Below are 49,191 nucleotides of genomic sequence, written 5' to 3' on the forward strand. Positions count from 1 at the left end.
AGCCAAGGGCCCAAGCCCCCCCCCGCCCCACCCCACATGGCCGAAAGGAGCGTGTCGCCCGCCCCTTCGGCGGTCCCGTACACTTCTTGTGGCGATCCGGGTCACCGGGTCGACTTCGCACGCCCCGCCACCGGCGCAACAGTCCCTTTTCGGGCAGCACGGTGGCTGCGCCCCTCGGTCCTCGGAAGACCCCGCAAGGTCTCTTCCCCGGCAGAGCGCGCCGGGGCGTCAGGCACCGCGGCCGACCGGCCGCAGTGGAACCGAGTAACACGAGGAGTACGGCCATGGCCGTCGTCACGATGCGGGAGCTGCTGGAGAGCGGCGTCCACTTCGGGCACCAGACCCGCCGTTGGAACCCGAAGATGAAGCGCTTCATCTTCACGGAGCGCAACGGCATCTACATCATCGACCTGCTCCAGTCGCTGTCGTACATCGACCGCGCCTACGAGTTCGTCAAGGAGACCGTCGCCCACGGCGGCTCGGTGATGTTCGTCGGCACCAAGAAGCAGGCCCAGGAGGCCATTGCCGAGCAGGCAACCCGCGTGGGCATGCCCTACGTGAACCAGCGCTGGCTCGGCGGCATGCTGACCAACTTCTCGACCGTCTACAAGCGCCTGCAGCGCCTGAAGGAGCTCGAGCAGATCGACTTCGAGGATGTGGCCGCCTCCGGCCTCACCAAGAAGGAGCTCCTGGTCCTCTCCCGCGAGAAGGCCAAGCTGGAGAAGACCCTCGGCGGTATCCGCGAGATGCAGAAGGTGCCCAGCGCCGTCTGGATCGTGGACACCAAGAAGGAGCACATCGCCGTCGGCGAGGCGCGCAAGCTCAACATCCCGGTCGTGGCGATCCTGGACACGAACTGCGACCCGGACGAGGTCGACTACAAGATCCCGGGCAACGACGACGCGATCCGCTCCGTCACCCTGCTCACCCGCGTGATCGCCGACGCCGTCGCCGAGGGCCTCATCGCCCGCTCCGGCGCCGCCACCGGCGACCAGAAGCCGGGCGAGAAGGCCGGCGAGCCGCTCGCCGAGTGGGAGCGCGACCTGCTCGAGGGTGACAAGAAGGCCGACTCCGAGGACGCCGCCAAGGCCGAGGACAAGCCCGCCGAGGCCCCCGCCGCCGAGGCCGCCCCCGAGGCCGAGAAGCCGGCCGCCGAGCAGGCCTGACGCCGCACGACCGGTTGACGACGGCGGGGGAGGGCGCCAGGCGCGCCGCCCCCGCCGTCCACCCGTAGATCTTTCGACTGTCGAGATTTCGAGAAGAGATTCACAGACCATGGCGAACTACACCGCCGCGGACGTCAAGAAGCTCCGTGAGCTGACCGGCGCCGGCATGATGGACTGCAAGAAGGCCCTGGACGAGGCCGAGGGCAGCGTCGACAAGGCCGTGGAGATCCTCCGCGTCAAGGGCCAGAAGGGCGTCGCCAAGCGCGAGGGCCGTTCGGCCGAGAACGGCGCCGTCGTCTCCCTCATCTCCGAGGACAAGACCTCCGGTGTCCTGCTCGAGCTGAAGTGCGAGACGGACTTCGTCGCCAAGGGCGAGAAGTTCCTGGCCGTCGCCAACACGCTGGCCGCGCACGTCGCCAAGACCTCCCCGGCCGACCTCGAGGCGCTGCTCGCCTCCGAGATCGAGGCCGGCAAGACCGTCCAGGCGTACGTCGACGAGGCCAACGCCACCCTCGGCGAGAAGATCGTCCTGGACCGCTTCGCGCAGTTCTCCGGTGGCTACGTGGCCGCCTACATGCACCGCACCATGCCCGACCTCCCGCCGCAGGTCGGCGTCCTGGTCGAGCTGGACAAGGAGAACGCCGAGACCGCCAAGGACGTCGCGCAGCACATCGCCGCGTTCGCGCCGAAGTACCTCACCCGTGAGGACGTCCCGGCCGACATCGTCGAGAACGAGCGTCGCGTCGCCGAGGCCACCTCGCGCGAGGAGGGCAAGCCCGAGGCCGCCCTCCCGAAGATCGTCGAGGGCCGCGTCAACGGCTTCTTCAAGGAGAACACGCTGCTGGCGCAGCCCTTCGCGAAGGACAACAAGAAGTCCGTCGAGAAGGTCCTGGAAGAGGCCGGTGTCTCGCTGAAGCGCTTCGCGCGCATCCGCGTCGGCGCCTGAGCCCAGCCGTGGGCCTTGTCGCCAAGGCCAGCGAATGACCTACGGCCCCGCTAGGGTCGTACGCAGTCGGCCGCGTACCGGCCGGCCGCAGATGTGACGAGGAGGCCATTGCCGTACAGGGATCTGAACCAGACCCCCGGCAATGGCCTTCTTCGTATGTGCACGAGGAGAGCGTGATGAATCAGGGTGCCGACGGCGCGGACACAGCCCACAAAGCCGACAGTGAAGGGAAGGGGCGCTTCCTGCTGAAGCTGTCGGGCGAAGCGTTCGCCGGCGGCGGCGGACTGGGTGTCGACCCCGATGTCGTGCACGCCATCGCCCGCGAGATCGCGGCCGTGGTCCGGGACGGCTACGAGATCGCCATCGTGATCGGCGGCGGCAACTTCTTCCGCGGTGCCGAGCTCCAGCAGCGCGGCATGGACCGGGCCCGCTCCGACTACATGGGCATGCTCGGCACGGTCATGAACTGCCTGGCCCTCCAGGACTTCCTGGAGAAGGAGGGCATCGACTGCCGCGTCCAGACCGCCATCACCATGGGCCAGGTCGCGGAGCCGTACATCCCGCTGCGCGCCGTGCGCCACATGGAGAAGGGCCGCGTGGTCATCTTCGGGGCCGGCATGGGTATGCCGTACTTCTCCACCGACACCACCGCCGCCCAGCGTGCTCTGGAGGTCGGTGCCGAGGCCATGCTGATGGGCAAGAACGGGGTGGACGGGGTCTACGACGCCGACCCCAAGAAGTTCCCCGACGCGGTGAAGTTCGACGCTCTCGAATACGGCGAGGTCATCACCCGCGACCTCAAGGTCGCCGACGCCACCGCCATCACGCTCTGCCGTGACAACAAGCTTCCGATCCTCGTCTTCGAGCTGCTCGCCGAGGGCAACATCGCGCGCGCGGTGAAGGGTGAGAAGATCGGCACGCTCGTCAGCGATCAGGGCACCCGGGCCTGACGGCCCCAACTGCCGTATTGCCGTACGGGCGGCGCACCGTACGGGCGGCAACCCCGGGTCGGGGGAAGACCCCGGCACGGGGATGGACAACCGCCTGCCGGTCGGACACCGTGCAGGAGAAGACGCGCGGCAGGGGCGAGGCTCTGCTTCTTACCGAAAAGACCAGGAGCAAGTGGTGATCGAAGAGATCCTCCTCGAGGCCGAGGAGAAGATGGAGAAGGCCGTCGTGGTCGCCAAGGAGGACTTCGCCGCGATTCGCACCGGACGTGCGCACCCGGCGATGTTCAACAAGATCGTGGCGGACTACTACGGTGCCATGACGCCGATCAACCAGCTGGCGTCGTTCTCGGTGCCCGAACCGCGGATGGCCGTGGTGACCCCGTTCGACAAGAGCGCGCTGCGCAACATCGAGCAGGCGATCCGGGACTCCGACCTGGGCGTCAACCCGAGCAATGACGGAAATATCATTCGTGTGAACTTCCCGGAGCTCACCGAGGAACGCCGCCGGGAATTCATCAAGGTCGCCAAGAACAAGGCCGAGGACTCGAAGATCTCGATCCGCAGCATCCGGCGCAAGGCCAAGGAAAACCTCGACAAGCTCGTCAAGGACAAGGAGTCCGGCGAGGACGAGGTACGCCGGGCGGAGAAGGAGCTCGACGACACCACCGCGAAGTACGTCGCGCAGGTGGACGAGCTCCTCAAGCACAAGGAATCCGAGCTCCTCGAGGTCTGATGAACGAGTCATCCTGGGGGGCCCCGCCTGGCGTCGGCCGAGCCGGTCAATGGGGACCACCCGACCAGGGACCCGCCGGTTCGGCGGGTCCCGCGCACGACTGGGGCGCGGCGGCGCAGACTCGCCCCATGCCCATCGTGCCCGACGCAGGCGGACACCAGGACGACGACCGGAACCCTCTGGACGACGACCGGGACCACCGGGACGACCCGGGGGCCGCTCGGCCGAGCGGCCCCCTGTTCCGCGATGAACAGCCGCAGGAGCCCATGCCCACCTCTTTGCCGGGGTCCGACAGCTCGCAGCAGCCCCACAAACCGCAGAAGAAGAGCGCGGGACGCAACCTCCGGGCCGCCATAGGAGTCGGCGTCGGCCTCGGCGCCGTCATCCTGTTCTCGCTCTTCGTCTACAAGCCGCTGTTCGTGGGCGTGATAGTCATCGCGGTGGTCGTGGGCCTGTGGGAGCTGACCTCGCGGCTGTCGGAGCGCAAGGACATCAAGGTGCCGCTGGTGCCGCTCGCGCTCGGCGGTACGGCGATGGTCGTCGCCGGCTACGTGCGCGGCGCGGAGGGCGCCTGGGTGGCGATGGCGCTCACCGCGCTCGCCGCCCTGGTGTGGCGCATGACCGAGGCTCCGGAGAACTACCTGCGGGACGTCACGGCAGGCGTCTTCGCGACGTTCTACGTGCCTTTCCTGGCGACGTTCGTGGCGATGATGCTCGCCGCCGACGACGGACCGCAGCGCGTCCTGACGTTCCTGCTGCTGACCGTTGTCAGCGACACGGGCGCGTACGCGGTGGGCTGGCGCTTCGGCAAGCACAAGCTCGCGCCGCGCATCAGCCCCGGCAAGACCCGCGAGGGCCTGTTCGGCGCGGTGCTGTTCGCCATGATCGCGGGCGCACTGTCCATGGAGCTGATCATCAAGGACGGCGCCTGGTGGCAGGGCCTGCTGCTGGGCATCGCGGTCGCCGCCAGCGCGACGCTCGGCGACCTCGGCGAATCGATGATCAAGCGGGACCTCGGCATCAAGGACATGGGCACGCTGCTGCCCGGCCACGGCGGCATCATGGACCGCCTGGACTCCCTCCTGCCGACCGCGCCGGTCGTCTGGCTGCTGTACGTGATCTTCGTGGGGTCCGGCTGACCTGCGGTTCTCCGTACGTACGTAGGGGCCCGCCACACAGTGTGGCGGGCCCCTACGTACGTACGGACCGCCCCCGATCCGCGTCGGCGATCGTCACTTCGTACGTCTGCGACACTGGAAGAACCATGCCTAAGCCCGGAGAACTCACTTTCGTCGCGCCGCGCGGAGCCAAGAAGCCCCCGCGGCACCTTGCTGATCTCACCCCCGCCGAGCGGCGCGAAGCCGTGGCCGCGGCCGGTGAGAAGCCGTTCCGCGCCAAGCAGCTGTCGCAGCACTACTTCGCGCGGTACGCGCACGACCCGGCGGAGTGGACCGACATCCCGGCCGCGGCACGCGAGAAGCTGGCGGCGGAGCTGCTGCCCGAGCTGATGAGTGTGGTGCGCCACATCTCCTGCGACGACGACACCACGCGCAAGACGCTGTGGAAGCTGCACGACGGCACCCTCGTGGAGTCGGTGCTGATGCGCTACCCCGACCGGGTCACGATGTGCATCTCGTCGCAGGCCGGGTGCGGCATGAACTGTCCGTTCTGCGCGACGGGGCAGGCCGGGCTGGACCGGAACCTGTCCACCGCGGAGATCGTGCACCAGATCGTCGACGGCATGCGGGCGCTGCGTGACGGTGAGGTTCCGGGCGGTCCGGCCCGGCTGTCCAACATCGTCTTCATGGGCATGGGCGAGCCGCTGGCGAACTACAAGCGGGTCGTGGGCGCGATCCGGCGGCTGACCGACCCCGAGCCCGACGGGGTGGGGCTGTCGCAGCGGGGCATCACGGTGTCCACGGTCGGCCTCGTCCCGGCGATGCTGCGGTTCGCGGACGAGGGCCTCAAGTGCCGGCTCGCGGTGTCGCTGCACGCCCCCGACGACGAGCTGCGCGACACGCTCGTGCCGGTCAACACGCGCTGGAAGGTGCGTGAGGTGCTGGACGCGGCCTGGGAGTACGCCGAGAAGTCCGGCCGCCGCATCTCGATCGAGTACGCCCTGATCCGGGACATCAATGACCAGGCGTGGCGCGGGGACCTCCTGGGCCGCCTGCTCAAGGGCAAGCGCGTCCACGTGAACCTGATCCCGCTGAACCCGACCCCCGGCTCGAAGTGGACCGCCTCGCGCCCCGAGGACGAGAAGGCGTTCGTCGAGGCCATCGCCGCGCACGGGGTGCCGGTGACCGTCCGCGACACGCGCGGGCAGGAGATCGACGGTGCCTGCGGGCAGCTCGCCGCCTCGGAGCGCTGAACCCCGCTGGTACTGTGTGATCGAACAAATGCACATTCCGACAGGGGAGCGCCACAGCGCTGAGAGTGCGGCAGTGTCACGGACCGAGCGTCACGGACACCGGGTGCCGCAGACCCTTGAACCTCGCCCGGGTCATTCCGGGTAGGAAGTTCGGTCGTCACTCATGCTGTTGCGCCCCACCCGGCCTTCGTCCGTCGAAGTGCCGGGTGGGGCCGCGTCTCTTCCTGGTCAGCCAGGAGGAAAACCAGTGAGCACCACCAGAAGGACCACCGTCGTCGCGCTGGCCGTCGTGGCCGGCCTGACGGCGCTCGCCGCTTGCGGGTCGGGCGGCAGCGGCGGAAGCACCGACTCCAAAACGGTCACGCTGGTCAGCCACGACTCCTTCAACGCCTCCAAGTCCGTACTGGAGGAGTTCACCAAGCAGACCGGCTACAAGGTCAACGTGCTCAAGGGCGGCGACGCGGGCAAGGCCGTCAACCAGGCGATCCTGTCGAAGGACAACCCGCAGGGCGACGTCTTCTTCGGCATCGACAACACGCTGCTGTCGCGGGGGCTGAAGGAAGGAATCTTCAGCCCGTACCGGGCCAAGGACCTGGCGAGCGTCTCCGAGGAGCTGCAGCTCGACAAGGCGGAGCACCGGGTGACACCGGTGGACTACGGCGACACCTGCGTCAACTACGACCGCGCCTACTTCACCGAGCACAAGATCGCGCCGCCCCGGACTTTCGACGACCTGCTCAAGCCCGAGTACAAGGGACTGCTGGTCACCGAGAACTCCGCCACGTCGTCCCCCGGGCTGGCCTTCCAGCTCGGCACCATCGCCAAATACGGCGAGTCCGGCTGGCAGGACTACTGGAAGCAGCTCAAGGCCAACGGCGTGGAGGTCGTGGACGGCTGGGAGCAGGCGTACAACGAGCGCTTCTCGGGTTCGGCGGCCGGCAAGGGCAAGGGCGACAAGCCGCTGGTGGTCTCGTACGCCTCCAGCCCGCCCGTCGAGGTGCTCGGCAAGAAGCCGGAGCCCGAGGAGGCGCCGACCGGTGTCGCGACCGGCACCTGCTTCCGGCAGGTCGAGTTCGCGGGGTTGCTCAAGGGCGCCAAGAACGAGAAGGGCGGCAAGGCCCTGCTGGACTTCCTGTTGAGCAAGAAGTTCCAGGAGGACGTGCCGCTCCAGATGTTCGTCAACCCGGCGCGGACGGACGCCAAGGTGCCGGAGCTGTTCACCAAGTACGGCGAGAAGATCGACAAGCCGGGCACGGTGGCCCCGGAGACGATCACCAGGAACCGCGAACAGTGGATCAAGCAGTGGTCCTCGCTCGTCCTGAAGTAACCGGCCGTACGCGGCAGGCGCGCGGGGCGGCCACCCGGCTCGCCCTGATGGCCCTGCCGCTCGCCTTCTTCGCGCTCTTCTTCGCCTATCCCGTCGTCGCGATCGTGGGGCGCGGGCTGAAGGACGGCGGACAGTGGCAGCTCGGCCGGGCCGGGGAGGTGCTCTCCGATCCGGACGTGCTGCACGTCCTGTGGTTCACCGTCTGGCAGGCGGCGGCCTCGACCGGGCTCACGCTCCTGATCGCACTCCCCGGCGCGTATGTCTTCGCGCGCTTCGAATTCCCCGGGAAGAAGCTGCTGCGGTCCGTCGTCGCGGTGCCGTTCGTCCTGCCCACGGTGGTCGTCGGTTCGGCGTTCCTGGCACTGGTCGGACGGGGCGGGGTGCTGGACGGCCTGTGGGGCGTACGGCTGGACACCTCCGTCTGGGCGATCCTGCTGGCGCACGTGTTCTTCAACTACGCCGTGGTCGTACGGACCGTCGCCGGCCTCTGGAGCCAGCTCGACCCGCGGCAGGAGGAAGCCGCCCGCGTGCTGGGGGCGTCCCGTTGGCAGGCGTGGCGCCGGGTGACGTTGCCCGCCCTGGCGCCGGCCGTCGCGGCCGCCGCGCTGATGGTCTTCCTCTTCACCTTCACCTCCTTCGGGGTGGTGCAGATCCTGGGCGGGCCGAAGTTCTCCACGCTCGAAGTGGAGATCTACCGGCAGACCGCCGACTTCCTGGACCTCCCCACGGCCGCCGTCCTCACGCTGCTGCAGTTCGCCGCCGTACTGGCTCTGCTGGCCGTGCACGCCTGGACCGTACGGCGGCGGGAGGCCACTCTTACGCTGGTCGACCCCGCGCGGACGGCCCGGCGACCCCGGGGCGCGGGGCAGTGGGCCCTGCTGTGGTGCACGCTCGTCGTGATCACGCTGCTGTTGGTGGTGCCCCTGGCCGTACTGGTCGAGCGGTCCTTCGCCGGGCCGGACGGTTACGGGCTCACGTTCTACCGGGCGTTGCAGTCCGCCGCATCCATGGACAGCACCTTCGCCGTCGCCCCGCTGAACGCCCTGTGGAACTCGCTCGCCTACGGGGCCGCCGCCACGCTGATCGCCCTGGTGGTGGGCGGGCTGGCGGCGGCCGCGCTGACGAGGCGGGGCGGCAGGCTGGTGCGGGGATTCGACGCGCTGCTGATGCTGCCCCTCGGGGTGTCGGCCGTGACCGTGGGCTTCGGTTTTCTGATCACTCTCGACAAGCCGCCGCTCGATCTGCGGTCCTCGTGGTGGCTGGTACCGCTGGCGCAGGCGCTGGTCGGCGTGCCCTTCGTCGTACGGACCATGCTGCCCGTGCTGCGCGCCGTGGACGAGCGGCTGCGGGAGGCCGCGGCGGTGCTGGGGGCCTCGCCGTGGCGGGTGTGGCGCGAGGTCGACCTGCCGCTGGTGCGGCGGGCGCTGCTGATCGCCGCGGGCTTCGCCTTCGCCGTGTCGCTGGGCGAGTTCGGCGCGACGGTCTTCATCGCCCGGCCGGACAACCCGACCCTCCCGGTCGCCGTGGCACGGCTGCTGGGACGCGCGGGGGAACTCAACTACGGGCAGGCGATGGCCCTGTCGACGATCTTGATGGTGGTGTGCGCGGGCGCTCTGCTGACGCTGGAGCGCGTCCGCACCGATCAGGCCGGAGAGTTTTAGATGGCGGAACGCGCTGACACGGCGGCGGAGAAGGCACTGCTGCGCCTGGAGGACGTCACCGTCCGCTTCCGGGACGGGCAGGCCCCGGCGCTGGACGCGGTGGACCTGAGCGTCGCCCCGCAGGAGGTCGTCTGCGTGCTGGGGCCCAGCGGCAGCGGCAAATCCACCCTGCTGCGGGTCGTGGCGGGGCTCCAGGCCGCCGACACGGGGCGGGTGTTCCTGGAAGGGCGCGACCAGTCGGGTGTCCCCACGCATCGACGTGGCGTCGGGCTGATGTTCCAGGACCACCAGCTCTTTCCGCAGCGGGATGTCGGCGGCAACGTGGCCTTCGGCCTGCGTATGCACGGGGTGCCCCGCGCCGAGCAGGACCGTACGGTGACCGAACTCCTGGACCTCGTCGGCCTGCCGGGCGCCCGGCGGCGCGCCGTGGCGGCCCTCTCCGGCGGCGAACAGCAGCGCGTCGCGCTGGCCCGCGCCCTCGCGCCCCGCCCCCGGCTGCTGATGCTGGACGAGCCCCTCGGCCAGCTCGACCGCGGCCTGCGCGAGCGCCTGGTCGTGGAGCTGCGCCGGGTCTTCGGCGAGCTGGGTACGACCGTGCTGGCCGTGACGCACGACCAGGGCGAGGCGTTCGCGCTGGCCGACCGGGTAGTGATCATGCGTGAAGGCCGCATCGCGCAGAGCGGCACCCCGCTGGAGGTCTGGCAGCGCCCCGCCACCGAGTTCGTCGCCCGCTTCCTCGGCTTCGACAACGTGGTGGCGGCGACCGTACGGGGCGGGTCGGCCGACACGCCATGGGGCAAGGTCCCCGTCCCGGAGGGAACGCCGGAGGGCGCGTGCCGCCTGCTCGTACGTCCGGCCGGCGTACGGATCACGACCGCCACGGAAGGGCTGCCCTGCACCGTCACGGCCCGCACCTTCCGGGGCACCCACGTCACACTCCACCTCCGGCCCGCCGACGGCCCACAGCTGGAGGCGGCATGCGCGCTGCGTGAGGCGCCGGAGGAGGGCGAGACGGTGGGCGTCACATTCCTTGCCGGGGAAGTCGTGGTCCTGGAGCGCTGAGCGGCAGCAGCCGGAGCGCGGAGCCGCGGCGGCCGCGGGGCCGGGGCTTCCTACGAGGAACCGGCGCGGCTGCTCGCCGTGGGGTGAGCCGGTCCGGCGTCGCCCCGGGTGTCATCCTCCGGCGGCTGCCTGTCCGATGCCTGAGCGCCGTCGCCCGACGCCGTACCCGGAGCTCCGCCGCCGTCCTCCGGCTCACCGAACCAGGCGACCGCGACGGCACCGGCCACCGCCACGACGAACCCGAGGGTGGCCATCCAGGCGAAGCCCGGACGGGAGGAGTCGCCGAGCCACAGCACCCCGAGGATGCCGGGCACCACCGTCTCGCCCACCACCAGCGCCGCCGTGGCGCCGTTGACCGAACCGATCTGGAGGGCCACCGTGTGCAGGTACATGCCGCCGATGCCGGCGACGAGAATGGCGTAGAGCGCCGGGTCGGCCAGGAGCGTGGGCAGGTGGAACGGGTCGATGCCGTTCAGTACGCGTACGCCGACGCCGAGCGCGCCGAAGCCCAGGCCGGACAGCAGGCCGGCGAGGATGGCGGCGCGGCTGCCGAGCAGCCGGACGATCAGCGTGCCGCCGCCGATGACCAGGACCGAGGCGGCCAGCAGCCACCAGTGGGTGGCCGTCGAGGCGTCACCGCCGCCCTCCGGCCCCGCGGCGGTGGCCAGCAGGACCAGCGCCGAGCAGACCACGGCGATGGAGGCCCACTCCGGCCGGTTCAGCCGGATGCCGAGCAGTTTGATGCTGAGCACGGCGGTGATCACCAGGTTGGCGCTGATGACGGTCTGTGACAGGAACAGCGGCAGCAGCCGGGCGGCCAGCGCGCCGAGCCCGAAGCCTATGAAGTCCAGCACCGTGCCGACCATGAATTCCCATGTCACGGCGGCCTTGGCGGTGGACGAGAGGCTGGGGCCGCCGTGCTGGGTGAGGCCGGTCGTGGATGCGGCAGCCGCTTCCCGACGCGCGGATTTACGCGATCCCACCGCTTGCAGGACCGACCCCGTGCCGTAGCAGGCCGAGGCCGCTACCGCCGTCAGAAGACCGATGAGCACCAAGAACTCCGTTCGCGCACTGCCTGGATTTACCAGTTCATTACCTGGCTAGGCAGACGTGGATTCGGGGGCGGGAGTTGCCTCGGGCGCGCAATCGGATGTCGCGGCGACGGGAGGAGACCGCCTCGGCCGCCCAAGGGGCCGTACCCGCCGGTCAGGAAGCCGGGTCGGAAGCACGGCCGTCCCTGAGGGCGGCCAGGGCTTCCGGTGCCTCTTCCACCGAATCGACCAGAGCGATCTTCGCCGACATGGGCCGCTCGGCGGCGAGGGCCTGGAGCAGTGGCCAGGCAGGCAGCTTCTCGGTCCAGTGCGCCCGGTCGACGAGGACCATGGGGGTCGGTTCGCCCCGTGACCCGTAGTAGTTCGGGGTGGCGTTGTCGAAGATCTCCTGTACGGTTCCCGCCGCGCCGGGCAGGAAGACGACCCCGGCGTTGGACCGGGCCAGGAGGCCGTCCTCGCGGACCGCGTTGACGAAGTACTTGGCGATGTGGGCCGCGAACGCGTTCGGCGGCTCGTGGCCGTAGAACCAGGTGGGAATGCCGACCGAGTCCCCGCCGTCCGGCCAGCGCTCGCGCACCTCGAAGGCGGCCCGCGCCCAGTCGGTCACCGAGGGGGTGAAGTGCGGGACCTTGGCGAGGAGGGCCAGGCTCTCGTCGAGCATGGCGTCGTCGAAGGGCGCGGCGTAGGCGCCGAGGTTCGCGGCCTCCATCGCGCCGGGGCCGCCGCCTGTGGCGACCGTCAGGCCCGTACGGGCGAGCCGCCGCCCGAGCCGGGCGGCGCCTTCGTACGCGCCGGACCCGCGTTCCAGCGCGTGGCCGCCCATGACCCCGACGACGCGGGCGCCGGCGAGGTGCTCGTCCAGCGCGTCCGAGATGGCGTCGTCATGGATGCTGCGCAGCATCGAGGCGAAGATGTCGCCGTCCGACATGGTCCGCTGGTACCAGTCGTAGGCCAGGGCGTCGGGCGTGGCGGCGTAACCGGCGTCGGTGGCGAGGGAATCGAAGAGCTCGCCGGGCGAGTAGAGGCGGCCGCGGTACGGGTCGAAGGGCAGGTCCGGTATCGGCGGGAAGACCAGCGCGCCGGCGGCCCGCACGCTCGCGGCGGCCGCGGGCTCCATGCGGCAGCCGAGGAAGACGGCCTCGGAGGCCGGCGTGCCGAGCAGCGCGGTGGTGCGGCCGGTCAGATCGACCGACTGGACGCGGTAACCGGAAAGGCTGCTGGCCTGCAGTACGTGGTCGAACTCGGCGAGCGTCTCGATCTCGCGGTCGCTGCCGTGGCGTTGCGAGCGTTCGATGGGGCGGTGGGGCACGGGGGACTCGGGATTCGGCTGCACGGTCGTCATCGTAGGCGGGCGGTGCGGGGCGGGAGCCGGGCAGGGCGGGCCGGTCGTCGGTGAGGGGCCGCGCGGAAACGGTGTGGGCCGATGGGGTGCGGGCGGGTCAGGCTCAGTGGAGCGGTGCAAGTGCGGCTGGCTCGGCTGTGTCCCAGGTCAGGGGCTGAGGACGGCGAGGAGGGCCAGGGGACGCGGGGTGGAGCTGCGGGATGCGCGGGGTGGACATGCGCGAGCGGAGGGGGAGTACGAAGGCAGAGTGCGGACGGGTGAGGCTCAGTGGAGCAGCGGTAGCGCGGCCAGTTCGGCGATGCCCCAGGTCAGAGGGGTGAGAACCACGAGGAGGGCCAGGACGCGCAAGGCGGAGGCGCGGAAGAGGAGGGAACGCGGCGTGCCGAGGCGGCGGAGCGCGGCGGTGGTGTGGGTACGGGCCCAGCGGGCTTCGAGGGCCGCCGTGAGGGCGCTGGCCGCGACGCAGGCCAGGACGAGGGCCGCGCCCAGGCCGGTGAGCGGACCGAACGGGCGGGTGGGCGCCGCTTCGTACACCTTCACCGCCGCGTACGCGCCGGAGGCGACGGCGCAGAGCACGCCCAGGGGACGGCCGATGCGCCGGGACTCCTCCTGGAGGACGCGTCCGGCGAGCAGGCGGACGGCGCCCGGGCGGCCCGCGGCCAGGAGACGGCCGGACAGCCGCGCCAGGCCGGGCCCCGCCAGGACGAGACCGAGCGTGGACAGCGCCCAGCCCGCCAGAACCCCTGGCGGGCTGCCGATGAGGCGTCCGGGCAACGGCAGGAGCGTGTCGGCGTGGGCGGGGCCGCGGCTGACGTAGGTCTCCAGGGCGAGTCCGGCCGCCGTCAGCGCGATGCCCCAGGGCAGCGCGGCGGGCACGGCGGAGGGGGTGCTGTTGGTGTCCATCGCGGTCAGCGGCTCACCGGCACCGGCACCGGTGGCCGCCCCCGTACGGCGCCCGCTGCCACGGGCGTTCATGCGCGGGCGCAGGACGACCGCGGTGGCGGTGGCCGCCAGCACCGGGACGACGGCGAGGAGCATCAGCGCGCCGGCGAGCGGCAGGGGGTGGCCCGCGCCGAGGAGCCGGGTGGCGGGGCCGGTGGCGGTGCCGCCGAGGTCGCCGCGCACCACGAGGAAGGCGAGCAGCGCGACGAGGCTGCCCAGGACGCAGGACACGGCCGTGGAGGTGGCGGCGATCATCGTCAGCCGCACGGGGCCCAACCCGGCGGCGGACATGCCCCGTTGCGGGCGGGAGGCGGGGTCCGTACGGGCCGTCGACATGGCGAGCTGGAGGGTGGCCGCGACCGGGACGGCGCACCACAGGAGACGTACGAAAGAGTCCGTGGCCGTCGCCGGGTGGGCCGCGGCGTGGCCGAGCGCGGCCAGCAGCAGGAAGCCGGTGCCGCCGGACGCGGCGGCGACCAGCAGGCGGCGCAGCAGGACGAGGGGGTGGGCCCCACGGGCTAGACGGAGAGCGAGCACTCTGCCCTGCTTTCCTTGTCGGGGGCGGGGGCCTTGGCGTGGACGCGGCGGCCGTCGAGGAGCGCCACGGTGCGGTCCGCGAGGGTGTCGGCCTCGGGTTCGTGGGTGGCGAGGACGACCGTGATCTCGTGCGAGCGGGCGGCCGTGGTGATGGTGCGCAGGACCTGTGCGGCGTCCGCGCGGTGCAGGGGCGCCGTGGGCTCGTCGGCGAACAGGACCCGCGGCTCGCAGGCCAGGGCGCGGGCGATGGCGATGCGCTGGCGCTGCGACTGGTCGAGCCGGCCCGGACGTTGGCGGGCGCACATGCCCACGTCCAGACGCTCCAGCCACTCGCAGGCGGTCTGCTTCGCGGTGCGGTGGCCGACCCCGCGCAGGAGCAGGGGTAGGGCGGCGTTTTCCCAGGCGGTCAGTTCGGGGACGAGGTGCGGTTCGGTGTCCACCCAGCCGAAGCGGTCCAGGCGCAGCCGTTCCCTGCCGGCCGGAGAGAGCGTGTGCACTGGTGAACTGTTGAACCAGATTTCGCCGCTGTCCGGCGCAAGTTGGCCGGAAAGGCACCGCAGGAGGGTCGTCTTGCCGCAGCCGCGGGGCCCGGTGACGGCGAGGATCTCACCCTCGCGGACCCCGACGGAGACCCCCGTCAGCACGGGGGAGCCGGCGTATGTGTGGTGCAGGCCGCGCGCCCAGAGAACGTCGTTGTCAGGTGGGGCCACCATCTGCGCACCTCATGCTCGTCGCGTCCGATCGTTCCCCCGACCGGGTGAACGACCATGGAGGGTATCGGTCACTGGCACGGTAAGGAGTGGCGACCCTCGGTATTCGGCGCTCGGCGCGCACCACGGCCCAGGTTCACTCAAATGGAGGCTTATATGAAGAACTTGGGCAGAGGAGTGAGAGAGGGCGGGCTGACGGGGGAGGGCGGAAGGCGGGAGGTGTACCGGGGCCGCGGGCTGCGCATGGGGCCGCGCCCGGGCGTCGGGCGCGCGGGCCCATGCGTTCACGGACCCGCCCGCTCCACGGGCGGGCGCGCGAGCCGCCCGCGCCGATCGCATGGCCGACGGGTGTACGGACCTGCCCGGCTCACGCCGTAACCGCGAGCCGGGCAGCCCGGAGACGCGACCCCGCACGCCCCCTCATCTCGGGGATCACGGTCCGAACGCCCCGACTTCATGGCGCCCGAACCGTACGCCCCGCCTCACAACTTCTTCCAGGCCTCCTCCAGCGTCCCCCGCAGAATCTGCTCGATTTCGTCGAACACCGGCTGGTCGGCGATGAGCGGCGGGGCGAGCTGGATGACCGGGTCGCCGCGGTCGTCGGCGCGGCAGTACAGGCCGTTGTCGTACAGGGTCTTGGAGAGGAAGCCGTACAGGACGCGCTCGGTCTCCTCCTCGTTGAAGGACTCCTTGGTGGTCTTGTCCTTGACGAGTTCGATGCCGTAGAAGAAGCCGTTGCCGCGGACGTCGCCGACGATCGGCAGGTCGTGGAGCTTCTTCAGCGTCGAGAAGAACGCGTCCTCCTTGTCCAGCACGTGCTGGTTGAGGTTCTCGCGCTCGAAGATGTCGAGGTTGGCGCAGGCGACGGCGGCGGAGACCGGGTGGCCGCCGAAGGTGTAGCCGTGCAGGAAGGTGTTGTCGCCCTTGTAGAACGGCTCGGCCAGCCGGTCGGAGATGACGCACGCGCCGATCGGGGAGTAGCCCGAGGTCATGCCCTTGGCGCAGGTGATCATGTCGGGTACGTAGTCGAACTTGTCGCAGGCGAACATCGTGCCCAGGCGGCCGAAGGCGCAGATGACCTCGTCCGAGACGAGCAGCACGTCGTGGCGGTCGCAGATCTCGCGGACGCGCTGGAAGTAGCCGGGCGGGGGCGGGAAGCAGCCGCCCGCGTTCTGCACCGGCTCCAGGAAGACGGCCGCGACGGTGTCCGGGCCCTCGAAGAGGATCTGCTGCTCGATCTGGTCGGCGGCCCAGCGGCCGAACGCCTCCGGGTCGTCACCGAAGAGCGGCGCCCGGTAGATGTTGGTGTTCGGGACCTTGTGGGCGCCGGGGACCAGCGGCTCGAACGGGGCCTTGAGGCCCGGCAGGCCGGTGATGGACAGGGCGCCCTGCGGCGTGCCGTGGTAGGCCACGGCCCGCGATATCACCTTGTGCTTGGTGGGCTTGCCGGTGAGCTTGAAGTACTGCTTCGCCAGCTTCCACGCGGTTTCGACGGCCTCGCCGCCGCCGGTCGTGAAGAAGACCTTGTTCAAGTCGCCCGGCGCATGGTGCGCCAGCCGCTCGGCCAGCTCCACGGCCTTGGGGTGGGCGTACGACCAGATGGGGAAGAACGCCAGGTCCCGGGCCTGCTTGAGCGCGGTCTCGGCGAGTTCGGCGCGGCCGTGCCCGGCCTGTACGACGAACAGGCCGGCCAGGCCGTCGATGTAGCGCTTGCCCTGGGCGTCGTAGATGTTCGTGCCCTCGCCGCGCACGATCGTCGGCACGGGGGCGTTCTCGTACGACGACATGCGGGTGAAGTGCATCCACAGGTGGTCGTAGGCCGTCTTCGAGAGGTCAGCGGTCATGGCTATCTGGTTCCCCAGGTGTAGGTCTGCTTGCGGAGCTTGAGATAGACGAAGCTCTCCGTGGTCCGGACGCCGGGCAGCGTGCGGATGCGCTTGTTGATCATTTCCAGCAGGTGGTCGTCGTCCTCGCAGACGATTTCGATGAGGAGATCGAAGGAGCCCGCGGTCATGACGACGTACTCGACCTCTTCCATGGCCGTCAGGGCGTCGGCCACCGGGTCGAGGTCGCCCTCGACGTTGATTCCGACCATCGCCTGCCGACGGAAGCCGACCGTGAGGGGGTCGGTGACCGCGACGATCTGCATCACGCCTTGGTCGAGCAGTTTCTGTACGCGTTGCCGCACCGCCGCCTCGGACAGGCCCACGGCCTTGCCGATCGCGGCGTACGGACGGCGGCCGTCCTCCTGGAGCTGCTCGATGATCGCCAGGGAGACGGAGTCGATCGACTGGGTGCCGTTTCTGTCACGAGTGGCCACAGCCCTCACTGTGCACGAGCCTCGTCAGTCCTGCAACCCCGATTCAATGAAATCAGTTGCTTGAAGAAGTTGACGCCACTGATTTCGTCGTTCACTCGTTGCGGGTATGTCGAAAACGTTGCCTTCCTGGCTAGGGTGGGCATCTCAACCACTGGACACCTGACTAGGAGGGGTCGCTCGTGACCACCGAACTGCGTCGGCTGCGCAACTACATCGACGGGGAGTTCCGGGACGCCGCCGACGGGCGGACCACGGAGGTGGTCAACCCGGCCACGGGTGAGGCGTACGCCACCGCTCCGCTGTCCGCCGCCGCGGACGTGGACGCGGCGATGGCCGCCGCCGAGGCCGCGTTCCCCGCCTGGCGCGACCTGGTGCCCGCCGAGCGCCAGAAGGTCCTGCTCAAGATCGCCGACCGCTTCGAGGAGCGGGCCGAGGAGCTGATCGCCGCCGAGTCGGAGAACTGCGGCAAGCCCCTCGCGCTGGTGCGCTCGGAGGAGATCCCGCCGATGGTGGACCAGATCCGCTTCTTCGCGGGGGCCGCCCGGATGCTGGAGGGTCGCGCCGCGGGCGAGTACATGGACGGCTTCACGTCCATCATCCGCCGCGAGCCGGTCGGCGTCTGCGCGCAGGTCGCGCCCTGGAACTACCCGATGATGATGGCGGTGTGGAAGTTCGCCCCGGCGCTGGCCGCGGGCAACACCGTCGTCCTCAAGCCGTCCGACACCACCCCCGCCTCGACCGTGCTGATCGCCGAGATCATCGGTGGTGTGCTGGACGAGCTGGGCCACAGCCGCGGCGTGTTCAACGTCATCTGCGGCGACCGCGACACCGGCCGCCTGATGGTCGAGCACGACACCCCGGCGATGGCCTCGATCACCGGCTCCGTGCGGGCCGGCATGCAGGTCGCCGAGTCCGCCTCCAAGGACCTCAAGCGGGTCCACCTGGAGCTGGGCGGCAAGGCCCCGGTCGTGGTCTTCGAGGACACCGACATCGCCAAGGCCGTCGAGGACATCTCCGTCGCGGGCTACTTCAACGCCGGCCAGGACTGTACGGCCGCGACCCGGGTGCTCGTCCACGAGTCCATCCACGACGAGTTCGTGACCGCGCTCGCCAAGGCCGCGGCCGACACCAAGACCGGCGCGGTGGACGACGAGGACGTGCTCTACGGCCCGCTGAACAACGCCAACCAGCTGGCGCAGGTCAAGCGCTTCATCGACGGCCTGCCCGCGCACGCCAAGATCGAGGCGGGCGGCCACCAGGTCGGCGAGAAGGGCTACTTCTACGCGCCGACCGTCGTCTCCGGCCTCAAGCAGGACGACGAGATCATCCAGCAGGAGGTCTTCGGCCCGGTCATCACCGTCCAGTCCTTCCGGGACGAGGACCAGGCCGTCGAGTGGTCCAACGGCGTGGAGTACGCGCTGGCGTCCTCCGTGTGGACCAAGGACCACGCCCGCGCCATGCGGATGTCCAAGAAGCTGGACTTCGGGTGCGTGTGGATCAACACCCACATCCCGCTCGTCGCCGAGATGCCGCACGGCGGGTTCAAGAAGTCCGGCTACGGCAAGGACCTGTCGGGCTACGGCTTCGAGGACTACACGCGCATCAAGCACGTGATGACGTCGCTGGACGGCTGAGCCCGTTCGGGCGGCGGGGTTCCCGCGCGGTGCCCCGCCGCCCGGCACACCGTCGTGGGCGGCGGCCCGGCAGCCGACGTTCTGCCGGGTTGCCGTCGCCGCCCCCAGCACGTGAGAGTGCTCGCCATGCCTGAACTTTCGCGGCGTTCGCTGCTACGGAGCACGGCCGGTACGGGAGCGGCCGGGGCCCTGGCCCTGCTGGCCGCCGGATGCGGGGTGCCTGCCGCGTACGTCGCCCCCGCCGACCGCGCCGCCCCGGACCGCTCGGCCCGGGACCGGCGCCTGACCTTCGCCAACTGGCCGCTCTACATCGACGTGGACGAGCGGGACCCGCGGCGGCGGCCGACGCTGGAGGCGTTCGAGAAGCACACCGGCATCTCCGTGACGTACACCGAAGAGATCAACGACAACGACGAGTTCTTCGGCAAGATCAGTCCGGCGCTGATGAACCACCAGCCCACCGGCCGCGACCTGATCGTCATCAGCGACTGGATGTGCGGCCGCTACGTACGCCTCGGCTGGGTGCAGGAGATGGACCGGGCGCGCCAGCCGAACGTCGCCCGGCACCTCGATCCGCTGCTGCGCACCCCGCACTTCGACCCGGGGCGCAAGCACTCCGTCCCGTGGCAGTCGGGCATCACCGGCATCGCGTACAACCGCAGGAAGCTCGGCCGGGAGATCCAGCACACCGCCGACTTGTGGAAGGACGATCTGCGCGGGCGGGTGACGCTGCTGTCCGGGATGGACGAGTCCTTCGCGATGCTCATGCAGGGCGACGGTGTGGACATCACACGCTGGAAAGAGGCCGACTTCTACCGGATGACGGACCGGATCCGCCGCCTGGTGGCCAAGAAGCACATCCGGCGCTTCACCGGCAACGACTACATCAAGGACCTCGCCTCGGGCGACGTGCTCGCGGCCCAGGCGTATTCGGGCGATGTCATCCAGCTCAAGGAGGACAACCCGGACATCGAGTTCGTGGTGCCGCAGGAAGGCGCCGAACTGTGGGCGGAGAGCCTGATGATCCCCGACCGCGCCGAGCACAAGCGCAACGCGGAACGGCTCATCGACTTCTACTACCGGCCGGAGATCGCCGCCGAACTGGCCGTCTGGGTCAACTACGTCTGCCCCGTGCCGGCCGCGCGCGACGTGCTCGCCTCCTCCAAGGACGAGGAACGCGCCGCGCTGGCCGAGGACCCGCTGGTCTTCCCGGACGACTCCCTGCGCAAGCGCCTGGCCATCGCCCGCGACATCACCTCCAAGGAGCGCCCGGCGTTCGCCAAGGCGTGGAACGGGATCGTGGGGCTGTGAGGCGGCGGGTCGGCGCGTGGATCAGCGCGGCGTGCCCTGCCCGACGGCTTCCTCCAAGGCCGTACGCAGCCTCCCGTACGTAGGGGCCAGCCGCCGCAGGCCGGCTTCCAGCGCGCGGTCGTCCCCCGAGACGACGGGATGTTGCAGGCTGCCGACCATGCGGGACTGCTCGGCCAGTAGGGCGGACGGAGCACCGAGACCCAGTGAGGCGAGGCAGGCCGCCGCGTCGTTGAGGCGCCGGGCGCCGACGCGGACGGCGAAGACACGGAGCAGGTCGCGGGTTCCCGAGGGCAGCCCCTCTGCCACCTGATCCGCCAGTGCTTCGGCGGCGGCCGTGCCGCTGAGCGACCCGGGCGGCGTCGGCAGGTCGTCGCGCCCGGCCAGCCACCGTACGGCGTCGGGCAGCGACCGCCGCAGGGCTTCGGCCGGGTCGGCCGGCTGCTCCTGTACGAAGGCGTGGCGCATCACGTACGGGGTGTCCGTGTACGGGATCGACTCCGCGCGCCAGGCGGCGGCAAAGGCCGGGGCGGGCAGTGTCGCGTACGGGTGTCCGTGCGGGTCGTGGAGGAGGACGGTGCCGTTCTCGACGGACAGCACCACCACGTAGTGATCGGCGCCGATCGCGGTGCCGGAGCCGGACTGGTACAGCAGCAGGCCCATCTCCACCGGGCCGACCAGGACGGGGCCCTCCGCGCAGGCGGCATGGAGCCGGGCCAGTGCTTCGTCCTCGGTGCCGCCCGCGCTCCGTACGCAGCGCAGACCGAGCGCCGACACTGCGGCGTCCAGGCCGGTCTCCGGGTCCCAGCCGTACGGGTCGAACCAGGGCACGGTGCCACCGGCGAGCTGCATGCCGAAGGGCGAGCCGGTGAGAGTTTCGATGACGGAGGGGGAGGGGGCGGCCGCGGGGCCGAGCACCATGGCAAGGGAGCTGCTGTAGCAGTACGGGCCGGAACCGGTGTAGGCGAGCATGGGCGTCCTTGAGGGATCGGAGGGACGGCAGCGGGGCGTCTCCCAGTGCACGGCTTCACACGGTGGCAAGGTCAAGGTCAAGGCCAGGGGCAAGGTCGAGGGCAGAGGCAGAGGCAGGGGCAGAGGCAGGGGCAGGGGCAGGGGCCTGGGCAGGGGCGTGGACAAGTGGCCCGGTGCGAGCGGGTTTTGGCGGCGTGCCAGACTCGACGCTCATGTCGAAGACCTCGCAGGACCTGAGCCCCGCCGTCACGTTCGGACTGCTCGCCGCCTGGGCGTTGCACGATGCGGAGGAGGTGGCCTTCGGGCCGCGCTGGATCCGTAAGAGCCTGCCGGAGCTGCGGGAACGATTCCCCGCGGTGCCGGAACGGCTCTGGAAGGCCATGGAAGGCGTCGACCAGCGGGAGTTCACGGTCGCGGTGGGCGCCATGGCGGTGATCGTGGCCGCCGCCTCGGCGCACGGGCACCGCACCGGCGGCCGGTCGGCCTTCTTCCAGGGCGCGGTGGACGGGTTCGGACTGCACGGCCTCATGCACCTCGCACAGGCCGCCGCCGTACGCGGCTACACCCCCGGCTCGGCCACCTCACCGTTCATCGTCGTCCCGTACGCGCTGTGGGCGCGCGGCAGGCTGCGGCGCGCCGGGCGGCTCCGGCCGACGGACGCACGGGGCGTGGCGAGCGGGCTGGCCGTCGCCGGGGCGGCCACCGTGCTGTCGCACCTCGTGGCGCGGCGGCTGGTGCGGCACTGAGGCGGTCCGCGCCTGCCCCGTGTCAGAGCACGGCGCGGACGGGCGCCACGCGGTTGGTCGTGACGGCGTCGACGCCCGCCTGCCGGAGGCGGCGTGCGGTGCGCGGCAGATCAGCGGTCCACGCCGCGAACAAGTACCCGTCCGCGTGGGCGCGTTCGACGAGGCCCGTGGTGACCAGGCCGAAGTGGTAGTTGAGCCAGCGGGGGCGGACGCGGGCCAGCAGCTCGGGGCGGGGTGGGGCCGTACGGCACCAGGAAAGGGCGATTTCAGCGGCCGGGTCGGCGTCGCGGACGGCGAGCATGGACAGGCCGCCGCCGCAGTAGTACGCACGGGGCCCGGCGCCGGACTCGCGGACCTCGGCGACGGCGGCCGACGCGGCCGCGGGGTCGGGAAGGTCGATCAGGGCGCGCGCGGACGGGTACTTGGCCGTGAGCGCGAGGGCGTCGCGCAGCGTCGGCACACCGCCCGCCGTGACCTCGTCCACCTGGGCGTACGTGAGCGAGGCGAGCCGGCGGTCGTGGCCCCACAGGCGCTCCAGCGTGGAGTCGTGCAGCAGGACCGGGACGCGGTCGGCGGTCAGCCGGACGTCGACCTCGACCGCGTCGGCGCCCGCTTCGAGCGCGGCGCGGAGCGAGGGGAGGGTGTTCTCGCGGTGGTCGTACGGGGCGCCGCGATGGCCGATGACCGCGACCCGCCCGCGCGCGGGCACCGGGCCCGCCTGCCCGGCCGGTGTCCGCTCCGCCGGGATGGGCACCGGCGCCGAAGCCGCCGCGCGCCGCGCGGCCCTCACCGCGGCCACGCCGCCGTGTAGTCGTCGATCTCGGCGGTCAGCGCGGCCTTCGCGGCGGTGTCCATGAAGGACGCCTCGACGGCATTCTTGGCCAGGGCGGCGACCCCGGCCGCGTCGAGGTCCAGCAGGCGCGCGGCGACGCCGTACTCCAGGCACAGGTCCGTGCCGAACATCGGCGGATCGTCGCTGTTGATCGTCACCAGCACACCCGCGTCGACCATCTGCTTGAGCGGGTGCTCGTCCAGGGTGCGCACGGCGCGGGTGGCGATGTTCGAGGTCGGGCAGACCTCCAGCGGGATGCGGTGCTCGGCGAGGTGGGCCAGCAGCTTCGGATCCTGGACGGAGCTGGTGCCGTGGCCGATCCGCTCGGCACGCAGCTCGGTCAGCGCGTCCCAGATGGTCTGCGGGCCGGTGGTCTCCCCGGCGTGCGGCACGGAGTGCAGGCCGGCGGCGATGGCCCGGTCGAAGTACGGCTTGAACTGCGGGCGCGGCACGCCGATCTCCGGGCCGCCGAGGCCGAAGGAGACCAGGCCTTCCGGCCGCAGGTCGCAGGCGATGCGGGTGGTCTCCTCGGCGGACGTCAGGCCCGCCTCGCCCGGGATGTCGAAGCACCAGCGCAGCACCACGCCCAGCTCGGTCTCCGCGGCCCGGCGCGCGTCCTCGATGGCCTCGACGAAGGCGGCGTCCGGGATGCCGCGGCGGGTGGAGCTGTACGGGGTGACGGTCAGTTCGGCGTAGCGGATGTTCTGCCGCGCCATGTCGCGGGCGATCTCGAAGGTCAGCAGACGGATGTCCTCGGCGTCGCGGAGCAGGTCCACGACGGAGAGGTAGACCTGGATGAAGTGGCCGAAGTCGCGGAAGGTGAAGTAGTCGGCGAGCGCCTCCGGGTCGGTGGGGACCGCGGAGTCCGGGTGGCGGGCGGCCAGCTCGGCGACGATGCGCGGGGACGCCGATCCGACGTGGTGGACGTGCAGCTCGGCCTTGGGCAGTCCGGCGATGAAGGCGTCGAGATCGGACAACGGTTCCTCCTGGTCGAGGGGGCGAGCTGGGCGTGCCGCGGACGGGAATCATCGTAGGCGGGGAGCGCCGCGCGGACCGGCGCGGGTCTTAGCATGGGGGGAAGCGAAACGTGGGGGGAATGTGGGGGTGTCGATGTCCGGCAGTCAGCAGCCCGAACCGCGCGACCCGTGGGCGCCGCCGGACGACCGGAAGCCGTCGGCCGCGGCCGGGAGGGCTGTGACGGGGGCAGCTATGACCGGGAGAGCCGCGGCCGGGGCGGCCACGACCGGGACAGCTGTGACCGGGACGGCCACGACCGGGGCGGCTATGACCGGGACGGCCACGACCGGGGCGGCCGCGCCGGAGTCGGGCGTGTCGAAGCCGGGTGTGCCGACGGTGGACGTGCCGACGGCGGGCGTGCCGGTGCCCACCCGTACCGCGGCCGGGACCGCGGCGGGCAGCCCGGGCGGCCGGTACGACGTTCCCCCGCCGCCGCCCGCGCCGGGCACGGGCGGCGCGTACGCGCCGCCCGGTTCCGGTGTCCCGCCGATATCCGGCGCCGGGACGGACGGCCAGCAGACCGAAGCCCCGAACGGCACCGGCGGACGGCCGGACGGTGACGGCCTCCCCGCGGGCGCCGCACCCCTTCCCCACGGCGCCCCAGCTTCCGCCACCGCTTCTCCGTACGGCAGCCCCGGGCCCGGCGGCTGGGGCGGCGCTCCGTACCCGGGCGCGCGTCCGGGGCAGTACCTGTCGCCCGGCTACCAGCCCTACTGGATGCCGATCGCGCTGAACAACGGTTTCGGCACCGCCGCCCTCGTCCTCGGGATCGTGGGAACCGTCCTCTTCTTCACCGTGGCCTTCGGGCTCCTCCTCGGTCTGCTCGCGATCATCTTCGGCGCCATCGGGCGGAGCAAGGCCGACCGGGGCGAGGCGGACAACGGCGGGAGCGCGCTGGCCGGGCTGATCATGGGCGGCGTGGCGATGCTGCTGAGCGTGCTCATGGTCTGCTACGTCGTGGTGGCCAACGCGACCTATGAGGACGACGATCCATGGGACCCCGGCTACTCCGACGATTCGGGCTCCGGCGGCTCGACCTCCGGGGGCGGCTTCGGCGCCGACGACGACGGCCCGGATACGGACGGCCCCGGCGCGGACGGCCCGGACAGGTACGAAGCCGCGCCCGCCCCTGGCCCCCGTACGTACGAAAGCGCGACTACCTCCGGTCCCCGTACGCACGCGGCCGCGCCCGTTTCCGTCGCATCGGCACCCACCGCCGTCCCGGACCTCAACGGCCTGTCGGCGGCCCGGACCAGCACCCAACTCGTCGTCCTCGCCCGGTCCTGAAGAGGCTCAACCGACCTCAATGGAATCGCGGTGTGTTCGAGTACCACGGCTGGATCACCGTCAGAGAAACCGCATCTGATGACGACGATGACGCCCGACTGCCGCACGTCGTGGAGGAGCTTCGGCTTCGCATCGCTCGGATGGCCAGTCCCTACCTCCTTGATCCCAGGTGGATGAACGGCGCGCCGTTCATCCACCTGGGCGGCTGTTCCAATCACCGTTCGTCGCCAGATGTCGTCAGTCTGTTCGAGCACGTCGCGGAGGTTGCTCCCGGCTCCTACGGCCTTCTGCATGTTCGCGATGACGAGGACCTGGCCCATGACGACGAGGTACGCGTACTCAGACTCGCTCGGGGCACGGTCACGCAGCACACGGAGGCGCTGCTGTCCCCGTGCATCCCGACGCTGGAAGACCCCTTCACTTGATGAGGTTCTGCCTGGCGGCTCACGGCCGGAGCCATAGGCACATCGCCGCGACCGTGACGGAGCCGTGAAAGACGAAGGTGGCTGCCGGCCGATGGCCCTCCTGGTCACACCCGGACAGTGGGGTGGGCCAGACCGCCCCGTGATCCGCCGAACAGCCCCTAAGCACCCACCCCCGCCGCCAGCCGCTGCCGGGCCTCCATCAGGGCGAAGCCGAGCAGGTTCAGTCCGCGCCAGCGCGCCGGGTTCTGTGCGCGCTCGTCGTCGGCGGCCAGTCCGATGCCCCATATCCGGTCCAGCGGGCTGGCTTCGACCAGGACGCGGGAGCCCGTGCCCAGGAGATACGCGCGCAGGGCGTCGTCCTGGCCGAACTTGTGCGCACTGCCCTCGACCACGTACGCGAAGCGGTGCCGCTCCCACAGCTCGCCGTCGAAGCCGCGCACCGAGCGGCCGGCGTCCTTGGCCTGCTTGGGGTGCACGGCGGATATCGCCCGCCGCTCCGCCTCCGCGTCCTCGAACAGCCGGGCCTTGCAGGCCATCATCCAGTGCTCGGCGGTGGCGTACCGCACGCCGTCGACCGTGAACGGCGACGGCCACCACTGGCTGAAGCAGCTCGCGCCCAGCTCCCCGTCGCGGCGGGGCGTGTGGCCCCAGAAGTAGACGTACTTGTACCGCTCGCCGGCGGCCGTCCGCGCGGTCAGCTCCTCGACCGACCGCGGCCCGTCCGCCGTCGAGGCGGCCGCCGCCTGCGCGGCCCCGGCCGTGTCCCCCGCGCCGCTTCGTGGCTCGTTCATCCCCCTGCCCCCCGTGCTGTCGTGCATCATGCCGGGATTCTGTCAGCGGGCACTGACAACGTGTCGGGGTGCCGTACGACGGAAATCGCAGAATCCGTCGCGTAACCAAAAGGCAACAACGGAATCCCTTGTTGGGGCCCTCCTCCTCTGTCAAGATCAGCCATCGATTCCGGAAAGAGCTACGCCTGGGGTGCCGCCGAGCGGCCCCGGCGTCCGGCGGAGGAGAGCACCATGATTCAGCGATTCGACGTGCGGGACCGATTCGCCGAGGGCGCGCAGTACCTCGCCGGCGGACTCCGGGACGGCAGCTCCGGCCGTACCCAGTACGTGGTCGATCCGGCCACCGGCGAGCAGGTGTACGGCTACCGGCTGGCCTCGACAGCGGACGTGGACGCGGCAGTGGAAGCCGCCGGGCGGGCCTTCCCCGCGTGGGCCGGCGCGACCCCGGGCGAGCGCTCCGACGCCCTGCACCGGTTCGCCACCGTCCTCGCCGAGCGGGCCGGGGAGCTGGCCTACGCCGAGTCGCTCCAGTGCGGCAAGCCGGTCAAGCTCAGCGCGGAGTTCGACGTACCGGGGTCGGTCGACAACGCGGCCTTCTTCGCGGGCGCGGCCCGCCATCTGGAGGGGCGGTCGGCGGGGGAGTACAGCCCCGGCCACACCTCGGTGATCCGCCGCGAGCCCATCGGCGTCATCGGCTCCATCGCGCCCTGGAACTACCCACTGCAGATGGCCGCCTGGAAGGTGCTGCCGGCCATCGCGGCAGGCAACACGGTCGTCCTCAAGCCCGCCGAGATCACCCCGCTGACCTCGGTGATGTTCGCCCAGGCGGCGACCGAGGCGGGCATTCCGGACGGCGTGCTCAACATCGTCTCCGGCGCGGGCCGGGAGGCCGGTGAGCACCTGGTCGCCCACCCGGGCGTCGCCATGACCTCCTTCACCGGCTCGACGGCGGTCGGCAAGCGGGTCGCCGAGATCGCCACCAGCACCGTCAAGCGGCTGCACCTCGAACTCGGCGGCAAGGCCCCCTTCGTGGTCTTCGACGACGCCGACCTGGAGGCCGCGGTGCACGGCGCGGTGGCCGGTTCCCTGATCAACAGCGGGCAGGACTGCACCGCCGCCACCCGCGCCTATGTACAGCGCCCGCTCTACGACGTGTTCGTCAGCGGCGTCGCCGACCTGATGGCGACGGTACGGCTGGGCGACCCGTTCGACCCCGCCACCGACCTCGGCCCGCTGATCTCGTACACCCAGCGGGACCGGGTCGCCGGGTTCGTCGACCGCGCCCGGTCGTACGCCACCGTCGTCATCGGCGGCGCGGCCCCGCAGGCCGAACTGGTCAAGGGCGCGTACTACCTGCCCACACTGATCACGGACGCCGCGCAGGACAGCGAGGTGGTGCAGAGCGAGATCTTCGGGCCGGTGCTGGTCGTGCTGCCCTTCGACAGCGACGACGAGGGAATCGCGCTGGCCAACGACACCCCGTACGGGCTGGCGGCCTCCGCATGGAGCCGGGACGTCTACCGCACCGGCCGCGCGACCCGCGAGATCAAGGCGGGCTGCGTCTGGGTCAACGACCACATTCCGATCCTCAGCGAGATGCCGCACGGGGGCTACAAGGCCAGTGGCTTCGGCAAGGACATGTCCGCCTACTCCTTGGAGGAGTACACGCAGGTCAAGCACGTCATGTACGACAACGCCGGCACGGCGAGGAAGGACTGGCACCGGACCGTCTTCGGTGACCGTGGCTGACACCGGGCTGCCCCGTCCGGGTCCGCACCCGAATCCAGGCGGCGACGGCCGCACCGGCTGACCACCGGGCTCATCCTGAAAGGGCACCGCGCATGGAGGACACCCAGCGGCCCGGGAGCCTGTCCGCGCCCGAGCTCGCCGCCGTACGGCGCAGCCTCACCGACGGCCGGATGGCCATGACCCGGCGGTCGCTGCTGCGCGCGAGCGGGGCGGGCGCGCTGGCGCTCGGCGGCCTCGGCGCGCTGTCGGCCTGCGGCATTCCGCCTGCGGGCCGTACGGATTCGGGCCGGTCCGCGGACCACTCCGGGCAGGAGAAACGTGTCGTCTTCTCCAACTGGACGGAGTACCTGGACGTCAGCGAGGACGGCAAGCGCCGGCCGACGCTCGACGCCTTCACCCGGCGCACCGGTATTGCGGTCAAGTACACCGAGGACGTCAACGACAACGACGAATTCTTCGGAAAGGTCCAGGCGCAGTTGGCGGCCGGGCAGGACACCGGCCGGGACCTGATGGTTCTGACCGACTGGATGTGCGCGCGGATGATCGGGCTCGGCTGGGTGCAGAAACTCGACGCCGCGGCCCTGCCGCACGCGCGCACCAACCTCTCGGACCAGTTCCGCGATCCGGACTGGGACCCGGGGCGCGCCTATTCCTATCCCTGGACGGGCATTCCGACCGTCATCGCGTACAACGCGAAGGCCACCGGCGGGCGTACGGTCGATTCCGTCAGTCAGTTGCTGGACGACCCGAAGCTCAAAGGGCGGGTCGGATTCCTGTCGGAAATGCGGGACAGCGTCGGGCTCACCCTGCTCGACATGGGAAAGCGCCCGGAGGACTGTACGGCGGACGATTTCGACGCAGCGCTGGACCGGCTCCAGAAGGGCGTGGACGGCAAGCAGATCCGGCGCTTCACCGGCAACGACTACATCAACGACCTCAGCAAGGGCGATCTCGCGGCGTGCGTCGCCTGGGCCGGAGACGTCGTCCAGCTTCAGCGCGACAACCCGGACATCAAATTTGCCGTGCCGCGCGCCGGTTACATGACGTCCACGGACAACCTGCTGGTGCCGAACCGGGCCCGCCACAAAAGGAACGCCCAACGCCTCATGGATTACTGCTACGAGCCGAAGGTGGCGGCCCGGATCGCGGCGTACATCAACTACGTGTGCCCGGTCGACGGTGTACGCGAGGAACTGGCGAAGATCGACCGGGACCTGGCGGACAATCCGCTGATCCTGCCGGACCGGGAGATGGCCGCCAGGTCGCATGCCTTCCGCACGCTGAACAGCGCGGAGAGCAAGGAATTCGCCCGGAAATTCGCCGATCTCACAGGTGCCTGAGACGGTTACGCCCGGCCACGCACCGGCCCCGCCCGCCCTCCGACCCACGGGACCACCCATGACACAGACCTCCGGTGGCGACGTCCGCCTCTCCGGGATCAGCAAGACCTACGGCTCCTTCACCGCCGTCCACCCGCTCGACCTGACGGTCCCGGCGGGCTCCTTCTTCGCGCTGCTGGGCGCCTCCGGCTGCGGCAAGACCACCACCCTGCGCATGATCGCGGGCCTGGAGGACCCGTCCACCGGGACCGTCGAGCTGGACGGCAGGGACGTCACCGCGCTGCCCCCGTACAAGCGCCCGGTCAACACCGTCTTCCAGAACTACGCGCTCTTCCCGCACCTGGACATCTACGAGAACATCGCGTTCGGTCTGCGCCGCCGTGGCATCAAATCCGTGAAGAAACAGGTCGAGGAGATGCTCGACCTGGTCGAACTCGGCCCGATGGCGCGCCGTAAACCCCAGCAGCTCTCCGGCGGCCAGCAGCAGCGCGTCGCGGTCGCCCGCGCGCTGATCAACCACCCGCGGGTACTCCTCCTGGACGAGCCGCTGGGCGCCCTCGACCTCAAGCTGCGCCGGCAGATGCAGCTCGAACTCAAGCGCATCCAGACCGAGGTCGGCATCACCTTCGTGCACGTCACCCACGACCAGGAGGAGGCCCTGACGATGGCCGACACGGTCGCGGTGATGAACGGCGGCCGGGTCGAACAGCTCGGCGCGCCGGCCGACCTGTACGAGAACCCGGCCACCACCTTCGTCGCCAACTTCCTGGGCACCTCCAACCTCATCGAGGCCGAGGTGGTGACGGCCGGCGGCGACGAGCTGCTGCTCACCGCGGGGGAGACGAAGCTGCGGCTGCCCGCCGGACGATGCCGCACCACGGCCCGCACCGGTGGCACGGTGCTGGCGGGCGTACGGCCGGAGAAGATCAGTCTCACGCACGCCGACGACGCGGGCGGCATCGCCGAGGGCCGCAACCGGCTGCCGGGACGCATCCGGGACGCCGGTTTCCTCGGCGTCAGCACGCAGTACGTCATCGAGTCCCCGGGCGCCGGCCGCCTCTCGGTCTACGAGCAGAACGTCGAGCGCGACCCCCGCCTGGTGCCCGGCGCCGACGTGGTCCTCCACTGGAGCCCCGCACACACCTTCGGCCTGGACGCCTCCCAGGACATCGGGGCAGGCGCGGACACCGGTGAGGAGGCGGCATGACGACGAGCACCGAAGCGCCGCCACCCGCCGCCCCCGGGGACGCCCCCGAGGACGCGCCGCGGGCCCGCGGGCGCGCGGCGCGCAAACGGCTGGTCCCGTACTGGCTGCTGCTGCCCGGCATCCTCTGGCTGGTCGTCTTCTTCGCCGCGCCGCTGGTCTACCAGGCGTCCACGTCCGTACAGACCGGCTCCCTCGAAGAGGGCTTCAAGGTCACCTGGCACTTCGCCACCTACTGGGACGCGCTGGGGGAGTACTGGCCGCAGTTCCTGCGCTCGGTCGGCTACGCGGCCACCGCGACGGTGCTCTGCCTGGTGCTGGGCTACCCGCTCGCGTACCTCATCGCCTTCAAGGCGGGCCGCTGGCGCAACCTCGTGATGATCCTGGTCATCGCCCCGTTCTTCACCAGCTTCCTGATCCGCACGCTGGCCTGGAAGACGATCCTGGCGGACGGCGGCCCGGTGGTCGGCGTACTGAACTCGCTGCACGTCCTGGACGTGACGAGCTGGCTGGGGCTGACCGAGGGGCAGCGGCTGCTGGCCACGCCGCTGGCGGTGGTGTGCGGCCTGACGTACAACTTCCTGCCGTTCATGGTGCTGCCGCTGTACACCTCGCTGGAGCGCATCGATCCGCGGCTGCACGAGGCCGCCGGCGACCTGTACGCCCGCCCCGTCACCACCTTCCGCCGGGTGACCTTCCCGCTGTCCATGCCGGGCGTGGTGGCCGGCACGCTGCTGACGTTCATCCCGGCCGCCGGTGACTACATCAACGCCGAACTGCTCGGCTCCACCGACCAGAAGATGATCGGCAACGTCATCCAGTCGCAGTTCCTGCGCGTCCTGGACTACCCGACGGCGGCCGCGCTCTCCTTCATCCTCATGGCGGCCATCCTCGCCATGGTCACCATCTACATCCGCAAGTCCGGGACGGAGGACCTGGTGTGAGGGCCGTACTCCGGTGGCTGCGCCGCCACCTCGTCGTGCTCGCGGGCCTGGCCACGCTCGCGTATCTGCTGCTGCCCAACCTCGTCGTGCTGGTCTTCTCGTTCAACAAGCCCAACGGGCGCTTCAACTACGAGTGGCAGCGCTTCTCCACGGACGCCTGGAGCGACCCGTGCGGCGTCGCCGACCTGTGCGGCTCGCTGGGCCTGAGCCTGCAGATCGCCGTCTGGTCGACGGTCGGCGCCACCGTCCTCGGCACCATGATCGCCTTCGCGCTGGCCCGCTACCGCTTCCGCGCCCGGCCCGCCGTCAACACCCTGATCTTCCTGCCGATGGCGATGCCCGAGGTGGTGATGGCCGCCTCGCTGGCCACCCTGTTCCTCAACATGGGCATCCGGTTCGGGTTCTGGACGATCCTGATCGCACACGTCATGTTCTGTCTGAGCTTTGTCGTCACTGCGGTCAAGGCCCGCGTGATGAGTATGGACCCGCGCCTGGAACAGGCGGCACAGGACCTCTACGCGTCGCCCGCACAGACGTTTCTGCGCGTCACCCTGCCGATCGCCGCGCCCGGTATCGCGGCCGGCGCGCTGCTCTCCTTCGCCCTGTCCTTCGACGACTTCATCATCACGAACTTCAACGCCGGCTCGACTGTGACGTTCCCCATGTTCGTCTGGGGATCGGCGCAGCGTGGCACACCCGTTCAGATCAATGTCATCGGAACGGCGATGTTCCTGATCGCCGTGCTCTGCGTCCTGGGGGCACAGCTGCTCTCCGGACGCCGGAAGAGGAGCTGAGAACCATGGCACGAGCTGCCATGACCACCCCCGTCCACGCCCTCGCGGACGCCGCCCCGACCTCCTTCTGGCTGGACGACCCGGACCGTCCGGCCGCCCTCCCCGCCCTCGTCGGCGACGAGCACACCGACCTGCTCGTCGTCGGCGGCGGCTACTCGGGCCTGTGGACCGCGCTGATCGCCAAGGAACGCGACCCCGCACGCGACGTCGTCCTCGTCGAGGGCCAGGAGACCGGCTGGGCCGCCTCCGGCCGCAACGGCGGCTTCTGCGCCGCCTCCCTGACCCACGGCCTCGGCAACGGCCTGGACCGCTGGCCGGACGAGCTGAAGAAGCTCGAAGAACTCGGCGCCCGCAACCTGGACGCCATCGAGGACGCCGTCACCCGCTACGGCATCGACTGCGCCTTCGAGCGCACCGGCGAGATCGACATCGCCACCGAACCCCACCAGGTCGCCGAGCTGAAGGAGAGCGCCGCACAGGCCGAGCGGCTGGGCCTGAGCGGCATCGAGTTCCTCGACCGCGAGGCGCTGCGCGCCGAGGTCGACTCGCCGACCTTCCTGGCCGGCCTCTGGAACCGTACGGGCGTCGCCATGCTCAACCCCGCGCGGCTGGCCTGGGGCCTGAAGAAGGCGTGCCTGGACCTCGGCGTACGGATCTACGAGCACACGCCCGCCACCGCCCTGGCCGCCGACGGCCTCGGCATGGCGGCCCGCACGCCCTACGGCCGGGTCTTCGCCCGCCGGGTCGCCCTGGGCACCAACGTCTTCCCGTCCCTGGTGCGCCGCGTGCGCCCGTACGTCGTCCCGGTCTACGACCACGCCCTGATGACCGAGCCGCTGTCCGACGGGCAGCTGGCCGCCATCGGCTGGCGGGGCCGCCAGGGCCTGTCCGACAGCAACCACCACTTCCACTACTTCCGGCTGACCGCCGACCACCGCATCCTGTGGGGCGGCTACGACGCCGTCTACCGCTTCGGCGCGTCGGTCCGCGCCGAGTACGACCACCGCCCCGCCACGTACGAGAAGCTGGCCCGGCACTTCTTCCAGTGCTTCCCACAGCTCGCGGGCCTGCGCTTCACCCACGCATGGGGCGGCGCCATCGACACCTGCTCGCGCTTCTCGGCCTTCTTCGGCACCGCGCACGCCGGCCGGGTCGCCTACGCGGCCGGCTACACGGGCCTGGGCGTGGGCGCCACCCGCTTCGGCGCCGAGGTGATGCTCGACTTCCTGGCGGGCGAACGCACCGAGCGCACCGAACTGGAGATGGTCCGCAGGAAGCCGCTGCCGTTCCCGCCGGAGCCGCTGCGCTGGGCCGGGATCGGCCTCACGCAGTGGTCCATGACCCGGGCCGACACCCACGGCGGCCGCCGCAATCTGTGGCTGCGGGCGATGGACAGGGCCGGGCTCGGCTTCGACAGCTGACGGACCGACCGTACGGCGGGCGCGCTTCCCGGCGCGCCCGCTCTCTCGTGGGCGCGCCCGTCTTCCTCGGGCGCGCCCGCCGCCCCAAGCTCCCGTACGCGCCACTCCACGCCCCCCGCTGCTTCCGTCCACCGCGAAAAACCCCGGCAAACCCGTGTAAGGATGCCGCCGCCGCGGTCTCTCACCGGGCGGACAGCGGTCCGAGCGGACCGCGGAAGCGAGGGGACATGGACGCCGCGGGGGCCAAGAACGCAGTGGAGTGGCTGGTGACGGCGGCAGCGGACCCCGATGCCTGCCGGAGGGAGTGGGAGCGCAACCCCCTCGGCGTCGCGCTCCTCCCGGCCGGCCGGATCTGGGACGTGCTGATCGTGCCCGGCGCGCTGGGACGCCCGACGCTGGACGTGCTGACGCGGATGACGGAGCGGCCGGGGCCGGTGCTCGGGGACTTCGGGGACGCCCGTACGGGCTTCTTCGTGCCGCTGGGCACGGCCGCGCGCTGGCTGGGCACCGGAGTGCGCGGCGCGGGAAGCGGCAGCTGGATCGTGGTGCCGTATCCGGGCCGTGCGACGGGCGGCGTGCGCTGGCTCGTCACCCCCGACGGCACGGGGCGGCTCACCGAACCGGCGGTGCTCGAACTGGCGATGCACGAGGCCGCCGCCTGGCTCGCAGCCGGGCCATGAGACGGGACACGAACCGGCCGTCCACGGCGCCGCGCTGAGTCGTCCGGACCCGGCATCTGTGATTCCGAACGGGAGGCCGTACGCGAGGGCCCCCGCCGGGCCGGGCGCAGTGGGCGTCCGCCGCCCGCTTCAGGTGCCGCATTTCCAGGGGGAAGAGTTGTGCGCACGTCGGAACACGTTCTCGGGAGACTCGGCGTCGAGCCGGAGACGGAGACGGTCTACCGGGCACTGCTGGCTCAGCCGTACGCCGCACCGGCCGCATTGGCGGACCGTACGGAATGACGGACGGTCGGGAAGTCGGACGGGCCCTTGGCCGTCTGGCCGAACTGGTGCTGGTACGCCCTTCGGCGGGCACCCGGGCAGGCTGTACGCGGTGAGCCCGCGCATGGGCATGGATATTCTGCTCGCCCGGCAGCAGGCCGAACTCGCCGCGCAGCAACAGCGCGTGGAGGGAAGCGGGGCCGCCGCCCGGCTCGTCTCCGAATTCGCCGTGCACCAGCAACGCCCTGGCCGAGCGGTACGGATTCCGGCTCACCGGCGTCGAACGGCTGCCGGTGCACGGCGGCCGGCTCCGCTACGTCCTCACCCGGGCCGGACGCCGCAGGCCCGCTCCGGCGGTGACCGAAGTCCTGGCCGAAGAGGAGGCACGCGGGCTGACGGACCCCGCGACCCTGGACGCCTTCGCGGGCCGCGTGGAGCGCGCACGCGGGGCCCTGGTGGCGCTGCTCGAAGCGCTGCGCGCCGCGGGCCGTACGGTGGCGGGCCACGCGGCCACGGCCAAGAGCTGCACCGTGACCACGTACTGCGGTCTGGGCCCCGCCTGGTCCCCTACGGCCACGACAGCGCTCCGGCCAAACAAGGCAGGGTGACGCCCGGCGCCCATATCCCCGTGCGCCCGCCCGCGGCCTTCGCCGCGCCCTATCCGGACTACGCGCTGCTGTTCGCGTGGAACCACGCCGAAGAGATCATGGCAAGGGAGAAGGAGTTCCGGGCCGCGGGCGGGCGGTGGATTCTGTACGTGCCGGAGGTGCGTGTGGTGGGAGGACCGGGCGTCCCCGCCGCTCAGCGATGCTCATGCGTCGGAGCTGACGGGCCCGAGCTGCCCCGTGAGCCGGAACAGTGCTTCCGCGTTGCCGGAGGCGATCTTGGAGCGGTCCGTGGGGTGAGGAATGGCGTCGAAGAATGCGCGGATCGCCGCCGCGTCGGGGCGGTGGAAGGGATAGTCGGTGGAGAACAGCACCTGGTCGGCGCTGGTGAAGTCGAGCGTGTGGCGCAGCAGGCGCTCTTGGAGCATCCCGCTGCTGGTGATGTGGATGTTGGTGGTGAGGTAGTCCGAGATCCGGCGTTCGAGGTGGGTGGCGATACCGGAGAGGCTGTCGACCCGGTCCATCCAGAACAGCAGCATCTCGCCCCAGTGGCCGAGGACGAGCTGGAGGCCGGGGTGGCGGTCGAAGGTGCCGCGCAGGATCAGACGCAGCGCCGCGAGGCCCGCGTCCATGTGCCAGCCCCAGCCGAAGGTCGCCAGACCGAGGTCGACCTGGGGGCCCAGGCCCCGGTAGGCGGCGTCGCGCAGCTGGTGGGACGGGATCTGCGGATGGATGAAGACCGGCTGGTTCAGGCGGGCCGCGGTGGCGAACAGGTCGTCGTAGGCGTCGTCGTCCAGCGGGCGGTCACCGGCCCGCCCATGCACCATCGCGCCGACGTGCCCCAGGCGGGTGGCGCACCGTTCGAGTTCCGCGGCGGCCGCCTGCGGGTCGCCGGTGGGCAGGGTCGTGAACGCCCGGAACCGGGTGGGGTACGCGGCGACCGCGTCGGCGGCCTCGTCGTTCGCGTCGCGGGCCAGGGCGACGGCTTCACGTGGCGGGAGGGCCTGGGTGGCGGGGGTGACGACCGACAGGATGGACAGGTCGATGCCGGCGGCGTCCATTGTCTCGATGCGGCCCGGGCCGATGTCTTCGAGCCGGGCCTGGTTGTCGCCCGTGGTGTTGAAGGCGACGCTCTCGTCCCGTGCGGCGCCCTGGAGCCGGTCGAGCGCGTCGCGGACGGCGGCGCTGTTCCAGTGTTCTTCAATCGCGATGATCTTCATGTTCCCGTTCTTCGGCTCTGGGGTGGGGCTGGTGTCACCAGCGGACGGTTCGGCCCTGATGGTCCAGGAACTGCAGTCCGCCCTTGCCTGTCTGGGCGTTGATCGTCTCGACCACGCCGGGGATGCTTTCGTCGATCGTCAGGCGTGCGGAGGGGCCGCCCAGGTCGGTCTTCACCCAGCCTGGCGCCATGAGCAGCTAGGCGTGGGGGCGTCGGCATGGCGCGCGGCGAAGCCGCGCATGAGCTGGATAGGGCCGATTTGCCGACGCGGTAGACGTCGCAGCTGTCGTTGTCGGCGATGCTGCCCTGCCCGGAGGACATCTCCCCGATCGTGCCGGTGGCGGGGACGAGGTTTCGCAGTTTCTCGATCACGCGCAGGGGGCTCAGCGCTTTGGTCACCAGCATCTGCACAAAGGTTTCCGTGGAGATGTCCGCGGAGGTCTTCTCGGCACCGTCGGCGGTTCCCGCGTTGGCGAACAGGAGGTCGAACCGACAGGAGGTCGAACCGCCGGTCGGCCAGCCGGCCGTGCAGCGCCTCGATCTTCTCGGGCGAGGTGATGTCGACATGTTCCTCGGTGAGGCGGTCGCTGGAGGCGGCCAGGCGGTGCAGTCCGGTCCCGCGCGTTCCGCGGACCGTGGCGGTCACCTGCCGGCCCCGCGCCGCCACGTAGGCAGCGGCCAGCGCGTGGCCCAGCCCGCGGGAGGCGCCGATGATCAAAGCGGTCTCGCCGTCGGATGCTGTCACGACTGCTCCTGGTGTCGGGGCGGGCCCATGCGCCGCGGGTTCGGCGCCGGGCCGGGCCGCATGAGGTAACTATCGCTTGACAGGAAACGTACGAAGCTGGCGCTTGCCTGTCAAGCGATAACTATCTTTCGACAGGCAAGTTATCCTGGTGGGGTGGACGAGAAGCAGACCTCCCAGCTCTTCGAGCTCGCCGACCTGATCCTGGCGGTGGGTCGCCATATCCAGGCGTCCAAGGAGGCCGCGGCCGAGTCCTGGACGCCCTTGGAAGGGGCCGTGATGCGTTTCATCGACCGCCACCCTGGTACGACTCCCGGCGCGGCGGCTGAAGCCACCCAGCTGATCTCCAGCAACTTCTCCAGGGCGCTGCGCGGCCTGGAGAAGCGAGGTCTGGTACGGCGGGACGTCGACGAACACGACGCACGCCGCGTACGCCTCTACCCCACCGACGCGGCGCAGGAGAACCTGTCGCGGCTGCGGGAGGCCTGGAGCCGTCTGCTCGACGGGACGATCACCGACACTCACGAAATCGCCACAGTGACATCGGCCCTTCAGCGCATTGAGGCGCAGCTTGCCCAGAAGCCGGGCCGCCGGCCAGGAGAGCCCCAGTAGTTCACGCGGCCGTCCGCGGCGCCCGATGCGGCGCCGTTCCCGCCGGCTGCTCCAGCCGCGGCACGATGGTGGCCGGGGACGACAGCGCCGCCGTCTCGTCCCGGACTTCGGCTGCCGCGGTCGGCATGGCGTCATCCGTGAGCAGGTGGCGCAACAGATCCGCGTCCACCGCCTCCGGGCTGCTGGCCATGCCGACGCCCCGTGCGCGCAGGATGCGGGCCGCCTCGTGGCCGTCGGCGCCGCCCGGCAGGACCAGGTGGCGTACGCCCGCGCCGAGGCCGGCCGGCGTGGTGCCGTTGCCGCCGTGGTGGACCATCGCGGTGCAGGTCGCCGGCGGCATGGTCAGCGGCAGCCGGCCCTCGGCCCGTACGTTGGCAGGCAGGGGCCCCCAGTACGGCGGGATCGGCGTCGCCGAGCGCCAGGACGAACTCGGCGTCCACCGCGCCGGCCGCGCCCATCACCGTACGCCGCTCGCCGACGCCGCTCGCCGACGGCGCTCAGCTGCGGGCGCAGCGTGCCGAGCGTGACCGCGACCCGGGACCGGGCCGGGCGCTCCAGCAGCCAGGGCGGCCCCGGTGGTGTAGGGGGCGCCCGCATGGGGCAGCCGCCCAGGTCGTATGTGGCGATGCTGGGCGGGCGGGTGTCGATCGTCGCTGCGGGCGGGGGCGACCCGGCCCGGCCAGGCCGTACCGCTGGTACGCGGCGGCCAGCCACCGCTCGAAGCGGCTGCTGAACTGCCGGAAGTGGTGGCAGCTGATGGAGTGCTCGACCGCTGGCACGCCGAGCGGCGCGGCCACGAGGGGGCCCGCGCCCTGGAGTTCGGTGTACAGCACGAGGCCGGGCCGCCAGGCTCTGGCGACCTCGACGGTCCGCTCGACGGTTGCCTCCGAGGTCCTGGCGAACAGTTCGGTGGCCAGGGCGACGGCCTCGGGCGAGTCCGTACGGAACCGGTCGAAGGGCATGCCGCGTTCGGCCGGCAGCCGCCCGAAGATCTCCTCGGTGTCGGCGGCGGGGGAGAAGTCAAAGGCGTGCAGTCCGGCGTGCGCCACGTGGGCGCGGGAGGCGGCGCCCGGGGTGGCGAACAGGACGTCGTGCCCCGCGGCGCGCAGCGCGTGCGCCAGCGTTATCGGCGGGAAGACGTGCCCCGCCCCGTGGGACGTGGCCACCAGGACGGGCATGGTTCAGCCCTCCGCCCGGAGTGCCAGCCGGTTGCCGGCGGCCACGGCCGTGCGCGGTGCGGCGGCCACTCGGCGGACATCGCCGTCGCCGAGCCCCGGGTGCAGTGGCAGGCGCAGTGTCTCGGCGGCGGCCCGCTCCGCGCCCGGCGGGGCGGGCCCGCCGGGCGCGGAGCGGGCACCTTGTGCAGCGGCGCATAGCGGAAGTCGTGTAGAGCCGTCCCGGAGCGGTGCTGCTGCCACCCGGTCGCGCAGACCGGCCGCCACCTGCGCCCACTAGAAGAAGTACGACGACTCGTGCCCGGCCGGCAGCGGGGCGGCAGGCGCAGCGCGTCGCAGCCGGCCAGCTCCCGGCCAGCTCCCGGTCGTACAGCTCGACGATCTCCCTGTGGCAGGCGAGGAACGCGGGCAGCCGGTCCAGCTGGACCACGCCGATCGCTGCGGTCAGGTCGTTGCCGAGCTCCCGGCGCCCCGGCTCGGGCACGTCCGGCTCTCACCAGCGGGACGGGACCCGCGCGTGGCCCAGACCGGTTGGCTGGACCAGGCCGGGGTACGCCAACCGGCCCGCCTGTACCGCCAGTTCGGCATCCCGTACGTGCAGCATCCTGCCGTCGCCGGTGGTCAGCACCTTGGCCGCGTCGAAGCTCCGCATCGCCAGGTCGCCGAAGGTGCCGACCGCCCGGCCGTCCACGCGCGAGGCCACGGAGCAGGCGCAGTCCTCGACCAGGACGCGGCCCGCGGCGCGGCAGCGGGCGGCGATGCGCGCGTTGTCGCCGGGATGGCCGCCGTAGTGCAGCACCACCACCGCTTTCGTACGGGGCGTGACGGCGGCCTCGATGGTGCGGGCGGGCACGTCGCGGAAGACGGGGCGGCCGCCGGCCCGGACCACCGCGTTGGCGGCGGCCGCGAAGCTGGGCGAGGGCAGCACCACCTCGTCGCCGGGCCGCAGGCCGAGCAGTTCGGCGGCGAGGAAGAGGCCCGCCGTACCTGAGTTGAGGAACGGCACCTGCTCCGGCCGCGCCCCGATGTGCGTGGCGAAGGCGGCTTCGAAGGCGGCGCTGCGCGGTCCGTGGTCGAGCCGGCGGTCCGCTAACGCCGCCGCCATGGCGGCGAGTTCCGCATTCCCGGCCTGCGGCTGGAAGAGGCCGATCATGTCGTGGTCCTCGCATTCTCGAAAGGGTGCGTGCCTGGGGCGGGCCCGGGGGCGCGGAAAGCGGGTGGCGCGGGACCGAAACGGCCACGGACGGTTCGGGCCCGTGGCGGCGTCTTCCGTGCATGGGGCGGCGGGGAGAAGGTCGCATCTGTCAGCGAGATGTCACTCGGCCATGGAAAGATCTTGAAAGCTCAAGTACTGTCGCTGTCCGTGCCCGGCCGACCGGCCCGGCACACCGCTGCCCCGGAGAGGAACCATGACCTCCCAAGCCGTCCCCGCGCCCGGCCCGACCACCGCCGGTGCCTTAGACGACACCCCATCCTGGACCCTGGCCGAACCCGGCCCCTTCGGCGTCCTGCTCACCCCGGCCGAACCCGGCACCCCGGTCACCGCCGTCCCCGTGCCGTGGCTGCGCGACCTGGCCCGCCGGCACCACCTCGTCGCCCTGCGGGGCTTCACCGCCCCCGCCGACGCCGCCGCCCTCGACGCCTACGCGCGCACCTGGGGCGAGCTGATGGAGTGGCCGTTCGGCACGGTCTTCGACGTACGCGCCCACCAGGACCCCGAGGACCACGTCTTCGACACCGGCTTCATGCCGCTGCACTGGGACGGGATGTACGTCGAGCACGTCCCCGAGTTCCAGATCTTCCACTGCGTCGAGGCCCCCGGAGCGGCCGAGGGCGGCGGCACGCTCTTCTGCGACACCACCCGCGTCCTCGCCGACGCCGATCCCGCGACCCTGGAGCGCTGGAGCGGCCTGACCCTGCGCTACCGCAACACCAAGGTCTCGCACTACGGCGGACTCGTCGTCTCGCCGCTCATCGAGCCGCACCCGGATGCCGGGTTCCCGGTGATGCGATTCCTCGAACCGGTGCCGGACGGCGAGCACATCATCAACGAGCCGGACGTCGGCATCGACGGGCTGGAGGGCGCGGCGGAGGCCGCCGAACTGGCCGCCATCCGCGACGCCGCGTACGACCCCCGCCACTGCCACGTCCACGCCTGGCAGCAGGACGACATCGTCATCGCCGACAACTACACCCTGCTGCACACCCGCGTGCCCTACCGCCGCGGACTGCCCCGCCACCTGCGTCGCGTCCACGTCCTGGGCGATCCCCCGCTGCGCAGCCACATCCACGACCAGCAGGCGGCCGACACCCGGCGGGGGAACGCATGACCGTGACGTACGAGCAGCACGCCGACCGCCCGGAACAGGGGGAGGACGAGGGCGATGCCGCGTATGAAGCCGCCACGCGGCAGTACTGCGCCCAGATCCTGGAGCTGCTGCTGCCGCACCGCCGCCCCGTCGGCGCGCCGGACGGGGCGGCGGGGGGCGACGGCCCGCACGACCGCCACCGGCCCGAGGAGTGCTTCGCCGAACAGCTCACCCAGATACGGGACTTCGTCGCCCGGCGGGAGCCGGTGCTGCTGACCCTGCCGGCCTTCCCCTGCAAATCGCCCAACCCCGCCAAGGTCGTCGGCCACCTGCCGGACCTCGGTGAACTGCTCTCGCTGCGCTTCCTGGACGACCTGTGCGCCGCGATCGGCGCCGTCTACCCGCCCGGCGCCCGGCTGCTGATCTGCTCGGACGGCCATGTCTTCGGCGACCTCATACGGGTTTCGGACGCGCACATCGACGCGTACGGCAAGGCGCTGCGCGACATGATCGACGCCACCGGCCTGCGGCACATCGACACTTTCGGCCTGGACCACGTATACGGGGACCGCACCTACGACGAGAAGCGCGCCCTGCTGGAGCGGGACTTCGCGCAGAGCCTGGAGGAGCTGCGGGCCGAGGTGCGGGCCGGCGGCCCGGCGCTGAGCCACTACCGCGGCACCATCCGCTTCCTCGTCGAGGACACCGCGGAGTGGACCGGCTCGAAGGCGCAGTTGCAGCGCGAGTGCCGCGGGCGCGCGTACGGCGTGCTGCGGCGCAGCCGGGCATGGGGCGAACTGATCGCCCACCACTACCCGCGCAACGTGCGGCTGTCCATCCACCCGCAGTCCTGCGGCTCGGCGAAGTTCGGGATCGCGCTGCTGGAGGCGGCGGACAACTGGCTCACGCCCTGGCACGCCGTCGTCGTGCAGACCGGCGCGGACCGCTTCCGGCTGATGAAGCGGCACGAGGCGGAGCGGGTGGGGATACCGGCGGGCCCGAGCTGGCGGCCGAGCCACTACATCGCGTCGGAGCTGTTCGACGTGGCGAGCTGACCGTCCGGCCCGTGCGGGCGGGCAGCCCGTCGCCCGCACACCGCCGTACAGACCGTGAGCAGCACCCCACCCAGGCACCAACTGGCCAGCACATCCAGCGGCCAGTGATAGCCGCGGCGCACCAGGCCGATGCCGACCGCCAGGTTGAGCAGCCCGACGACGGCTGCTGCGACAGCGGTCGGCTTCGGTCTGCGCGGGTGCTCCCGTGACGCGGCCAGCAGCAGCGCCGCCGCTCCGTAGGCGACCGCTGCCGTAGCCGCGTGGCCTGAGGGAAAGAAGCCGCCGTGCATGCCGCCCGCCATCTCGGGCGGTCCCGGCCTGGCCAGCCAGGTCTTCAACGGGACCACCAGCGCGGGCACCACCGCCATCGTCAGAACGGCGGCCAGCGGCGGCAGCCACCAGCGCGGCGCGCCCGCCCGCCTGCCGCGCCAGGCCCCGTACAACGCCGCGAGCGCGAGCACCGGCAGGGCGACCGCCGTGTTGCCGAGGTCGGCGAAGAACTCCGCCGGCGAGGTGGGCACGGAGCTGTGGACCAGCGCGCGGCCGAGGCGTTCGTCCAGCGCGCGCAGCGGGCCGTCGGAGGCCACCTGCCAGGCGAGGACCGCGAAGAGTACGGCGCACAGAACGCCGAGGAGACCGAGGAGAAGGCCGCGCCGGAGGAAGGAGGTCGGCCGCCTCGGAACAGGGGGGGTGGTTCCGAGGCGGCCGCGCTGACCGGAGCGCCGCGCGCCCCGGGGGGTTTGGGGCGGGCGGCCGTCCGATCGGTGAGGATGCCCGGGGCACGGAGCCCCGGAGGTGTGCGCGAAGGCACGGCCTGGCCGAAGCCGGGGAAGCCCCGGCCGGGCGTCGCTCACGGTCTTCTGTGAGCGGGGTGTATCTCTCATCTGCAGAAACCGTACGGCAGGGAGACGGGGCCGGACAGCCGGATCACCCGGCCACCATCGGCCCCGCACACATTCTTCACGTCCTGCCGCCGGTCCCGCCGGGTCACACCGTCGCGAGCGCGCTCTCGATGATGTTCAGGCCCTCGTTCAGCAGGTCCTCGCCGATGACCAGCGGCGGCAGGAAGCGCAGTACGTTGCCGTACGTGCCGGTGGTCAGCACCAGCAGGCCCTCCTGGTGGCAGGCCGCCGCCAGCGCCGCGGTCGCCTTCGGGTTCGGCTCCTTGGAACCGGGCTCCACCAGCTCGATGGCGATCATCGCGCCCCGGCCGCGGACCTCGCCGATGATGTCGTGCTTGTCCGCCATCGCCTGCAGGCGCGGCTTCATGATCTCGCCGATCCGGCGGGCCTTCGCGTTCAGGTCCTGCTCGCGCATGGTCTCGATGGCGCCGAGCGCCGCCGCGCAGGCCACCGGGTTGCCGCCGTAGGTGCCGCCCAGGCCGCCCGCGTGCGCCGCGTCCATGATCTCGGCGCGGCCGGTGACGGCCGCCAGCGGCAGACCGCCCGCGATGCCCTTCGCGGTCGTGATCAGGTCCGGGACGATGTTCTCGTCCTCGCACGCGAACCACTGGCCGGTACGGCAGAAGCCGGACTGGATCTCGTCCGCGACGAAGACGATGCCGTTCTCCTTCGCGAACTGGGCGATGGCGGGCAGGAACCCCTTGGCCGGCTCGATGAAGCCGCCCTCACCGAGCACCGGCTCGATGATGATCGCGGCCACGTTCTCCGCGCCGATCTGCTTGGTGATCTGCGAGATGGCCTGGTCCGCGGCCTCCTGGGCGCAGTTCTCCGGGCCGGTCAGCCAGCGGTAGGGGTAGGCCAGCGGCACCCGGTAGACCTCGGGCGCGAACGGGCCGAAGCCGTGCTTGTACGGCATGTTCTTCGCGGTCAGCGCCATCGTCAGGTTCGTCCGGCCGTGGTAGCCGTGGTCGAAGACGACGACCGCCTGGCGCTTGGTGTACGCGCGGGCGATCTTGACGGCGTTCTCCACGGCCTCCGCGCCCGAGTTGAACAGCGCCGACTTCTTGGCGTGGTCGCCCGGGGTCAGCTCGGCCAGCTGCTCACAGACCTCCACGTACGGCTCGTACGGCGTGACCATCACACAGGTGTGGGTGAAGTCCGCGAGCTGCGCGGCGGCCCGGCGCACCACGGCCTCGGCGCTGTTGCCGACCGAGGTGACGGCGATGCCCGAACCGAAGTCGATGAAGGAGTTGCCGTCCACGTCCTCCAGGACGCCGCCGCCCGCGCGCTTGGCGAAGACGGGCAGTACCGCCCCGACGCCGCCGGCCACGGTGGCCTGCTTGCGCGCCCACAGCTCCTGGGACTTCGGGCCGGGGATCGCGGTGACGACGCGACGCTCCTGGGGGAGGGCGGGGCCTCCGGACAGTTCGGTCATGGCAGTCTCCTGGGGTGGAACGGGACGTTCTGAAGGGTTGTGCTCGCAGGCTAGGGGGCGGAACGGGGCGTCGGCATGTTCCGTTCGGGAGAAGTACGCGTGTTGCGTTGTCCGCACCGGACATAGCGGCGCGGTACGGCCAGTAGATTGAGCGGCGGCGTACGCAGCGAACAGCAGGGCGCGGACGCGGGGCCGTTCCCGCCGCGCGCCCGCACGTCTCAAGGGGGACGAGGGGCACCGGATGGACACCGAGGGCACGCAGCACGACGCACCGCACACCCGCACCGACCACCACGTACCCCGTCCCGCGGCACCACCGGCCCCGTCTGCCCCGCCGTCGGCCCCGTCCGCCCGGCCGGTCCCCGGCATCCCGCCGGTGCCGCAGGCCCCGCCCGCCTTCGAGGACGGCGCGTTCCTGCGCTGGCTGCGCGCGCCCCGCCGGGCCGCCGCGCCCGGCATCTGGACGTACGGGCACGTCCCACGGGCCGCCGAGAACCCCGACCGGGTGCCCACCCGGCAGCTCGTCACCGGCGCGCTGATCTCGTTCCTGTGCGGCTGGCTGCTGTGGTCCCTGCTGTGGAACGGCTACCTCGGCCCGTACTGGCTCTATCCGCTGCTGCTCCTGACGCCCGACTCCTGGCGCTCGGCCGGCGGCGACAAGATGATCTTCGTTACGCTGACGTACCTCTACTACGCGCTCGTCCTGGCCCTCCTCGTGCTGGTCTTCGGACGCCTCGGACGCTGGCGGGAACTGGGGCGGCGCCTGCTGGGACCCATGCTGCGCCGAGCCCGGCAACAGCGGCCCGACGCCGTGCCGGAGCCGGAAGCGGACCGCGCGCAATGGCCCGCCCTGCGCGCGGGCGGCGCGCCGGACGCCGCCGACAAGCTCGCCGCCGAGGCCTTGGCCGGCCGGATGAATGACGTGGACGTCGCCCGCATCGAACGCGCCTGGCACTCCGTACGCTCCGGCAAGAACTCCCTCGCCTCCTTCACCGACACCGTCCTGCGGCACGGCGCCGCCGCCTGCGCCCACCCTTCCGGCCTGCGGGATCTGCCCGCCCGCGCCGCGCACCACGACCTGCTCGCCCAGCAGGTGCGCATCGGCACCGCCACCGACCACCCCCGCAACCCCCACCAGCACCGCGGTACGGGCTTCGCCCTCGACCCGACGCTGCTGGGCACCTCCCTCCTGGCCGTCGGCCCGCCCGGCTGCGGCAAGACCACCCGCGTGGTGCGGCCCGTCGTGGAGGCCATGTGCCTCCAGGCGCTGGCCGGGCGGGGCGCGGTGGTCGCCGTCGGCGCGGCGGGCTCGGCCCTCGGCCCGGACGACGCGTTCGATGCGGTCGTACGGATCGGCGCCCCCGAACCGGACTGCGACCTCGACCTGTACGGGGGCACCACCGACCCCGACGAGGCGGCCGGCATCCTCGCCGAAGCGCTCGTCGGCGACCTGGCCGCCACCCTGCCCGGCGGCGACAGCCGGCGCGCCGCCACCGCGCTCGGCCAGCTCCTCGGCCCGTACCGCGCCGCGCACGGCCGCTTCCCGTCCGTACCCGAACTGCGCGAACTCCTCGACGGCTCGGCGACGGCGCTGGCCGCGCTGCGGGAGGCGCTGGACGCTGTCGGGGCGCAGCCGCTGCTGCGCGAGCTCGACGCCCGCGCACGGCAGGCCGGCCGCCCCGGCGACATCGGCGACCTCCTCGCCGACCGCGTCGCCCTCCTCGACCGCCCCGCCTTCGCGCCGTACTTCGACCCCGAAGGCGGCGACCGCCAGCTCTCCCTGCGCGCGCTCGACCACCCGCTACGGGTCCGTATCGACTTGCCCGAACGCGGCCACGCGGAGGCGTCACGCATCCTGGCCCGGCTGGTGCTGGCCCAGTTCACCGAGTGCGCGGCGGCCCGCACGGACCGCTCGCTCTTCGCCTGCCTGGTCCTCGACGACGCGGCGCACACCGTCACCGCCGAGTCGCTGCGCGGCCTCCAGCGGCTGCGCGCCGCCAACGCGGGCGTCCTGCTGACCCTGCGCTCGCTCGACGACGTACCCGAGTCCCTGCGCAGCGCGCTGCTCGGCGCGGTGGGCTGCCGGATGGCGTTCGCGGGCGTGACGACCTGGGACGGGGCGCGGTTCGCCGAGGTGTGGGGGAAGGAGTGGGTCGAGACGCGCGACGTGACGGACCGTCAGATCATCGCGGAAGGCGCGGCGATGAAGGCGTTCCACATCTTCCGCCACCTGGTCACCGGCAAGGCCGCCACCGCCAAGGCCGTCACCGTCCGCACGGTGGAACGTGAACGCTGGTCCGCCTCGGACCTGGCCAACTCGGTGCCGCCGGGGCACGCGGTGCTGTCGGTCACGTCGGTGCGGGGGGAGCATGCGGCGCCGGTCCTGGTGGATCTGCGGGGGTGAGAAGGGCCTTGCGGGGTGAGGGGGCCCTGCGGGGGGGGGGAGGGCCCTGCGGGCCCGGTGCCGGGCGGAGGTCAACCGGCGGGTGTGCCGGGTGCGGTGTGGTCCACCGCAGTGGGCCCCGCTCCCGCATGGTGCGCCGCCGTACCGCCGGTGAACGCGTCGAAGTCGCCGCGGTCGGCCCTCTCGCCGAGCCGCGCCAGAGGCTGTGCCCGTTCCTCCTGCTGCCGCGCGGCTCCATGCGGTGGGGCTCCATGCGGTGGGGCCCCATGCCGCGCGGCTCCATGCGGCGCGGCCTCATGTGATGTGGCCCCATGCGGCGCGGCTCCATGCGGTGCGCCCCCACGCGGCGCGGCCTCATACGACGCGGCCCCATGCGGCGCGGCATCCACCGGGCCTTCCCGCACCACCCCCGTAGCCGTGATCTCCACCAGCTGCCCCGGATAACCGAGGACCGTGACGCCTACGAGCGTGGACGTGTGCGGGCCCGTGGAGAGGGCCGAGGCGCGAACCTCATCCCAGGCGGTGCGGAGGTCCGCGGAGGTGGTGGCGGCCACGTACACCGTGCTGGCGATCACCCGGTCCAGGCCGCTGCCGGCCGCCTCCAGCTGGGCGGCGAGGTTGGTGAGGACCTGACGGGTCTGGGCGGCGAGGTCGTCGGGGCCGACGAGGGCGCCGTCCGCGTCGAGCGGGACCGCGCCCGCGGTGAAGACCAGGCGCTCACCCGCCTCCACTACGGCGGCGTGCGAGTAGCGCGGGGGCGGGAACAGGGCGGGCACGGTCGTGAAGCGGGCCATCGGGTCCTCCGGGGCGGCGTCTGCGGTGGTGCCGTATCGGGCGGTGCCGATGCCGATCAGCTCACGGCGTGGCCGGGCGCGTCCACCAAATTTCAGCGCGCCACCTGCACGCCCCGCCCCGTACGGCCGTATCCCCGGACGAACCCACCCCCGCACCCCTCCGCTGAGGCAGAATCGGCAGCGACCGTTCATACGGGACGGCGAAGATCACCGACCGTCACCGTCACCGCCCCGCCGACGCCCCCGAAGGTCCCATGCCGCACACGCTCGCCTCCCTGGCCCACCACTCCGCGCTCAAGCTGACGGTGCTCGCGGGCGCGGACCGGCTGGACACCCCCGTGCGCTGGGCGCACGCCAGCGAGCTGATCGATCCGGTGCCGTACATGGAAGGCGGCGAGCTGCTGCTCATCACCGCCCTCAAGCTGGACGCCGAGGACCCGGAGACCGCCCGCAGGTACGTGCGGCGGGTCGCGGGCGCCGGTGTCGTCGGGCTCGGCTTCGCGGTCGGCGTCAACTACGAGGACGTGCCGGACGCGCTGGTCACCGCCGCCGCCGAGGAGGGTCTGCCGCTGCTCGGCGTGCCCCGCAGCACCCCGTTCATCGCCATCAGCAAGGCCGTCTCCGCCGCCGTCGCCGCCGACCAGTACCGCGCGGTGACCGAGGGCTTCGAGGCGCAGCGCGAGCTGACCCGGGCGGCGCTCGGTGCCGAGGGCCCGGCCGAGCTGCTGGCCCGGCTCGCCGCGCACCTCAAGGGCTGGGCCGCGCTGTACGACGCGTCCGGCGCGGTGGTCGCCGCGGCACCCGACTGGGCCGCGCGCCGCGCCGCCCGGCTCGGCGACGACGTGGGGCGGCTGCGTGAGCGCCCGGCGCCCGCCAGCTCGGTGGTCAGCGAGGCGGCCGGCGACGACCGGGTCGAGCTGCAGTCGCTGGGCACCGGCCGCCGCGCCCGCGGCGTGCTCGCGGTCGGCACGGGCGCCCCCCTGGGCACCGCCGAGCGCTTCGCCGTGCACTCCGCCGTTGCCCTGCTGACCCTGACCACCGAGCGTTCCCGCGCCCTCCAGGAGGCCGAGCAGCGGCTCGGAGCAGCGGTGCTTCGGATGCTGCTGGCGGGGGAGCCGGACCACGCGCGGGCGGTCGCCGGCCGGCTGTACGGCGGGCTCCTGGACGCCCCGTTCCGGGTGGTGGTCGCCGAACCGGTCGCCGCGGACGGCGCGGAGCCCGCGGACGGGCCGTCCGCCCTGGACACACTCGCCGACGCCATGGAGTCGGCGGCGGCCCGCACCGGCGAAGCGGTGCTGGCCGTGCCGGAGAGCGGCCGGCTGGTCGTGCTGGCCGCCGACGGCGGGGCCGCCGCCGAGGCGTGCGCCGAGCATGCCGCGGAGGCCGAGGCCCGCTTCGGCGGGCAGCCGCTGCCG

The 49,191-nt window shown here is 71.8% G+C and carries 45 protein-coding genes and 1 pseudogene; 28 read left to right on the top strand and 18 right to left on the bottom strand.

Annotation, left to right across the window (positions count from 1 at the left end):
* The first annotated feature begins 284 nt into the window (after window positions 1-284).
* The 9 genes from rpsB to IH45_RS0127665 all read left to right on the top strand — a co-directional run bounded on the left by rpsB (window position 285) and on the right by IH45_RS0127665 (window position 10,216).
* Window positions 285-1,166, top strand: a complete 882-nt coding sequence (gene rpsB, locus IH45_RS0127625) for a 30S ribosomal protein S2 (RefSeq protein WP_003980214.1) — start codon at window positions 285-287, stop codon at window positions 1,164-1,166.
* A gap of 109 nt (window positions 1,167-1,275) precedes the next feature.
* A complete protein-coding gene (tsf, locus tag IH45_RS0127630) occupies window positions 1,276-2,112 on the top strand; it encodes a translation elongation factor Ts (RefSeq protein WP_030674080.1) in 837 nt (278 codons plus the stop codon).
* Window positions 2,113-2,288: 176 nt separating this feature from the next.
* The gene (gene pyrH, locus IH45_RS0127635; RefSeq protein ID WP_003980212.1) at window positions 2,289-3,062 is read left to right on the top strand and encodes a UMP kinase; all 774 of its coding nucleotides are present in this window, start codon (window positions 2,289-2,291) and stop codon (window positions 3,060-3,062) included.
* Window positions 3,063-3,237: 175 nt separating this feature from the next.
* On the top strand, window positions 3,238-3,795 hold the full coding sequence (gene frr, locus IH45_RS0127640) for a ribosome recycling factor (protein WP_030674083.1): 558 nt from the start codon (window positions 3,238-3,240) through the stop codon (window positions 3,793-3,795).
* Complete coding sequence (locus IH45_RS0127645) at window positions 3,795-4,934, top strand: phosphatidate cytidylyltransferase (protein WP_078897807.1); 1,140 nt, start codon at window positions 3,795-3,797, stop codon at window positions 4,932-4,934. Before frr ends, IH45_RS0127645 begins: the two co-directional genes overlap by 1 nt.
* A gap of 125 nt (window positions 4,935-5,059) precedes the next feature.
* Window positions 5,060-6,166, top strand: a complete 1,107-nt coding sequence (gene rlmN / locus IH45_RS0127650; RefSeq protein ID WP_030674088.1) for a dual-specificity RNA methyltransferase RlmN — start codon at window positions 5,060-5,062, stop codon at window positions 6,164-6,166.
* Window positions 6,167-6,413: 247 nt separating this feature from the next.
* Window positions 6,414-7,493, top strand: coding sequence for a thiamine ABC transporter substrate-binding protein (locus IH45_RS0127655; RefSeq protein ID WP_030674091.1), 1,080 nt, complete (start codon window positions 6,414-6,416; stop codon window positions 7,491-7,493).
* A 47-nt stretch (window positions 7,494-7,540) separates the two neighbouring features.
* On the top strand, window positions 7,541-9,154 hold the full coding sequence (locus IH45_RS0127660; RefSeq protein ID WP_030674095.1) for an ABC transporter permease: 1,614 nt from the start codon (window positions 7,541-7,543) through the stop codon (window positions 9,152-9,154).
* Entirely contained in the window at window positions 9,155-10,216 is a 1,062-nt protein-coding gene (locus IH45_RS0127665; RefSeq protein WP_030674098.1) for an ABC transporter ATP-binding protein, read from the top strand.
* 50 nt (window positions 10,217-10,266) lie between these two features.
* Here IH45_RS0127665 and IH45_RS0127670 read toward each other — a convergent pair whose 3' ends face one another.
* The 6 genes from IH45_RS0127670 to IH45_RS0127695 all read right to left on the bottom strand — a co-directional run bounded on the left by IH45_RS0127670 (window position 10,267) and on the right by IH45_RS0127695 (window position 17,119).
* The gene (locus IH45_RS0127670; protein ID WP_078897808.1) at window positions 10,267-11,268 is read right to left on the bottom strand and encodes a DMT family protein; all 1,002 of its coding nucleotides are present in this window, start codon (window positions 11,266-11,268) and stop codon (window positions 10,267-10,269) included.
* A gap of 154 nt (window positions 11,269-11,422) precedes the next feature.
* Window positions 11,423-12,577 carry an LOG family protein gene (locus IH45_RS0127675; RefSeq protein WP_050515228.1) on the bottom strand — a complete coding sequence of 385 codons (1,155 nt, stop codon included), beginning with the start codon at window positions 12,575-12,577 and terminating at the stop codon, window positions 11,423-11,425.
* A gap of 297 nt (window positions 12,578-12,874) precedes the next feature.
* Entirely contained in the window at window positions 12,875-14,089 is a 1,215-nt protein-coding gene (locus IH45_RS0127680) for a hypothetical protein (RefSeq protein ID WP_030674107.1), read from the bottom strand.
* Entirely contained in the window at window positions 14,071-14,802 is a 732-nt protein-coding gene (locus tag IH45_RS0127685; RefSeq protein WP_030674111.1) for an ABC transporter ATP-binding protein, read from the bottom strand. The genes IH45_RS0127680 and IH45_RS0127685 overlap by 19 nt, the downstream gene beginning before the upstream one ends.
* A 479-nt stretch (window positions 14,803-15,281) precedes the next feature.
* Window positions 15,282-16,643 carry an aspartate aminotransferase family protein gene (locus tag IH45_RS0127690; RefSeq protein WP_030674114.1) on the bottom strand — a complete coding sequence of 454 codons (1,362 nt, stop codon included), beginning with the start codon at window positions 16,641-16,643 and terminating at the stop codon, window positions 15,282-15,284.
* Window positions 16,644-16,645: 2 nt separating this feature from the next.
* Entirely contained in the window at window positions 16,646-17,119 is a 474-nt protein-coding gene (locus IH45_RS0127695; RefSeq protein WP_003980199.1) for an Lrp/AsnC family transcriptional regulator, read from the bottom strand.
* A gap of 179 nt (window positions 17,120-17,298) precedes the next feature.
* Here IH45_RS0127695 and IH45_RS0127700 point away from each other — a divergent pair, with 179 nt between their 5' ends.
* Both IH45_RS0127700 and IH45_RS0127705 read left to right on the top strand, forming a co-directional pair.
* Entirely contained in the window at window positions 17,299-18,753 is a 1,455-nt protein-coding gene (locus IH45_RS0127700; RefSeq protein ID WP_030674124.1) for a gamma-aminobutyraldehyde dehydrogenase, read from the top strand.
* Window positions 18,754-18,879: 126 nt separating this feature from the next.
* The gene (locus IH45_RS0127705; protein WP_030674126.1) at window positions 18,880-20,064 is read left to right on the top strand and encodes a polyamine ABC transporter substrate-binding protein; all 1,185 of its coding nucleotides are present in this window, start codon (window positions 18,880-18,882) and stop codon (window positions 20,062-20,064) included.
* 21 nt (window positions 20,065-20,085) lie between these two features.
* On the opposite strand, the gene IH45_RS0127710 is transcribed toward IH45_RS0127705, so the two are convergent.
* On the bottom strand, window positions 20,086-21,033 hold the full coding sequence (locus IH45_RS0127710; protein WP_030674130.1) for a hypothetical protein: 948 nt from the start codon (window positions 21,031-21,033) through the stop codon (window positions 20,086-20,088).
* Window positions 21,034-21,245: 212 nt separating this feature from the next.
* Between IH45_RS0127710 and IH45_RS0127715 the strand changes: the two genes are divergently transcribed.
* A complete protein-coding gene (locus IH45_RS0127715; protein ID WP_030674133.1) occupies window positions 21,246-21,779 on the top strand; it encodes an HXXEE domain-containing protein in 534 nt (177 codons plus the stop codon).
* Window positions 21,780-21,801: 22 nt separating this feature from the next.
* Here the strand turns inward: IH45_RS0127715 and IH45_RS0127720 are convergent, their stop codons facing one another.
* Entirely contained in the window at window positions 21,802-22,488 is a 687-nt protein-coding gene (locus IH45_RS0127720; protein ID WP_030674135.1) for a glycerophosphodiester phosphodiesterase, read from the bottom strand.
* Window positions 22,489-22,565: 77 nt separating this feature from the next.
* Entirely contained in the window at window positions 22,566-23,588 is a 1,023-nt protein-coding gene (locus IH45_RS0127725) for an adenosine deaminase (protein WP_030674136.1), read from the bottom strand.
* A gap of 352 nt (window positions 23,589-23,940) precedes the next feature.
* Here IH45_RS0127725 and IH45_RS1000000145475 point away from each other — a divergent pair, with 352 nt between their 5' ends.
* Window positions 23,941-24,915, top strand: coding sequence for a DUF4190 domain-containing protein (locus IH45_RS1000000145475; protein ID WP_158813283.1), 975 nt, complete (start codon window positions 23,941-23,943; stop codon window positions 24,913-24,915).
* 32 nt (window positions 24,916-24,947) lie between these two features.
* Entirely contained in the window at window positions 24,948-25,340 is a 393-nt protein-coding gene (locus tag IH45_RS0127735) for an Imm7 family immunity protein (protein WP_030674141.1), read from the top strand.
* Between the two features lie 158 nt (window positions 25,341-25,498).
* Here the strand turns inward: IH45_RS0127735 and IH45_RS0127740 are convergent, their stop codons facing one another.
* Window positions 25,499-26,131, bottom strand: coding sequence for an NADAR family protein (locus tag IH45_RS0127740; protein WP_032918562.1), 633 nt, complete (start codon window positions 26,129-26,131; stop codon window positions 25,499-25,501).
* 231 nt (window positions 26,132-26,362) lie between these two features.
* Here IH45_RS0127740 and IH45_RS0127745 point away from each other — a divergent pair, with 231 nt between their 5' ends.
* The 9 genes and pseudogenes from IH45_RS0127745 to IH45_RS1000000146980 all read left to right on the top strand — a co-directional run.
* Window positions 26,363-27,880 carry a gamma-aminobutyraldehyde dehydrogenase gene (locus IH45_RS0127745; protein ID WP_030674153.1) on the top strand — a complete coding sequence of 506 codons (1,518 nt, stop codon included), beginning with the start codon at window positions 26,363-26,365 and terminating at the stop codon, window positions 27,878-27,880.
* Between the two features lie 92 nt (window positions 27,881-27,972).
* Window positions 27,973-29,220 (top strand): polyamine ABC transporter substrate-binding protein, encoded by a 1,248-nt coding sequence (locus IH45_RS0127750; protein ID WP_030674155.1) that lies wholly within the window; start codon window positions 27,973-27,975, stop codon window positions 29,218-29,220.
* A gap of 58 nt (window positions 29,221-29,278) precedes the next feature.
* Complete coding sequence (locus IH45_RS0127755; protein WP_030674158.1) at window positions 29,279-30,427, top strand: ABC transporter ATP-binding protein; 1,149 nt, start codon at window positions 29,279-29,281, stop codon at window positions 30,425-30,427.
* Complete coding sequence (locus tag IH45_RS0127760; RefSeq protein WP_030674162.1) at window positions 30,424-31,368, top strand: ABC transporter permease; 945 nt, start codon at window positions 30,424-30,426, stop codon at window positions 31,366-31,368. The genes IH45_RS0127755 and IH45_RS0127760 overlap by 4 nt, the downstream gene beginning before the upstream one ends.
* On the top strand, window positions 31,365-32,162 hold the full coding sequence (locus IH45_RS0127765) for an ABC transporter permease (protein ID WP_030674165.1): 798 nt from the start codon (window positions 31,365-31,367) through the stop codon (window positions 32,160-32,162). Before IH45_RS0127760 ends, IH45_RS0127765 begins: the two co-directional genes overlap by 4 nt.
* 5 nt (window positions 32,163-32,167) lie before the next feature.
* Window positions 32,168-33,583, top strand: a complete 1,416-nt coding sequence (locus IH45_RS0127770; protein WP_030674168.1) for an NAD(P)/FAD-dependent oxidoreductase — start codon at window positions 32,168-32,170, stop codon at window positions 33,581-33,583.
* A 227-nt stretch (window positions 33,584-33,810) separates the two neighbouring features.
* Window positions 33,811-34,263 (top strand): bifunctional DNA primase/polymerase, encoded by a 453-nt coding sequence (locus tag IH45_RS0127775; RefSeq protein ID WP_030674170.1) that lies wholly within the window; start codon window positions 33,811-33,813, stop codon window positions 34,261-34,263.
* 159 nt (window positions 34,264-34,422) lie between these two features.
* Window positions 34,423-34,545 (top strand): hypothetical protein, encoded by a 123-nt coding sequence (locus tag IH45_RS1000000150685; protein ID WP_267885161.1) that lies wholly within the window; start codon window positions 34,423-34,425, stop codon window positions 34,543-34,545.
* Between the two features lie 272 nt (window positions 34,546-34,817).
* Window positions 34,818-35,227, top strand: a pseudogene (locus IH45_RS1000000146980) (methyltransferase C-terminal domain-containing protein); the annotation flags it as partial.
* Window positions 35,228-35,335: 108 nt separating this feature from the next.
* Here IH45_RS1000000146980 and IH45_RS0127790 read toward each other — a convergent pair.
* Together IH45_RS0127790 and IH45_RS1000000150195 are read right to left on the bottom strand one after the other, a co-directional pair.
* Window positions 35,336-36,349 (bottom strand): amidohydrolase family protein, encoded by a 1,014-nt coding sequence (locus IH45_RS0127790; protein ID WP_030674178.1) that lies wholly within the window; start codon window positions 36,347-36,349, stop codon window positions 35,336-35,338.
* Window positions 36,350-36,383: 34 nt separating this feature from the next.
* Entirely contained in the window at window positions 36,384-36,524 is a 141-nt protein-coding gene (locus IH45_RS1000000150195; protein ID WP_234440697.1) for a hypothetical protein, read from the bottom strand.
* A 722-nt stretch (window positions 36,525-37,246) separates the two neighbouring features.
* Between IH45_RS1000000150195 and IH45_RS0127800 the strand changes: the two genes are divergently transcribed.
* Window positions 37,247-37,702, top strand: a complete 456-nt coding sequence (locus IH45_RS0127800; RefSeq protein ID WP_030674181.1) for a MarR family winged helix-turn-helix transcriptional regulator — start codon at window positions 37,247-37,249, stop codon at window positions 37,700-37,702.
* A 1-nt stretch (window position 37,703) separates the two neighbouring features.
* Here IH45_RS0127800 and IH45_RS1000000146985 read toward each other — a convergent pair whose 3' ends face one another.
* The 3 genes from IH45_RS1000000146985 to IH45_RS1000000150200 all read right to left on the bottom strand — a co-directional run bounded on the left by IH45_RS1000000146985 (window position 37,704) and on the right by IH45_RS1000000150200 (window position 40,030).
* A complete protein-coding gene (locus IH45_RS1000000146985) occupies window positions 37,704-38,105 on the bottom strand; it encodes a glycosyltransferase (protein WP_324607962.1) in 402 nt (133 codons plus the stop codon).
* A 94-nt stretch (window positions 38,106-38,199) separates the two neighbouring features.
* On the bottom strand, window positions 38,200-38,880 hold the full coding sequence (locus IH45_RS1000000146990; RefSeq protein WP_050515232.1) for a glycosyltransferase family protein: 681 nt from the start codon (window positions 38,878-38,880) through the stop codon (window positions 38,200-38,202).
* A gap of 490 nt (window positions 38,881-39,370) precedes the next feature.
* Window positions 39,371-40,030: an aminotransferase class I/II-fold pyridoxal phosphate-dependent enzyme gene (locus IH45_RS1000000150200; protein WP_234440698.1), complete on the bottom strand. Its 660-nt coding sequence runs from the start codon at window positions 40,028-40,030 to the stop codon at window positions 39,371-39,373.
* A 256-nt stretch (window positions 40,031-40,286) separates the two neighbouring features.
* Here IH45_RS1000000150200 and IH45_RS0127815 point away from each other — a divergent pair, with 256 nt between their 5' ends.
* Together IH45_RS0127815 and IH45_RS0127820 are read left to right on the top strand one after the other, a co-directional pair.
* Window positions 40,287-41,207, top strand: coding sequence for a TauD/TfdA dioxygenase family protein (locus IH45_RS0127815; protein WP_050515233.1), 921 nt, complete (start codon window positions 40,287-40,289; stop codon window positions 41,205-41,207).
* Complete coding sequence (locus IH45_RS0127820) at window positions 41,204-42,241, top strand: L-tyrosine/L-tryptophan isonitrile synthase family protein (protein ID WP_030674185.1); 1,038 nt, start codon at window positions 41,204-41,206, stop codon at window positions 42,239-42,241. Before IH45_RS0127815 ends, IH45_RS0127820 begins: the two co-directional genes overlap by 4 nt.
* Here IH45_RS0127820 and IH45_RS0127825 read toward each other — a convergent pair.
* Window positions 42,205-42,828, bottom strand: coding sequence for a phosphatase PAP2 family protein (locus IH45_RS0127825; protein WP_030674186.1), 624 nt, complete (start codon window positions 42,826-42,828; stop codon window positions 42,205-42,207). The two genes, IH45_RS0127820 and IH45_RS0127825, sit on opposite strands and share 37 nt — an antisense overlap.
* A 400-nt stretch (window positions 42,829-43,228) precedes the next feature.
* The gene (gene gabT / locus IH45_RS0127830) at window positions 43,229-44,578 is read right to left on the bottom strand and encodes a 4-aminobutyrate--2-oxoglutarate transaminase (protein WP_030674195.1); all 1,350 of its coding nucleotides are present in this window, start codon (window positions 44,576-44,578) and stop codon (window positions 43,229-43,231) included.
* Window positions 44,579-44,819: 241 nt separating this feature from the next.
* Here gabT and IH45_RS0127835 point away from each other — a divergent pair, with 241 nt between their 5' ends.
* Window positions 44,820-46,982, top strand: coding sequence for a type IV secretory system conjugative DNA transfer family protein (locus IH45_RS0127835; protein ID WP_030674199.1), 2,163 nt, complete (start codon window positions 44,820-44,822; stop codon window positions 46,980-46,982).
* A 71-nt stretch (window positions 46,983-47,053) separates the two neighbouring features.
* On the opposite strand, the gene IH45_RS1000000150205 is transcribed toward IH45_RS0127835, so the two are convergent.
* The gene (locus IH45_RS1000000150205; RefSeq protein ID WP_063763062.1) at window positions 47,054-47,776 is read right to left on the bottom strand and encodes a RidA family protein; all 723 of its coding nucleotides are present in this window, start codon (window positions 47,774-47,776) and stop codon (window positions 47,054-47,056) included.
* Between the two features lie 254 nt (window positions 47,777-48,030).
* Between IH45_RS1000000150205 and IH45_RS0127845 the strand changes: the two genes are divergently transcribed.
* On the top strand, window positions 48,031-49,191 hold a 1,161-nt coding region (locus IH45_RS0127845; RefSeq protein ID WP_030674203.1), incomplete at its 3' end, for a PucR family transcriptional regulator ligand-binding domain-containing protein.

Origin of the sequence: Streptomyces rimosus subsp. rimosus, from assembly GCF_000720725.1 — a bacterium.
GTDB classification, from domain to species: domain Bacteria; phylum Actinomycetota; class Actinomycetes; order Streptomycetales; family Streptomycetaceae; genus Streptomyces; species Streptomyces rimosus_A.

Bases quoted from the DNA above. Each gene is read 5' to 3' on its own strand.
- IH45_RS0127715 (WP_030674133.1), top strand. From the start codon at position 21,246: ATGTCGAAGACCTCGCAGGACCTGAGCCCCGCCGTCACGTTCGGACTG.
- IH45_RS0127755 (WP_030674158.1), top strand. From the start codon at position 29,279: ATGACACAGACCTCCGGTGGCGACGTCCGCCTCTCCGGGATCAGCAAG.
- IH45_RS0127750 (WP_030674155.1), top strand. From the start codon at position 27,973: ATGGAGGACACCCAGCGGCCCGGGAGCCTGTCCGCGCCCGAGCTCGCC.
- IH45_RS1000000150205 (WP_063763062.1), bottom strand. From the start codon at position 47,776: ATGGCCCGCTTCACGACCGTGCCCGCCCTGTTCCCGCCCCCGCGCTAC.
- IH45_RS0127705 (WP_030674126.1), top strand. From the start codon at position 18,880: ATGCCTGAACTTTCGCGGCGTTCGCTGCTACGGAGCACGGCCGGTACG.
- IH45_RS0127770 (WP_030674168.1), top strand. From the start codon at position 32,168: ATGGCACGAGCTGCCATGACCACCCCCGTCCACGCCCTCGCGGACGCC.
- rlmN (WP_030674088.1), top strand. From the start codon at position 5,060: ATGCCTAAGCCCGGAGAACTCACTTTCGTCGCGCCGCGCGGAGCCAAG.
- IH45_RS0127685 (WP_030674111.1), bottom strand. From the start codon at position 14,802: ATGGTGGCCCCACCTGACAACGACGTTCTCTGGGCGCGCGGCCTGCAC.
- pyrH (WP_003980212.1), top strand. From the start codon at position 2,289: ATGAATCAGGGTGCCGACGGCGCGGACACAGCCCACAAAGCCGACAGT.
- IH45_RS0127775 (WP_030674170.1), top strand. From the start codon at position 33,811: ATGGACGCCGCGGGGGCCAAGAACGCAGTGGAGTGGCTGGTGACGGCG.
- IH45_RS0127820 (WP_030674185.1), top strand. From the start codon at position 41,204: ATGACCGTGACGTACGAGCAGCACGCCGACCGCCCGGAACAGGGGGAG.
- IH45_RS0127690 (WP_030674114.1), bottom strand. From the start codon at position 16,643: ATGACCGCTGACCTCTCGAAGACGGCCTACGACCACCTGTGGATGCAC.
- IH45_RS0127835 (WP_030674199.1), top strand. From the start codon at position 44,820: ATGGACACCGAGGGCACGCAGCACGACGCACCGCACACCCGCACCGAC.
- IH45_RS0127815 (WP_050515233.1), top strand. From the start codon at position 40,287: ATGACCTCCCAAGCCGTCCCCGCGCCCGGCCCGACCACCGCCGGTGCC.
- IH45_RS1000000150200 (WP_234440698.1), bottom strand. From the start codon at position 40,030: ATGATCGGCCTCTTCCAGCCGCAGGCCGGGAATGCGGAACTCGCCGCC.
- IH45_RS0127740 (WP_032918562.1), bottom strand. From the start codon at position 26,131: ATGAACGAGCCACGAAGCGGCGCGGGGGACACGGCCGGGGCCGCGCAG.
- IH45_RS0127660 (WP_030674095.1), top strand. From the start codon at position 7,541: ATGGCCCTGCCGCTCGCCTTCTTCGCGCTCTTCTTCGCCTATCCCGTC.
- IH45_RS0127665 (WP_030674098.1), top strand. From the start codon at position 9,155: ATGGCGGAACGCGCTGACACGGCGGCGGAGAAGGCACTGCTGCGCCTG.
- gabT (WP_030674195.1), bottom strand. From the start codon at position 44,578: ATGACCGAACTGTCCGGAGGCCCCGCCCTCCCCCAGGAGCGTCGCGTC.
- IH45_RS0127790 (WP_030674178.1), bottom strand. From the start codon at position 36,349: ATGAAGATCATCGCGATTGAAGAACACTGGAACAGCGCCGCCGTCCGC.
- tsf (WP_030674080.1), top strand. From the start codon at position 1,276: ATGGCGAACTACACCGCCGCGGACGTCAAGAAGCTCCGTGAGCTGACC.
- IH45_RS0127745 (WP_030674153.1), top strand. From the start codon at position 26,363: ATGATTCAGCGATTCGACGTGCGGGACCGATTCGCCGAGGGCGCGCAG.
- IH45_RS1000000146990 (WP_050515232.1), bottom strand. From the start codon at position 38,880: ATGCCCGTCCTGGTGGCCACGTCCCACGGGGCGGGGCACGTCTTCCCG.
- IH45_RS0127760 (WP_030674162.1), top strand. From the start codon at position 30,424: ATGACGACGAGCACCGAAGCGCCGCCACCCGCCGCCCCCGGGGACGCC.
- rpsB (WP_003980214.1), top strand. From the start codon at position 285: ATGGCCGTCGTCACGATGCGGGAGCTGCTGGAGAGCGGCGTCCACTTC.
- IH45_RS0127710 (WP_030674130.1), bottom strand. From the start codon at position 21,033: ATGCTCGCCTACACCGGTTCCGGCCCGTACTGCTACAGCAGCTCCCTT.
- IH45_RS0127645 (WP_078897807.1), top strand. From the start codon at position 3,795: ATGAACGAGTCATCCTGGGGGGCCCCGCCTGGCGTCGGCCGAGCCGGT.